The 55,611-nt window shown below is 70.7% G+C and carries 53 protein-coding genes (2 of these 53 running past the window's edge); 22 read left to right on the top strand and 31 right to left on the bottom strand.

All coding sequences use genetic code 11. The features are described from left to right. From pta to pyk, 3 genes are all read left to right on the top strand, one after another. On the top strand, positions 1-1,383 hold the 3' portion of the coding sequence (gene pta, locus ACWCPF_RS31035; RefSeq protein ID WP_451048408.1) for a phosphate acetyltransferase. It extends 708 nt beyond the left edge of the window; 1,383 of the gene's 2,091 nt are visible here — the last part of the coding sequence; its start codon lies beyond the left edge, outside the window; the stop codon is at positions 1,381-1,383. Beyond that, positions 1,380-2,585 (top strand): acetate kinase, encoded by a 1,206-nt coding sequence (locus ACWCPF_RS31030; RefSeq protein WP_451048407.1) that lies wholly within the window; start codon positions 1,380-1,382, stop codon positions 2,583-2,585. Before pta ends, ACWCPF_RS31030 begins: the two co-directional genes overlap by 4 nt. A 129-nt stretch (positions 2,586-2,714) precedes the next feature. After that, positions 2,715-4,145 (top strand): pyruvate kinase, encoded by a 1,431-nt coding sequence (gene pyk, locus ACWCPF_RS31025; protein WP_451048406.1) that lies wholly within the window; start codon positions 2,715-2,717, stop codon positions 4,143-4,145. Between the two features lie 107 nt (positions 4,146-4,252). On the opposite strand, the gene ACWCPF_RS31020 is transcribed toward pyk, so the two are convergent. From ACWCPF_RS31020 to ACWCPF_RS31005, 4 genes are all read right to left on the bottom strand, one after another. Beyond that, positions 4,253-5,602, bottom strand: a complete 1,350-nt coding sequence (locus tag ACWCPF_RS31020) for a hypothetical protein (protein WP_451048405.1) — start codon at positions 5,600-5,602, stop codon at positions 4,253-4,255. Continuing rightward, entirely contained in the window at positions 5,592-6,230 is a 639-nt protein-coding gene (locus ACWCPF_RS31015; protein ID WP_451048404.1) for a DUF6114 domain-containing protein, read from the bottom strand. The genes ACWCPF_RS31020 and ACWCPF_RS31015 overlap by 11 nt, the downstream gene beginning before the upstream one ends. A gap of 132 nt (positions 6,231-6,362) precedes the next feature. Continuing rightward, on the bottom strand, positions 6,363-6,995 hold the full coding sequence (locus ACWCPF_RS31010; RefSeq protein WP_451048403.1) for a DUF6230 family protein: 633 nt from the start codon (positions 6,993-6,995) through the stop codon (positions 6,363-6,365). A gap of 682 nt (positions 6,996-7,677) precedes the next feature. Further along, positions 7,678-8,655, bottom strand: coding sequence for a tetratricopeptide repeat protein (locus tag ACWCPF_RS31005; RefSeq protein ID WP_451048402.1), 978 nt, complete (start codon positions 8,653-8,655; stop codon positions 7,678-7,680). Positions 8,656-8,903: 248 nt separating this feature from the next. Between ACWCPF_RS31005 and ACWCPF_RS31000 the strand changes: the two genes are divergently transcribed. Next, a complete protein-coding gene (locus ACWCPF_RS31000; protein WP_451048401.1) occupies positions 8,904-9,539 on the top strand; it encodes a TetR/AcrR family transcriptional regulator in 636 nt (211 codons plus the stop codon). A 67-nt stretch (positions 9,540-9,606) separates the two neighbouring features. On the opposite strand, the gene ACWCPF_RS30995 is transcribed toward ACWCPF_RS31000, so the two are convergent. From ACWCPF_RS30995 to ACWCPF_RS30980, 4 genes are all read right to left on the bottom strand, one after another. Next, on the bottom strand, positions 9,607-11,307 hold the full coding sequence (locus tag ACWCPF_RS30995) for an acyl-CoA mutase large subunit family protein (RefSeq protein ID WP_451048400.1): 1,701 nt from the start codon (positions 11,305-11,307) through the stop codon (positions 9,607-9,609). A gap of 86 nt (positions 11,308-11,393) precedes the next feature. Then, positions 11,394-11,732 (bottom strand): DUF3817 domain-containing protein, encoded by a 339-nt coding sequence (locus ACWCPF_RS30990; protein WP_451048399.1) that lies wholly within the window; start codon positions 11,730-11,732, stop codon positions 11,394-11,396. Positions 11,733-11,795: 63 nt separating this feature from the next. Further along, a complete protein-coding gene (locus tag ACWCPF_RS30985) occupies positions 11,796-12,305 on the bottom strand; it encodes a MarR family winged helix-turn-helix transcriptional regulator (RefSeq protein WP_451048398.1) in 510 nt (169 codons plus the stop codon). 11 nt (positions 12,306-12,316) lie between these two features. Further along, a complete protein-coding gene (locus ACWCPF_RS30980) occupies positions 12,317-13,594 on the bottom strand; it encodes an MFS transporter (protein WP_451048397.1) in 1,278 nt (425 codons plus the stop codon). Between the two features lie 109 nt (positions 13,595-13,703). Here ACWCPF_RS30980 and ACWCPF_RS30975 point away from each other — a divergent pair, with 109 nt between their 5' ends. Continuing rightward, positions 13,704-14,708: a DUF5937 family protein gene (locus tag ACWCPF_RS30975; RefSeq protein WP_451048396.1), complete on the top strand. Its 1,005-nt coding sequence runs from the start codon at positions 13,704-13,706 to the stop codon at positions 14,706-14,708. A 14-nt stretch (positions 14,709-14,722) separates the two neighbouring features. Here the strand turns inward: ACWCPF_RS30975 and ACWCPF_RS30970 are convergent, their stop codons facing one another. From ACWCPF_RS30970 to ACWCPF_RS30960, 3 genes are all read right to left on the bottom strand, one after another. Continuing rightward, on the bottom strand, positions 14,723-15,697 hold the full coding sequence (locus ACWCPF_RS30970) for a matrixin family metalloprotease (RefSeq protein ID WP_451048395.1): 975 nt from the start codon (positions 15,695-15,697) through the stop codon (positions 14,723-14,725). Between the two features lie 135 nt (positions 15,698-15,832). Beyond that, positions 15,833-16,126 (bottom strand): MTH1187 family thiamine-binding protein, encoded by a 294-nt coding sequence (locus ACWCPF_RS30965; protein ID WP_451048394.1) that lies wholly within the window; start codon positions 16,124-16,126, stop codon positions 15,833-15,835. Further along, a complete protein-coding gene (locus ACWCPF_RS30960; RefSeq protein WP_451048393.1) occupies positions 16,123-16,467 on the bottom strand; it encodes a DUF3817 domain-containing protein in 345 nt (114 codons plus the stop codon). Before ACWCPF_RS30960 ends, ACWCPF_RS30965 begins: the two co-directional genes overlap by 4 nt. A gap of 186 nt (positions 16,468-16,653) precedes the next feature. On the opposite strand from ACWCPF_RS30960, the gene ACWCPF_RS30955 reads away from it, so the two are divergent. The 4 genes from ACWCPF_RS30955 (at position 16,654) to ACWCPF_RS30940 (ending at position 19,316) form a co-directional block, all read left to right on the top strand. Continuing rightward, positions 16,654-17,286: an AIM24 family protein gene (locus ACWCPF_RS30955; protein ID WP_451048426.1), complete on the top strand. Its 633-nt coding sequence runs from the start codon at positions 16,654-16,656 to the stop codon at positions 17,284-17,286. A 1-nt stretch (position 17,287) separates the two neighbouring features. Beyond that, positions 17,288-17,938 (top strand): AIM24 family protein, encoded by a 651-nt coding sequence (locus tag ACWCPF_RS30950; RefSeq protein ID WP_451048392.1) that lies wholly within the window; start codon positions 17,288-17,290, stop codon positions 17,936-17,938. A 2-nt stretch (positions 17,939-17,940) separates the two neighbouring features. After that, positions 17,941-18,747, top strand: a complete 807-nt coding sequence (locus tag ACWCPF_RS30945) for an AIM24 family protein (protein WP_451048425.1) — start codon at positions 17,941-17,943, stop codon at positions 18,745-18,747. A 92-nt stretch (positions 18,748-18,839) separates the two neighbouring features. Further along, a complete protein-coding gene (locus ACWCPF_RS30940) occupies positions 18,840-19,316 on the top strand; it encodes a MarR family winged helix-turn-helix transcriptional regulator (RefSeq protein WP_451048391.1) in 477 nt (158 codons plus the stop codon). 193 nt (positions 19,317-19,509) lie between these two features. Here the strand turns inward: ACWCPF_RS30940 and ACWCPF_RS30935 are convergent, their stop codons facing one another. From ACWCPF_RS30935 to ACWCPF_RS30925, 3 genes are all read right to left on the bottom strand, one after another. After that, positions 19,510-20,769, bottom strand: coding sequence for an MFS transporter (locus tag ACWCPF_RS30935; protein ID WP_451048390.1), 1,260 nt, complete (start codon positions 20,767-20,769; stop codon positions 19,510-19,512). Between the two features lie 182 nt (positions 20,770-20,951). Continuing rightward, positions 20,952-21,908, bottom strand: a complete 957-nt coding sequence (gene meaB / locus ACWCPF_RS30930; protein ID WP_451048389.1) for a methylmalonyl Co-A mutase-associated GTPase MeaB — start codon at positions 21,906-21,908, stop codon at positions 20,952-20,954. 57 nt (positions 21,909-21,965) lie between these two features. Then, positions 21,966-23,177 (bottom strand): acetyl-CoA C-acetyltransferase, encoded by a 1,212-nt coding sequence (locus ACWCPF_RS30925; protein WP_451048388.1) that lies wholly within the window; start codon positions 23,175-23,177, stop codon positions 21,966-21,968. A gap of 151 nt (positions 23,178-23,328) precedes the next feature. On the opposite strand from ACWCPF_RS30925, the gene mce reads away from it, so the two are divergent. From mce to ACWCPF_RS30890, 7 genes are all read left to right on the top strand, one after another. Beyond that, the gene (gene mce / locus ACWCPF_RS30920; RefSeq protein WP_451048387.1) at positions 23,329-23,769 is read left to right on the top strand and encodes a methylmalonyl-CoA epimerase; all 441 of its coding nucleotides are present in this window, start codon (positions 23,329-23,331) and stop codon (positions 23,767-23,769) included. A 232-nt stretch (positions 23,770-24,001) separates the two neighbouring features. Beyond that, complete coding sequence (gene scy / locus ACWCPF_RS30915; protein WP_451048386.1) at positions 24,002-27,850, top strand: polarized growth protein Scy; 3,849 nt, start codon at positions 24,002-24,004, stop codon at positions 27,848-27,850. Between the two features lie 183 nt (positions 27,851-28,033). After that, complete coding sequence (locus tag ACWCPF_RS30910; RefSeq protein WP_079659495.1) at positions 28,034-28,972, top strand: coiled-coil domain-containing protein; 939 nt, start codon at positions 28,034-28,036, stop codon at positions 28,970-28,972. A gap of 85 nt (positions 28,973-29,057) precedes the next feature. Further along, entirely contained in the window at positions 29,058-30,011 is a 954-nt protein-coding gene (locus tag ACWCPF_RS30905; RefSeq protein WP_451048385.1) for an ABC transporter ATP-binding protein, read from the top strand. Continuing rightward, entirely contained in the window at positions 30,011-30,781 is a 771-nt protein-coding gene (locus ACWCPF_RS30900) for an ABC transporter permease (RefSeq protein ID WP_451048384.1), read from the top strand. The genes ACWCPF_RS30905 and ACWCPF_RS30900 overlap by 1 nt, the downstream gene beginning before the upstream one ends. Before the next feature lie 110 nt (positions 30,782-30,891). Then, entirely contained in the window at positions 30,892-32,436 is a 1,545-nt protein-coding gene (locus tag ACWCPF_RS30895) for an ABC transporter ATP-binding protein (protein WP_451048383.1), read from the top strand. Further along, positions 32,433-33,320, top strand: coding sequence for an ABC transporter permease (locus ACWCPF_RS30890; protein WP_451048382.1), 888 nt, complete (start codon positions 32,433-32,435; stop codon positions 33,318-33,320). The genes ACWCPF_RS30895 and ACWCPF_RS30890 overlap by 4 nt, the downstream gene beginning before the upstream one ends. An 8-nt stretch (positions 33,321-33,328) precedes the next feature. On the opposite strand, the gene ACWCPF_RS30885 is transcribed toward ACWCPF_RS30890, so the two are convergent. Then, on the bottom strand, positions 33,329-33,661 hold the full coding sequence (locus ACWCPF_RS30885; RefSeq protein ID WP_451048381.1) for an ATP/GTP-binding protein: 333 nt from the start codon (positions 33,659-33,661) through the stop codon (positions 33,329-33,331). Between the two features lie 222 nt (positions 33,662-33,883). Here ACWCPF_RS30885 and ACWCPF_RS30880 point away from each other — a divergent pair, with 222 nt between their 5' ends. Next, positions 33,884-34,912: an LLM class flavin-dependent oxidoreductase gene (locus tag ACWCPF_RS30880; protein ID WP_451048380.1), complete on the top strand. Its 1,029-nt coding sequence runs from the start codon at positions 33,884-33,886 to the stop codon at positions 34,910-34,912. An 89-nt stretch (positions 34,913-35,001) separates the two neighbouring features. Here the strand turns inward: ACWCPF_RS30880 and ACWCPF_RS30875 are convergent, their stop codons facing one another. Further along, entirely contained in the window at positions 35,002-35,394 is a 393-nt protein-coding gene (locus ACWCPF_RS30875; RefSeq protein WP_358801301.1) for an SCO5389 family protein, read from the bottom strand. A 310-nt stretch (positions 35,395-35,704) separates the two neighbouring features. Here ACWCPF_RS30875 and nucS point away from each other — a divergent pair, with 310 nt between their 5' ends. Further along, positions 35,705-36,376 (top strand): endonuclease NucS, encoded by a 672-nt coding sequence (gene nucS / locus ACWCPF_RS30870; protein ID WP_327185120.1) that lies wholly within the window; start codon positions 35,705-35,707, stop codon positions 36,374-36,376. A gap of 72 nt (positions 36,377-36,448) precedes the next feature. On the opposite strand, the gene ACWCPF_RS30865 is transcribed toward nucS, so the two are convergent. Together ACWCPF_RS30865 and ACWCPF_RS30860 are read right to left on the bottom strand one after the other, a co-directional pair. Next, a complete protein-coding gene (locus ACWCPF_RS30865) occupies positions 36,449-38,989 on the bottom strand; it encodes an ATP-binding protein (RefSeq protein WP_451048379.1) in 2,541 nt (846 codons plus the stop codon). Positions 38,990-39,224: 235 nt separating this feature from the next. After that, a complete protein-coding gene (locus tag ACWCPF_RS30860) occupies positions 39,225-39,548 on the bottom strand; it encodes an STAS domain-containing protein (protein WP_451048378.1) in 324 nt (107 codons plus the stop codon). Positions 39,549-39,953: 405 nt separating this feature from the next. Between ACWCPF_RS30860 and ACWCPF_RS30855 the strand changes: the two genes are divergently transcribed. Continuing rightward, positions 39,954-40,526, top strand: coding sequence for a cob(I)yrinic acid a,c-diamide adenosyltransferase (locus tag ACWCPF_RS30855; RefSeq protein WP_451048377.1), 573 nt, complete (start codon positions 39,954-39,956; stop codon positions 40,524-40,526). On the opposite strand, the gene ACWCPF_RS30850 is transcribed toward ACWCPF_RS30855, so the two are convergent. Next, the gene (locus ACWCPF_RS30850; protein ID WP_451048376.1) at positions 40,523-41,098 is read right to left on the bottom strand and encodes a hypothetical protein; all 576 of its coding nucleotides are present in this window, start codon (positions 41,096-41,098) and stop codon (positions 40,523-40,525) included. The genes ACWCPF_RS30855 and ACWCPF_RS30850 overlap by 4 nt on opposite strands. 143 nt (positions 41,099-41,241) lie before the next feature. On the opposite strand from ACWCPF_RS30850, the gene ACWCPF_RS30845 reads away from it, so the two are divergent. From ACWCPF_RS30845 to ACWCPF_RS30835, 3 genes are all read left to right on the top strand, one after another. Then, complete coding sequence (locus ACWCPF_RS30845; RefSeq protein ID WP_451048375.1) at positions 41,242-42,504, top strand: sensor histidine kinase; 1,263 nt, start codon at positions 41,242-41,244, stop codon at positions 42,502-42,504. Further along, positions 42,501-43,148, top strand: a complete 648-nt coding sequence (locus ACWCPF_RS30840; RefSeq protein WP_451048374.1) for a response regulator — start codon at positions 42,501-42,503, stop codon at positions 43,146-43,148. The genes ACWCPF_RS30845 and ACWCPF_RS30840 overlap by 4 nt, the downstream gene beginning before the upstream one ends. Before the next feature lie 123 nt (positions 43,149-43,271). Further along, positions 43,272-45,089, top strand: a complete 1,818-nt coding sequence (locus tag ACWCPF_RS30835) for a glycosyl hydrolase family 18 protein (RefSeq protein WP_451048373.1) — start codon at positions 43,272-43,274, stop codon at positions 45,087-45,089. 14 nt (positions 45,090-45,103) lie between these two features. On the opposite strand, the gene ACWCPF_RS30830 is transcribed toward ACWCPF_RS30835, so the two are convergent. From ACWCPF_RS30830 to ACWCPF_RS30775, 12 genes are all read right to left on the bottom strand, one after another. Next, entirely contained in the window at positions 45,104-45,550 is a 447-nt protein-coding gene (locus tag ACWCPF_RS30830; RefSeq protein WP_451048372.1) for a DUF2550 domain-containing protein, read from the bottom strand. A 142-nt stretch (positions 45,551-45,692) separates the two neighbouring features. Beyond that, positions 45,693-46,067 carry a F0F1 ATP synthase subunit epsilon gene (locus tag ACWCPF_RS30825; RefSeq protein ID WP_079659511.1) on the bottom strand — a complete coding sequence of 125 codons (375 nt, stop codon included), beginning with the start codon at positions 46,065-46,067 and terminating at the stop codon, positions 45,693-45,695. A gap of 134 nt (positions 46,068-46,201) precedes the next feature. Next, positions 46,202-47,638, bottom strand: a complete 1,437-nt coding sequence (atpD, locus tag ACWCPF_RS30820; RefSeq protein ID WP_451048371.1) for a F0F1 ATP synthase subunit beta — start codon at positions 47,636-47,638, stop codon at positions 46,202-46,204. After that, positions 47,638-48,555 carry a F0F1 ATP synthase subunit gamma gene (locus ACWCPF_RS30815; protein WP_451048370.1) on the bottom strand — a complete coding sequence of 306 codons (918 nt, stop codon included), beginning with the start codon at positions 48,553-48,555 and terminating at the stop codon, positions 47,638-47,640. Before ACWCPF_RS30815 ends, atpD begins: the two co-directional genes overlap by 1 nt. A 21-nt stretch (positions 48,556-48,576) precedes the next feature. After that, a complete protein-coding gene (atpA, locus tag ACWCPF_RS30810) occupies positions 48,577-50,166 on the bottom strand; it encodes a F0F1 ATP synthase subunit alpha (RefSeq protein WP_451048369.1) in 1,590 nt (529 codons plus the stop codon). Positions 50,167-50,303: 137 nt separating this feature from the next. Beyond that, positions 50,304-51,125 (bottom strand): F0F1 ATP synthase subunit delta, encoded by an 822-nt coding sequence (locus ACWCPF_RS30805; protein ID WP_451048368.1) that lies wholly within the window; start codon positions 51,123-51,125, stop codon positions 50,304-50,306. Further along, positions 51,122-51,670, bottom strand: coding sequence for a F0F1 ATP synthase subunit B (locus ACWCPF_RS30800; protein WP_451048424.1), 549 nt, complete (start codon positions 51,668-51,670; stop codon positions 51,122-51,124). The genes ACWCPF_RS30805 and ACWCPF_RS30800 overlap by 4 nt, the downstream gene beginning before the upstream one ends. A gap of 46 nt (positions 51,671-51,716) precedes the next feature. Then, positions 51,717-51,962: an ATP synthase subunit c family protein gene (locus ACWCPF_RS30795; RefSeq protein ID WP_020131181.1), complete on the bottom strand. Its 246-nt coding sequence runs from the start codon at positions 51,960-51,962 to the stop codon at positions 51,717-51,719. A gap of 90 nt (positions 51,963-52,052) precedes the next feature. Beyond that, complete coding sequence (atpB, locus tag ACWCPF_RS30790) at positions 52,053-52,862, bottom strand: F0F1 ATP synthase subunit A (RefSeq protein WP_451048367.1); 810 nt, start codon at positions 52,860-52,862, stop codon at positions 52,053-52,055. 222 nt (positions 52,863-53,084) lie between these two features. Continuing rightward, complete coding sequence (locus ACWCPF_RS30785; protein ID WP_451048366.1) at positions 53,085-53,498, bottom strand: hypothetical protein; 414 nt, start codon at positions 53,496-53,498, stop codon at positions 53,085-53,087. Positions 53,499-53,809: 311 nt separating this feature from the next. Continuing rightward, the gene (locus ACWCPF_RS30780) at positions 53,810-54,574 is read right to left on the bottom strand and encodes a thioesterase II family protein (RefSeq protein WP_451048365.1); all 765 of its coding nucleotides are present in this window, start codon (positions 54,572-54,574) and stop codon (positions 53,810-53,812) included. Positions 54,575-54,771: 197 nt separating this feature from the next. Further along, positions 54,772-55,611, bottom strand: partial view of an MraY family glycosyltransferase gene (locus tag ACWCPF_RS30775; protein ID WP_451048364.1) — the 3' portion only. 513 nt of this gene lie beyond the right edge of the window; 840 of the gene's 1,353 nt are visible here — the last part of the coding sequence; the start codon falls outside the window, past its right edge — the gene reads right to left on this strand; the stop codon is at positions 54,772-54,774.

Below are 55,611 nucleotides of genomic sequence, written 5' to 3'. Positions count from 1 at the left end.
GGGGCGATGCTGCCGAACTTCCTGGACGCGCTGACCCCGGGCTGTCTGGTGGTCACCCCGGGCGACCGGGCGGACCTGGTCGTCGGCTCGCTCGCCGCGCACAGCGCCGGCACCCCGCCGATAGCCGGGGTGCTGCTCACCCTGGGCGAGGTCCCGAGCCAGGAGGTCCTCACGCTCGCCGCCCGGCTCGCCCCCGGCACCCCCGTCGTCTCGGTGCCCGGCACCAGCTTCCCCATCGCCGAACAGCTGTTCTCCCTGGAGGGCAAGCTGAACGCGGCCACCCCGCGCAAGGCCGAGACCGCGCTCGGGCTGTTCGAACGGCACGTCGACACGAGTGAGCTGCTCAAGCGGGTCTCCGCGCCCAGCACCGACCGCGTCACTCCGATGATGTTCGAGCACAAGCTCCTGGAGCAGGCCCGCTCCGACAAGCGCCGGGTCGTCCTCCCGGAGGGCACCGAGGAGCGCGTCCTGCACGCCGCCGAGGTGCTGCTGCGCCGGGGCGTGTGCGATCTCACCCTGCTCGGTCCCGTCGACCAGATCCGCAAGAAGGCCGCCGACCTGGGCATCGACCTCGGCCAGTGCCAGCTGATCGACCCGGCCACCAGCGAGCTGCGCGACCGCTTCGCCGAGCTGTACGCGGGCCTGCGCGCCCACAAGGGCGTCAGCCTGGAGCTGGCGTACGACGTCGTCTCCGACGTGAACTACTTCGGGACGCTGATGGTCGAGGAGGGCCTCGCCGACGGCATGGTCTCCGGTTCGGTGCACTCGACGGCCGCGACGATCCGGCCCGCGTTCGAGATCATCAAGACGAAGCCGGACGCCGACATCGTCTCGTCGGTCTTCTTCATGTGCCTCGCCGACAAGGTCCTCGTGTACGGCGACTGCGCGGTGAACCCGGACCCGAACGCGGAGCAACTCGCCGACATCGCCGTCCAGTCGGCCGCGACCGCCGCCCGGTTCGGGGTGGAGCCGCGGATCGCGATGCTGTCGTACTCGACGGGCACCTCCGGGTCGGGCGTCGACGTCGACAAGGTGCGCGAGGCGACCGAGCTGGTCCGCTCGCGGCGGCCCGATCTGAAGATCGAGGGGCCCATCCAGTACGACGCGGCCGTGGAGCCGAGCGTCGCCGCGACCAAGCTGCCGGGCTCCGAAGTCGCCGGCCAGGCCAGCGTGTTGATCTTCCCGGACCTCAACACGGGCAACAACACGTACAAGGCCGTACAGCGTTCGGCCGGCGCGATCGCGGTCGGGCCGGTGCTGCAGGGGCTGCGCAAGCCCGTCAACGACCTGTCCCGGGGCGCCCTCGTCCAGGACATCGTCAACACCGTCGCCATCACGGCCATCCAGGCCCAGAGCACCGAGCAGAAGGCAACCCTCCAGTGACCGGCACCCGCGTCCTCGTCCTCAACTCCGGCTCCTCGTCCGTGAAGTACCAGCTGCTCGACATGCGCGACGGCAGCCGGCTGGCGATGGGGCTCGTCGAGCGCATCGGCGAGCAGTCCTCGCGGCTGAAGCACACCCCGCTCGCCGCCGGCGGCGCGAGCCGTGAGCTGATCGGGCCGATCGCCGACCACGACGCCGCGCTGAAGGCCGTCGCGGAGGAGCTGGCGAAGGACGGGCTCGGCCTCGACTCCCCCGAACTCGCCGTCATCGGGCACCGCGTCGTGCACGGCGGGCAGAGCTTCACCGAGCCGACGGTCGTGGACGACGCCGTCCTCGCCGAGATCGAGCGGCTGATCCCGGTCGCCCCGCTGCACAACCCGGCCAACCTCACCGGCATCCGCACCGCGCAGGCGCTGCGCCCCGACCTGCCCCAGGTCGCCGTCTTCGACACCGCGTTCCACACCACGATGCCGGAGGCGGCCGCGCGTTACGCGATCGACGTGGAGACCGCCGACGCCCACCGGGTGCGGCGCTACGGCTTCCACGGGACCTCGCACGCGTATGTCTCCCGGGCGACGGCGAAGCTGCTCGGCAAGGCGCCCGAGGAGGTCAACGTCATCGTGCTGCACCTGGGCAACGGGGCGTCCGCGTCGGCGGTCGAGGGGGGTCGGTGCGTGGACACGTCCATGGGGCTCACCCCGCTGGAGGGCCTCGTCATGGGCACCCGCTCGGGGGACGTCGATCCGGCCGTCATCTTCCATTTGGCGCGCGTTGGCGGAATGTCCATCGACGAAATCGACACTCTTCTCAACAAGAAGAGCGGTCTCATCGGGCTGTGCGGTGACAACGACATGCGGGAGATCGGGCGGCGGATCGACGAGGGCGACGAGCGGGCGAAGCTCGCCTTCGACATCTACATTCACCGGCTGCGGAAGTACATCGGCGCCTATTACGCCGTACTCGGTCGGGTGGACGCGGTCGCGTTCACGGCCGGGGTCGGGGAGAACGCGGCGCCGGTGCGGGCGGCGGCCGTGGCGGGGCTGGACGCGCTGGGCCTGGCGGTGGACGGCGCGCTCAACGCCCTACGGAGCGATCAGCCGCGGCTGATCTCGCCGGCCGGCGCGCGGGTGGCGGTCGCCGTGGTGCCGACCGACGAGGAACTGGAGATCGCCGCACAGGCCTACGCCTTGGTGCGGCGGTAATGATTTGCGGCTCCGCCGCGAGGCAACCGACAGGTAACCGACGAGGAAAGCAACTGAGCACCTGTGCACTCATTTGCTCTTCCACCAGACGGAATATTCCGTAGCGAAACAAACCGATAGGATCGCCCCATGCGCCGTTCGAAAATCGTCTGTACTCTCGGCCCCGCGGTCGACTCCCACGAAATGCTCGTGTCCCTGATCGAAGCCGGTATGAATGTGGCCCGCTTCAACTTCAGCCACGGCACGCACGCCGAGCACCAGGGCCGGTACGACCGGGTCCGGGCCGCCGCCAAGGAGACCGGCCGGGCCGTCGGCGTCCTCGCCGACCTCCAGGGCCCGAAGATCCGCCTCGAGACCTTCGCGGAGGGTCCCGTGGAGCTGGTGCGCGGTGACGAGTTCACCATCACCACCGAGGACGTCCCCGGCGACAAGACGATCTGCGGCACGACGTACAAGGGCCTGACCGGCGACGTCTCGCGCGGCGACCAGATCCTGATCAACGACGGCAACGTCGAGCTGAAGGTCCTGGACGTCGAGGGCTCGCGGGTGAAGACGATCGTCATCGAGGGCGGCGTCATCTCCGACCACAAGGGCATCAACCTGCCCGGCGCGGCCGTCAACGTGCCCGCGCTGAGCGAGAAGGACATCGAGGACCTGCGGTTCGCGCTGCGCATGGGCGCCGACCTGGTCGCCCTGTCCTTCGTCCGGGACGCCTCGGACGTCGCCGACGTCCACAAGGTCATGGACGAGGAGGGCCGCCGGGTCCCCGTCATCGCCAAGGTGGAGAAGCCGCAGGCGGTGGAGAACATGGAGGACGTCGTGATGGCGTTCGACGGTGTGATGGTCGCGCGTGGCGACCTCGCCGTCGAGTACCCGCTGGAGCGGGTCCCCATGGTGCAGAAGCGGCTCATCGAGCTGTGCCGGCGCAACGCCAAGCCGGTGATCGTGGCGACCCAGATGATGGAGTCGATGATCACCAACTCCCGTCCGACCCGCGCCGAGGCCTCCGATGTGGCCAACGCGATCCTGGACGGCGCGGACGCGGTCATGCTGTCCGCCGAGTCGAGCGTGGGCGCCTACCCGATCGAGACCGTCAAGACGATGTCGAAGATCGTCACCGCGGCCGAGCAGGAACTGCTCGGCAAGGGGCTGCAGCCGCTCGTGCCGGGCAAGAAGCCGCGTACGCAGGGCGGTTCGATCGCCCGTGCCGCGTGTGAGATCTCCGACTTCCTGGGCGGCCGGGGCCTGGTGGCGTTCACCCAGTCCGGCGACACCGCCCGCCGGCTGTCCCGCTACCGCGCGTCCCAGCCGATCATCGCCTTCACCACCGACGAGAACACCCGCAACCAGCTGACGCTCAGCTGGGGCGTGGAGTCGCACGTCGTGCCGTTCGTGAACAGCACCGACGAAATGGTCGACATGGTCGACCAGGAGATCGCCAAGATCAACCGCTTCAACCCGGGCGAGATCGTCATCATCACCGCCGGCTCGCCCCCCGGCGTCCCCGGCACCACCAACATGCTGCGCGTCCACCACCTCGGCGGCGGCGCCCGCGACTGAACGACCGGCCCCGGTGAGGGGCTCGTACGGCGCTGAGGGCGCCCCCCTGCGGACAGGGGGGCGCCCTCAGCGCTTTTCTGCGGCTCCCGAACGGGTCTTGGGGGTGCTCAGCCGGCCGTCGTGAACTGGTGGAGGCCGGGCACGGTCAGCGTGCCGCCGAGCTGGCCCGCCTGCTGCACCTTCACATTGGTGAAGTAGATCAGCGGGATGTTGAGCGGCGGCGGGTCCTCCGGGGTGAACGTGACCGGGATCAGGCCGAACAGGTTGCCGGAGATGCTCTCCGTGTACATGATCGTGTCGCCGTCACGGATGGTGGACGTGGTGCCCTTGCCCGCCTGCACGTGGTACGTCTTGCCGGACTGCTTGTCGGCCACCGTCTGGTGCAGATCGCCGATGTCGGTCCCGTCGGAGATGACGTACTTCAGGACCTCCTTGACGGTCCCGTTGGCGGTCTTCACCTTGACGATGCCCTGGTAGTCGGCGCCCTTGAGGAGCAGCGAGCTGGCGTTCAGGAACCAGGGGTCGTCGGGCAGCCTGATCTTGTTGTCGATGCCGCTCTCGTCCTCGGTGGCGACGGGGCAGTCGTCGACGTCCGTGCCGGCGCTCTCCGAGGGGCTCGGCGAGGCCGTGGCGTCGTCGGCGGCCTCCTCCGTGTCCTCTTCGGTGTCCTTCGCCGTCTCCTCGGTCGTCTCGACGGTGTCCTTCACCTCGTCGGTGACGGCGTCGGTGGTGTCCTTGGACGGGTCCGAGCCCGAGCCGGACGAGCCGGAACCCGGATCGGTCGTCGAGTCACCGGCGGAGGCCGAGGCCGACGCCGAGGCGGATGCCGAGGGCGACGGGCTCGAACCGGCCGTCGCGTCGTCGGAGCCGCTGCCGTCGAAGAGGTCGGTGATGGCGTCGCCGATGGTCTCCAGGACGTTCTTGCTCGTCTCGGTGTCCGTCGGCTCGTCGGTCGTCGTGTCGCCGGACGTCGTCGACGTCGAGGACGAGGAGGACGCCGACGGGGAGGGCTCGGCCGTGTCGCCGGAACCTGAATCCGACGAGGGCGAGTCATCCGTGCCGCCCGCGTTGCCCGACGTGTCCTTGGAGTCGTCCGTGGACGTGTCCGTGGACTCGTCGGCGGACGGCTCGGCGGACTCGGTCGCGCTCTCCGAGACGGAGGGCGACGGCGAGGCCGACGCGGAGGCGTCCGCGTCGTCCAGGGCCGCCAGGCAGTCCTTGTACTCGTCGATCGTGAGGCTCTTCGACGTCGGCTGGTCCTCTGCGTTGGCGAGGGTGGGTGTGAAGCCCATCCCCATCAGCACCGCCGTCGGCATGGCCGCCAGGGCTATCGCCTTGCCGGCCGGCATGTGGAACCTGGTGAAGAGCGGCTTCTTCGGTGCCGCGTGCCGCGGTCCGGTGGTTCTCACGCGGGCAGCGTCCACATCGCTCCCGGTGGAAACCTCGTCAGCCGGCACTGTGCCTCCCGTTCGCCCCGTTGGCCGGGCTCGTTCCTGACAGATCGTGCAGTTCGTGCGGCTCGCCCGGTCCGTCGTCGTCCTTGGTGAAGGACGGCTTCCCGGTCGGGGCGGGGCCCGTGCTGTACGGGTTCTCGGTGAGGTCGCCCGGCGCGGCGGGGGCCTCGGGGAACGCGCCTTCGGGGGCGTCCGAGGCGCCCGCGCCCTGCTCCGGCGCCGGTGCCGGCGCGGGCGGCGTGCCCGGTGCCCAGGAGACGGCCATCGCACCGCCGATCAGCGCGAGCAGGAAGCCGATGAGGAAACCGCCCAGGTTGGAGACGGGGATGGACACCAGCCCCAACAGGATCGCCGCGACACCCGCGAAGGTCTGTACGTGCTTCTGAAACCACAGGCTGACGCCCAGCACACCCAGCAGCACGCCGATGATCAGGGACCCGGCGCCCGCGGTGGTCGCCATCGCCAGCGTCAGGTGGCCCACCTGGAGGTGCGCGTACGGGAAGTAGGCGATGGGAAGTCCGCTGAGAAGGACGAACAGACCGGCCCAGAACGGCCGCGTACCTCGCCAGGCGCGGAACTGCTGCCTCCGGCGGGTGAACTGGCCGGGGGCGACAGGGGTCTCGGCGCTCATGGAAAACAGCTCCCTGGTGCGGCTTTGCTGTGGTGGTGAGTTGTACTGCGGGTGGAGGCCCGGGCGGTGAACGCCCGGGCTCCAACTGGACGGGCGGGGGCGCCACCGGCTCCCCCGCCCGTCAGAGAGTGCTTAGTAGCACTCCTTGACACCCGTCGACAGCGACATCTTCAGGCCGCTGAGCTTGAAGGTTCCGGCGGTGGTGGCCCACGCCGTCTGCTTCACGTCGGTCAGCGTGGCGGAGTCCGCCTGCTGGGCGAACCCGTACGGGTTGGCCGTGTCACCGCTCTTGAGGCCCGGACCCTTGCTGGCGTCCTTGGCGGCCACACCGATGTCGATGCCCCTGAAGACGGCGTTCGCCTGCAGGTCCTCGACGTCGATGTACAGGTTCTCGGCCTCGACCGGAGTACCTTCGCCACCGGCCTTCAGCTGAAGGCTGACCGAACCGAGCAGCGGGATGTTCGGGGTGACCACGGACTGGCACATGTTCGTGATCGTGGCGCTCTTGAACGCCGAGACGGCGACGGCGTGCGCCGTCTTCTTGCCGTCGAGGGTGTAACCCGTGTCGATCGCGCCGTACTGCGAGAAGCCCGTGCCGTCGAGCTTGTCGGCCGTGACCTTGAACGACTGCCCCGACACGCTGAACGACGCGGCGAGCGCGCCCTGCGCGAGGGCGACGCCTATGCACGCCGTCGCGGCCACGCTGGGCACCATGACGACGGCGAACCGCTTCCATCTGGTCCCGCCACGCACCTGGGACTCCATATTTCCTCCTTCTCGGACGTACATCTCCTGGTCCCGACTCGCCCCCGATCGCGGCGGCTCAGACGGGCAGGGATGGGAGAAGTGCTACGTCCTCGGGAAGGGGAGCGCCCGTCCCGGAGGCGCGAACCGCGCACCGATCACCGGCGATCACCCCCGAGCGACAACCACTGGTCGCGCCTGACACGCATCACGCACAACCTTGCCGGGCAGGCTTCGCCACAGCGAAGACCCCCCTGCCCAAGGGCCGACGTCACTGTCGTCGTCCCTGCTCGGTGGGGACCCTGGAAAACCCGTTGACCCAACCGGCTGTCGGGGTACGGGTTCGGACCGAGCGTGGCCGATCGTGGTGCATTCTCGCGGCTCGCACAAGGGGGTTCGTTACTGGCTAGTAACGGCCGGATAACCGAACAACGACCCACAGGTCTCGACCGGCGACGCAGGGTGTCAAACCCGCCCAGGACAAAGCTGTTGATCGCTGGACAGAGTCCGACAGATCGGCGACCTTGTCTTACTTGCAGTAACAGCGGCCGCGATTACCAAGATTTGGTAAAGCGCGGCCGCACGGGAACCACTTCGGCAGAACTTTCACACCGGCAACACGGGCCCCGACGTTTAGCGACTGGTCAGAACCCGCGCTTCCGGCCACCCCGACGACCGGACCGGCCGGACCGGCCCGTCCGGGTCAGAACAGTGCGCGGGCCAACGCCCGTCGGGCCCCCGCCACTCGCGGATCCTCCGGACCGACCACTTCGAACAGCTCCAGCAGCCGCAGCCGTACGGCGTCCCGGTCGGCACCGGCCGTGCGCCGCACGGTGTCGATGAGCCGCCCGAACGCGTCCTCGACATGACCGCCCACCAGATCCAGGTCGGCGGCGGCGATCTGCGCGGCGGAGTCCGCCGGCCGCTCCGCCGCGTCCTTCCGTACCTGCTGCGGATCCATGCCGCCCACCCGCTCGAGCAACTCGGCCTGCGCGAGTCCGAGTTCCGCCTCGCTGTTGCCCGGGTCGTCGGCGAGCACGTTCTTGTAGGCCTGCACCGCGCCGGCGAAGTCCCCGGCGTCCAGCGCCCGTACGGCGGCTTCGAGCAGCGCGTCGTACGGACCGGCCTGCTCCACCGCCGCCTCCTGCGGCGCGGCGCCCGGCTCGGCGTCGGGGTCGACCGTCAGGCCGGTGAGCCCGAACCGCTGCTCGGCGACCTGGATCAGCTGGTCGAGGGTCTGTCGGATCTGCGCCTCACCGGCGGCCCCCTGGAAGAGCGGCAGCGCCTGCCCGGCGACGACCGCGAACACTGCCGGGATGCCCTGCACCCCGAACTGCTGCATCAGCATCTGATTGGCGTCGACGTCGATCTTGGCGAGCAGGAAGCGGCCGTCGTACTCGACGGCGAGCCGCTCCAGGACGGGGCTCAGCTGCTTGCAGGGCTGACACCACTCCGCCCAGAAGTCGATGACGACGGGCACCTCGGCGGACCTCTGCAGGACCTCCTGCTCGAACCCCGCCTCATCGACGTCGATGACGAGATCGGCCGGGGAGACGGCCCCCGCGCCGCCCTGCCTGGCCGCTTCGGCGCGCGTCTGCTCCGCCTTCGCCTTGGCCTCCTGGGCCGCCTTCACCGCGGCGAGGTCGACGACTCCGCTCATGGACATGTTCCGTGGCTGCATGCGTCTATCCTCCCCCGTCCGCGCGCCTGCGTGAAAAGCGATCCGAATACATCCCGAACTACGCCCCGAACATCCCGAACACAAGCGCCCGGGTCCCCACCCGCGCCCTGCCGGGCCCGGCCCGTGTACGTCCGTCACGGGCTTTCGCTACGAGTCGTAGCGTAATGGCACCGAGTGCCTGCGCAACACCGCTACCAGGTGATCTCCCTCACCGGAGGTCGGACAAAACCTGCGGTTATGGTCTGGGGATGCAGATCCGCACCCCCGCCTGTCGCACCGGCCGCACGGGCCGGCCGCGCAGTGCCGCCGCGGACACCGCGATCCTGGCCGCGACCCGGCAGGCACTGGTCGAACTGGGCTGGTCGAAGCTGACCCTGGGGGACGTGGCGACGCGCGCCGGGGTCGCCAAGACGACCCTCTACCGGCGCTGGGCCGGCAAGAACGAACTGGTCGTCGACGCCGTCGCAGAGCTCTTCGGCGAACTCGAACTCCCCGACCGCGGCAGCCTCGCCGCGGACATCGAGGGCGTGGTCCTGCAGTTCGCGGCGATCCTGGCCCGCCCGGAGGCGAAGAGCGGCCTGATGGCGGCCGTCGCCGAGTCCACCCGCGACGACGCCCTGCGCGAACGCATCCGGGCCTCCATCGTCGATCCGCAGAAGGACCTGGTCCTGGAGGGCCGCGCCCGGGCCCAGGCCCGCGGCGAACTCCCCCCGGAGACGGACACGGCCGAGGCCGCCCGCACGGTCGACCTCATCTTCGACGTGGTGGCGGGCGCGGTGGTGCACCGCACCCTGGTCAGCGCGGAACCGGCGGACGAGGAGTGGGTACGAAGCTTCACGCGGCTCCTGCTGACAGGCCTCATCGTCAGCCCACCCGACAACTGATCCTCTTCAGCCCGCCCGGCGAGTAGTTCTCTTCAGCCCGTCCGGCGCTTGAGGACAAAAAAGGGGATCAGAACCCCGGGGGCTCGGTGTACACCCCCCACTCGTCCCGCAGCGCCCCGCAGATCTCCCCCAGCGTCGCCTCCGCCCGCGCAGCGACCAGCATCGGCCCGATCATGTTGGAGCCGTCCCGGGCGGCGCTCAGCATCGCATCGAGCGCCCCCCGCACGGCGGCCTCGTCGCGGGCGGCCTTGCGCGCCCCCAACTCCCGCACCTGCTCGCGCTCCACCTCATGGCTGACGCGCAGAATCTCCAGGTCCCCGGTCACCGAGCCGGTGTGCGCGTTGACGCCGACGACCCGCTTCTCGCCCTTCTCCAGGGACTGCTGATACCGGAACGCCGACTCCGCGATCTCCCCCGTGAACCAGCCGTCCTCGATGCCCCGCAGGATCCCGGAGGTGATCGGCCCGATGGGGTGCCGTCCGTCGGGGTGGGCGCGCAGCCCGCGTTCCCTGATCTGCTCGAAGACGGCCTCCGCGGCGGCCTCGATCCGGTCCGTCAGCTGCTCGACGTACCAGGAACCGCCCAGCGGGTCCGCCACGCTCGCGACGCCGGTCTCCTCCATCAGCACCTGCTGGGTGCGCAGCGCGATCTCGGCGGCCTGCTCGCTCGGCAGGGCGAGGGTCTCGTCGAGGGCGTTGGTGTGCAGCGAGTTGGTCCCGCCGAGGACCGCCGCGAGCGCCTCCACCGCCGTCCGCACCACGTTGTTGTACGGCTGCTGGGCGGTCAGCGAGACGCCGGCGGTCTGGGTGTGGAACCGCAGCCACTGCGCCTTTTCGGACTTCGCGCCGTAGACGTCCCGCAGCCGGCGTGCCCAGATGCGGCGCGCCGCGCGGAACTTGGCGATCTCCTCGAAGAAATCGACGTGCGCGTCGAAGAAGAAGGAGAGGCCGGGGGCGAACACGTCCACGTCCAGCCCACGGCTCAGCCCGAGTTCCACGTACCCGAAGCCGTCCGCCAGCGTGTAGGCAAGCTCCTGCGCGGCCGTGGCTCCGGCCTCCCGGATGTGGTAACCGGAGACGGACAGCGGCTTGTAGGCGGGAATGCCGGCCGCGCAGTACTCCATGAGGTCGCCGATGAGCCGCAGATGGGGCTCCGGCCGGAAGAGCCACTCCTTCTGCGCGATGTACTCCTTGAAGATGTCGGTCTGGAGCGTGCCGTTGAGCACCGCCGGATCCACGCCCTGCCGTTCGGCGGCGACGAGGTACATGCAGAAGGCGGGCACGGCCGGTCCGCTGATCGTCATGGACGTCGTGACCTCGCCCAGCGGGATGTCCTTGAACAGGACCTCCATGTCGGCGGCCGAGTCGACGGCGACCCCGCAGTGGCCGACCTCGCCCAGCGAGCGGGGATCGTCGGAGTCGCGGCCCATCAGGGTGGGCATGTCGAACGCCACGGACAGCCCCCCGCCGCCGTTGGCGAGGATCTTCTTGTAGCGCTCGTTGGTCTGCTCGGCGTTGCCGAACCCGGCGAACTGGCGGATGGTCCAGCTGCGCCCCCGGTAGCCGGTCGCGTACAGCCCGCGCGTGAAGGGGTACTCCCCCGGCCACCCGATCCGCTCGAAGCCGTCGTAGACATCGCCCGCCCGCGGCCCGTACACCGGCTCGACGGAGTCTCCGGAGAGCGTGCTGAAGTCGGCCTCGCGCTTGCGTGCCGCGTCGTACCGGGCCTGCCAGCGGCGACGGCCCTCTTCGATGGCGTCAGCGTCCATGTCCCCAATTTACTAGGACGTCCTAGTAAACCGCGACAGCTGACCGCCGTACGTGTGTACGTACGGCGGCGGTCCCGGCGTCGGGGTTACGCCTTGGCGGGCACGGGGGCCGCGTCCACGACCTTGGCCTCCAGCTCGCGGGTGATCTTCCGCTCGACGAAGAAGGCGGCCGTCGGGATCGTCCCGGCCAGCAGCACGCGCACCTGACGGGACACCGGCCACTTCGCCTTGGAGCCCAGGTCGAAGGCGAAGACGAGATACAGGACGTACAGCCAGCCGTGCGCGATGGAGACGACGCGGGTGAAGTCGGCGGCGCCGTCGACGTCCATGGCGTACTTGGCGACCATGCCCAGGCACAGCAGGATCAGCAGCACACCGGTGACGTAGGCCATGACGCGGTAGCGGGTCAGCACGCTTTTCTTCATGCCGTCGAGCGTAACGACCCGTTCCGGAAGATCTTGCCCCGGGTCACCGCTGCGGGATCCGGGTCACTCCTCGTCGAAATCGCTCGCCGCGACCCGCAGCGGCCGCAGCATCGCGAAGATCTCCCCGCACTCCTCCGCGTCGTACACCCCGAGCCCGAAGTCCATCGCCATCAGGTCCCGGGTCGCCGCCTCGACGACCTCGCGGCCCTTGTCGGTGATGACGGCGAGGGTGCCGCGCCCGTCGTTGGGGTTGGGGCGCCGGGCGACCAGGCCCGACTTCACCAGCCGGTCCACGGTGTTCGTCACCGAGGTGGGGTGCACCTGGAGCCGCTCGCCGATCTTCGACATGGTCAGCTCCCCCTCCTTGGAGAACGTGAGCAGCACCAGCGCCTCGTAGCGTGCGAACGTCAGACCGTACGGCTTGACCACGGCGTCCACCTCGGCGAGCAGGATCTGGTGCGCGCGCATGATCGAAGTGATCGCGGCCATGGACGGCACCTGCCCCCAGCGCTGCTTCCAGAGCTCGTCGGCACGGGCGATGGGGTCGAAGGGGAGACTGGGCGGTTTCGGCACGCTTACAGACCTTACCGGCCGGTCATATCGGGGTCAGCACCGTCTCGGCCCTCGGTCCGCCGCACCTCCCGGGCCGCCAGCACACACACCGCGGTCCCCAGCACACCCGCCCCCGTGACCGCCCCCGCGACGCCCACGAGTTCGGCGGCCAGCCCCGCCAGAGCCATGCCGACGCCCTGGAGCGTCATGAGCCCGGCCGTGAGCAGCGTCATCGCCCGGCCGCGCAGTTCCTCGGGCACGTCCCGGACGATCCACTGGTCGAGGCCGAGGGTGTACGCCGACCCGGCGCCCGCGACCAGCAGCAGGAGCAGCGAGACCGCGAGGCCGGGGTGGAGGGCGTAGCCGAGGTAGGGCAGCAGGGTCACACAGACGAGCGGAAGGGCGATGCGCTCGCGGGTGACGGGGCGCAGCCGCGACCCGGCGTACAGCTCGCCGGCGATCGTGCCGACCGGCAGCGCGCACATCAGCAGGCCCAGCCCGGCCGGGCCGACGCCGAGGTCGTCGGCGTACGGCGCCGACAGCGCCTCCGGGGCGACGGCGAACGTCGGCGGCAGCCAGCAGAGCAGCAGCAGCGCCCTGGTGCGCCGGTCGGCGAGGACCCGCCGGGCCCCCCGGAGGGAGTCCGTGACCAGCGCCCCGCCGGTGCGGGTCCGGGCGGGGCGGCGGCGGGTGCCCAGGCGCAGCAGGAGGGCCGAGACGAGGAAGGTGCCGACGGTGATCAGGAGGGCCTGGCGCGGGGAGGCGACGGTGAGCAGCACCCCGCCGAGGCCGAAGCCGACGAGCAGCGCGCTCTGCGCGGTGATGCGCAGCAGGGAGCGGCCGAGGACGAACAGGTCGCCGTCGCCGAGGATGTCCGCGAGGGTGGCCATCCGGGTGCCCGCGAAGATCGGCGAGACGACGGCGAGGCAGCAGCGCAGGGCCAGCAGGAGGGCGAGGGGCGCGCCCGGGGCCGTCATCGGGAGCACGCACACCGCGCACACCAGGTCGCAGCCGACGAGCACGCGCCGGGCCGGGTAGCGGTCGGCGACCCCGGCGAGCAGGGTGCCGCCGACGACGTAGGGCAGGAAGCCGACGGCCCAGGCCAGGGCGCTCAGCAGGGGTGAGCCGGTCAGGTCGTAGACGAGTACGGACAGCGCGATCTCGGCGACGATCACGCCGAGCATGGACAGCAGATGGGCGGCGAAGACGGCCCGGAACTCGCGCACGGCGAAGACCCGGCGGTAGCCCGCGGGCGTGGCGTCGGTGGGGGCGGTCGGGACCGTCTCGGCTTCTGACACGGCTTCTGGCATGGGCAGCAGCGTGCTCGGGCACGGGCCCGCCCCCTAGAGTTTCGGGCACAGCCGAATGTTCGGATGGCCGGCGCGATGTTCGGGAGCGTCCGCGAGGAGGGGTGGGGACATGCCGTCGCAGCTGCATTTCGGGGAGGACGACTTCCTGCGCTGCCGCTTCGCCGTGTCCCCGCTGTGGGAGACGCAGGAGGTCGCGCGCACCCTCAAGCGGCCCGACCGGCACGGCTACCACGCACCGTGGCTGCGCCGGATCCGGACGGCGGCCGAGGCGCTCGACCTGAGCGGTCTGTGGCTGCTGATGCCGCGCCGGGGCCACTCCCCCGACTGGCTGTGCCCGCCGCCGATCGGGCCCGTGGCCGGTTTCGAGGAGGAGCTCGCTGCGGTCCGGGCCGCCGATCCGCGGGCCGCCCGGGCGGACAGCGCCCGTTCGCTCGCGGACACCCCCGGCGCGCTGGACTCGGCGCGGGGGCGGGCCTGGCTGGCGGATCCGCAGCGGATGATCCAGGAGGTGACCGCTGTGCTGGAGGAGGTCTGGCACACCCTCCTCGCACCGGACTGGACGCGGCTGCGCGCCCTGCTGGAGGCGGACGTCGCCTTCCACTCGCGCCGGCTGGCCGAGGTGGGGCTGGGCGGGCTGCTGCCGGAGATCGACCGGCGGTGCGGCTGGCGGGCGGGGACGCTGACCGTCGCCTCGAAGGGCGAGCACGAGCGGCATCTGGGCGGGCAGGGGCTGGTGCTGATGCCGAGCGTGTTCTCGTGGCCGGACGTGGTCAGCGACTTCGCCCCTCCCTGGCAGCCGACGCTGGTCTATCCCGCGCGCGGGATCGCCGGCCTGTGGTCGGATCCGGCCGACGGCTCCCCCGAGAACCTCGTACGGCTGCTGGGCCGGGGCCGGGCCGCCGTGCTCGGCGCGCTGGACGACCCGGCGACCACCTCCGCCCTCGCCCACCGCCTCGGCCTCGCCCCGTCCTCGGTGTCCGCGCATCTGACGGTGCTGCGCGACTCCGGCCTGCTGGTGTCCCGGCGCTACGGCCACCAGGTGCACTACGAGCGGACGCCGCTGGGCATCGCGCTGGTGTCCGGCGGCGCCCGCCCGCCGGACGCCGGTCAGTAGAGGCTGCGCGGACCTCAGTAGAGGCTGCGCAGGCCGAGGACGTCGCCCTTGCCGAGGGTGCGGGCGCCGGTGGAGCAGGCGAACGAGCTCGAGTACATGGTCAGGTTCTGGTGTCCGGCGCCGGAGTGGCCGAGGCCGAAGACGTGCCCGGCCTCATGGGTGGCGACGCTGCGGACGTCGTACGCGTGCGTGCAGGCGCCGGACGGGCTGTCGGTGAACGCGTAGTCATGGGTGTTGAAGCGGACGTCGGCCTCGAGGAGTTCGTCCGGGCCGCCCGGCACCGGCCGGCTCCAGGAGCAGGTCGTGGCGACGGCGTCGCTGCCGATGTCGCCCGCGTCCCACACGCTCAGGCCGTCCCGGCGCACGCAGCGGGCGGCGCGGTCGATGCCGGCCTCGTTGGCGGTGGTCGACAGATAACGGGCCTTCGCGCCGACCGCGTCGTCGTAGCCGCAGTCGTTGCGGCTGCCGGTGATGGTGGCGACGGCGTCCTCGAAGGCCCGCCGGGCCTCGGCGCGGGTGAGGTTGCCGGGCAGCGCGCCGTCGCCGACGAACCACTCGTAGGTGCCGTACTCCTTGCGCCCGGCGGTGGAGTACGCGCCGTCGGTGCAGGGGCCGGGCGCGTCGGCGCGGCCGTCCGGGCGGGCGTGCGTGTGGGCCGCCTCGTAGGTGTAGGCGACCTTGCCGTCGGCTGCGACCGCCACGGTGAAGCCGTGCTCGTCGCCGTCCGCCGTGAGGGCGTCGACGCTGACCGTGGTGCCGGGTTCGGGCACGGCCACGCCGGCCCCGGCGTGCGTGACGACGCGGCCGACGGCGAGGCAGTCGAGCACGGACGACCCGGCGGGCAGGTCGTCGACGGTCAGCTCGCCCCGGGCGAGCGCGCACGCGGGCGTGCGCTGCACCTCCCCCACGCAGACCGCCGACAGCGCCGCCCCCAGTACCAACGCCGTGATCGCCCTGCCGAGAGACCCCGGCCCGCGCCGCCCTGCCACCGCACACTCCCCTTCAATGCCGCGCCGTAGCGCGGAACTTGATCGACCCGGGGAGACATTAGCCAGGCGGCACGCGCCAAAACCCCGTCCATCGTCACCCGTTCGGGCGAATGATGAGACAGGTGGACAAGTCGGTCACTGCGCCAGGTGCCGCTCCACCGTCTCGACCTTCGAGGTCAGGCCGTCCGTCACGCCGGGGCGGAGGTCCGCCTTCAGAACGAGGGAGACCCGGGGAGCGCGTTCCTCGACGACGGCCACGGCGCGTTTCACGACGGCCATGACCTCGTCCCATTCGCCCTCGATGGAGGTGAACATGGCGTCGGTGCGGTTCGGGAGGCCGGATTCGCGGACGACGCGGACGGCGTCGGCGACGTATTCGCCGACGTCCTCGCCGACGCCCAGCGGGGTGACCGAGAAGGCGACGATCATGCGCTCACGACGCCTTCCTTGCGCACGCGCGAGGCGATGACGGCGTCCTCGGCCTCGCGGCGCAGCTTGCGCTCGGCGAAGAAGCCGCCGGTCGGCAGGACCGAGAGGACGAGGTAGAGGGACGCGGTCTTGAAGGACCACTTGGCGCGGTTCCAGGCGTCCGCCCAGAAAAGCACGTACAGGATGAACAGCACGCCGTGGAGCATGCCCATGGCGGGCACCGCGTTGAAGTCCGTGGTCCGCTTCAGCACCGAGCAGAGCAGCAGCAGGAGGAAGGACACGGCTTCCGGGGCGGAGACCAGGCGCAGGCGTCGGAGGGCGGAGGCTGTCTTCAGGTCCACGGGTCACCTTCGGGGAGGTTTCAGGGGCGGCTTCGGGGCCGGTTTCGGGGGCAGCTGTTTGTGAATACACGCACAAGCGTTCCGCCATTGTGGCAAACGGTCCCCCTAGGGGTGCGTTCAGGGTCTCTCTCCACCTACGGGTGCTGTTCCGCGCCCCGGTCCGGCGGTTACCTTCGCAACGTGGCGATGTTTCGACTTCAAGGCAGCAAGGTGCTTGCCGTCGACATGACCGGGGACGCCGTGAAGGCGAAGAACGGCTCCATGGTCGCGTACGACGGTCAGATGGCCTTCAAGAAGCTCAGCGGCGGCGGTGAGGGCATCCGGGGCATGGTGACCCGGCGGATCACCGGCGAGCAGATGACCGTGATGGAGGTGAAGGGACAGGGCACGTGCTGGTTCGCCGACCGCGCCTCCGAGATCAACCTCGTCCAGCTCCAGGGCGACAAGCTGTACGTCGAGTCAAGCAACCTGCTGGCGACCGACGCCGGCCTCAGAACCGGGACGAGTTTCACGGGGCTGCGCGGCGCGACCCAGGGCAACGGGCTCTTCACGACCACGGTCGAGGGCCACGGCCTGGCCGCGATCACTTCGGACGGCCCGGCCGTGGTGCTGCGCGTCAGCCCGCAGTACCCGCTGACCGTCGACCCCGGCGCCTATGTCGCGCACCAGGGCAACGTCCGGCAGTCCTTCCAGTCGGGTGTGACGTTCCGCACGTTCATGGGCGAGGGCGGCGGCGAGGCCTTCCAGATCCGGTTCGAGGGGGACGGCCTGGTGTACGTCCAGCCGAGCGAGCGCAACACGATCGCGGGGGATGTGTGAGATGAGCCTCCGCGAGATCAACTCCAAGATGGTCGAGGCGACGGTCGTCCCCGGGCAGCGGCTCTTCAGCCAGCGCGGCGCGATGCTCGCGTACCGCGGCGAGGTGTCCTTCACGCCCAACACCCGGGGCGGACAGGGCGGCGTGATGTCCATGATCGGGCGGCGGCTCGCCAACGAGGACACGCCCCTGATGACCGTCGAGGGCAACGGCACGGTCTTCTTCGGGCACGGCGGCCATCACGTCCAGGTCATCACGCTCGCCGGAGACACGCTGTACGTCGAGGCGGACCGGCTGCTCGCCTTCGAGGGCACGCTCCAGCAGGGCACGATGTTCCTGGGCGCGCAGGGCGGGGTCATGGGCATGGTCCGCGGCCAGGTCAGCGGACAGGGGCTGTTCACGACCACGCTGAAGGGCCACGGCGCGGTGGCCGTGATGGCGCACGGCGGCGTCTTCGAGGTCCCGATCACCCCGCAGCGCCCGGTCCACGTCGACCCCCAGGCCTATGTGGCCCACCACGGCGACGTCCGCAACAAGCTGTCGACCGCGCTGGGCTGGCGGGACATGGTGGGCCGCGGCTCCGGCGAGGGGTTCCAGCTGGAGCTGAGCGGCAGCGGTGCGGTGTTCGTCCAGGCGTCGGAGGAGAAGCTGTGAGCATGTACGGGGCTCCGGGCGGCGGCCCGACGGTCTACGACCCCACGACCCTCCCGGTCGACGACAACGTGAACAGCTACACCTTCTGCGTGGAGCTCAAGGGGAGCCAGTGGTTCCTGCAGAAGGGGAAGATGATCGCCTACTACGGGTCGATCGACTTCAACGGCGTCGGGCACGGCCGGCTGGACCGGCTGGTGCGCACCTCGTTCCATTCGCCTCTGCACGCGAGCGACTGGGTCGTGGCGGAGGGCTCGGGCAAGATGCTCCTCGCCGACCGGGCCTTCGACGTGAACTCGTACGACCTGGCCGACGGCAATCTGACCATTCGCTCGGGCAATCTGCTCGCGTTTCAGCCAACTCTGTCGCTCAAGCAGTCGATCGTCCCGGGGTTTCTCACGCTGATCGGAACCGGGAAGTTCGTGGCCGCGTCCAACGGACCGGTGGTGTTCATGGAGCCTCCCATCCGGGTGGACCCGCAGGCACTCGTCGGCTGGGCCGACTGCCCGTCCCCGTGCCATCACTACGACCACGGGTACATGACGGGCCTGATGGGCGGTCTACGTGCGCTGACGGGCCTCGGAGGGGCCTCCGGGGAGGAGCACCAGTTCGAGTTCGTGGGCGCCGGCACCGTGCTGCTGCAGTCGACCGAGACCCTGATGGCCGAGCAGGCCACGGGGGCGGTTCCGCACGAGCCGGGGGTACCCGGCGGCGGTGCGGGCGCGGGGGCGCACGGCGGCCCCGGCGGGCAATCCGGCGCACCGCGCCTTCCCGGACAGCTGGGAGACCTCCAGCGTCGCTTCGGGCTGTGAGCGGTAGTCTGCGGAGTGTGACATCGAACGCGTGCGCACCGTCACATCACCCTCACTAGTTCGCCTTTCAACATTTTAGGTAGACTTCATTTATGGAGACCGAAACGGCCACGCGCTGGCTTGTCGATGCGGAGCAGTGCGCCTGGCGCACCCACCTGGAGGTCAACAGGCTGTTGACGTACCAGCTCGAAAGGGATCTCCAACCGTTCGGCCTGACCATGAACGACTACGAGATCCTCGTGAACCTGTCCGAGTCGGAGGGCGTCCGGATGCGGATGAGCGACCTCGCGTCCGCCACGCTCCAGTCCAAGAGCCGACTCTCGCACCAGATCACCCGGATGGAGAACGCGGACCTGGTGCGCCGTGAGAACTGCGAGTCGGACCGCCGCGGCCTGTACGCGGTGCTGACCGACCACGGCATGGAGACGATGCAGAAGGTCGCGCCCCACCATGTGGACTCGGTGCGGCGGCACTTCATCGACCTCCTGTCCCCCGAGGCCCTGGCGGAACTCTCCAAGGCCCTCAAGCCCGTCGCGGAACACCTCCGCGGCCACCAGGGCCGCCCGTAACAGAACAGGGCCCCGCCTGCCGCCGCTTCGCCCGCCCGGGCGGGCGAAGTCGGCTGCGGCTCGGCAGCGCCCCAAAGGGGCGCGGGGCTCTGACATATGCGGCTCCGCCGCGCGGGCGCGACCAGCCACAACGGCGCCGCAGCAGAACGACGACGGCACAGCGCGGCACGCCCAGCGGAGCGCACCGCGGGCGTCACGCAGGACCGGGCCCGCCGAGTTCGCCGAGTCGACCGGTCCGGCGGAGCGGATCGGCGGCGGCGACGATCGCGGCCGTCGCCAGCACCGCCGCCCCCGTCATCGCGAAGCACACCCCCACCGGCAGCCGCGCGGCCAGCGCACCCGCGGCTGCGGTGCCCGCCGTGCTCCCCGCGTTGACGGCCGTGTTGACCCACGCCCCCGCCCGCACCCTGGCCTCCGGCGCGGCGGCCTCGTCGGCCATCAGGTAGGCCGTGGTGATCGTCGGCGACACGAAGAACCCGGCGACCGCGGCGGCCACCGCGAGCGTGCCGAGGCCCGGCGCCAGTCCCGCGCCGCACAGCGTCAGACCGAGCCCGGCCGTGAGCAGCGGCAGCCGCGCCCCGGCCGAGGACCGCCGGTCGACGGCCCCGTTGAGCAGCCCGCCGACGGCGCTGCCGGCCGACAGCGCGGCCAGCACCCAGGCCACGGCCGGCCCGCCGGTCCCGTGCCCGTGCCGTTCGGCGAAGGCCACGACCAGCAGGTCGACCACGCCCAGCGCGAGCCCTACGCCCGCGACGGCGACCACCGGCCGGCCGAGCCCGCGCAGCCCGCCGCCGCCCCGCCGCACGGCGCCCGCCTTCCCCGGCGGCACCGCCCGCACCACGGGCGACGACACGAACCCGGCCGTCCCCACCAGCATCAGGGCCGCCCCGACGACGATCCCGGCGGCCGGCGATGCCCAGCCGACGAGGACGCCGACCAGCAACGGCCCGGCGACGAAGAGCAGTTCCTCGGCGACCGCGTCGAGGCTGTAGGCGCGCCGGAGCAGCGCCCGGTCCGGGGCGAGCCTGCCCCACACGGCCCGCATGGTCGGTCCCAGCGGCGGCGCGGAGGCGCCGGCGGCCGCGGCGAGGCCGCCCAGCACGGACGCGGGGGCGGGGTCCGGGCGCACGAGAGCCGCGGCGAGCAGGCCCAACAGCGCGGTGTACACGGCCGTCAGCGGAACGAGCGACCGGCGCGGCCCGTGCCGGTCGACGAGCGCCGCCCGCGCGGGCGACAGGAAGACGGCGGTGGCGCCGAACAGCGCCATCACACCGCCCGCCAGCGGGTAGGAGCCCGAGGCCCGGGTGACGGCGAGCATCAGGGACAGCGGGACGATCCCGTAGGACAGGCGGCCGGTCAGCGCGGCGGCGAAGGTGCGCCGGGCGTGCGGAACGCGCAGCACGGCGGCATACGAGGCGGACACAGGGGTGGGCGTGGGCATGGGCGTGGCCATGAGGTTCCTCGACTCGAGGCAGGGCGGAAAAGGGGACGCCTGATCGCCGTGACCGGGCGGCCGACCGCCGCTCGCCGGTCACGGGCCGAGGCGGGCCCTATGCCAAGAGGAGGAACACGCGGCCGAACGTATCAGCGCGCCCGGCAGCCCCACCACGCCTTTTCCGGCCGCCGCCTGCCGGGTCAGCCCGCTGTGAGGCCGGCCACCAGTTCGTCCGCCGCGCGGTAGGGATCGAGGTCGCCGGCGACGATGCGGTCGGCGAGGGCGTCGAGGCGGCGGTCGCCGTGCAGGTCGCCGATGCGTTCGCGCAGGGCCGTGACGGCGATGGTCTCGACCTCGCGGGCGGCCCGGGAGGCGCGCCGCCGGGCGAGGACGCCGTGCTCCTCCATCCACGCGCGGTGCTTCTCCAGCGCCTCGACGACCTCGTCGATTCCCTCGGCGCGGGACGCGACCGTCTTCACGATGGGCGGCCGCCAGTCGCCGGGGCGGCGGGCCTCGCCGAGGCCGAGCATGTGGTTCAGCTCGCGGACGGTGGCGTCGGCGCCGTCCCGGTCGGCCTTGTTGACGACGTAGACGTCGCCGATCTCCAGGATCCCGGCCTTGGCGGCCTGGATGCCGTCCCCCATGCCGGGGGCCAGCAGGACGACGCTGGTGTCCGCCTGGGAGGCGATCTCGACCTCCGACTGGCCCACGCCGACCGTCTCGACCAGGATCACCTCGCAGCCCGCCGCGTCCAGCACCCGGATCGCCTGCGGGGCCGACCAGGCGAGACCGCCCAGATGGCCTCGGGTGGCCATGGAGCGGATGTAGACGCCGGGGTCGGAGGCGTGCTCCGACATCCGGACGCGGTCGCCGAGCAGGGCTCCCCCGGAGAACGGCGACGACGGGTCGACGGCCAGGACGCCGACCCGTCTGCCCTGCTTGCGGTAGGCGGTGACCAGGGCGGAGGTCGACGTGGACTTGCCGACGCCCGGCGAGCCCGTCAGACCGACGACATACGCGTTCCCGGTCAGCGGGGCCAGAGCCGCCATGATCTCCCTGAGCTGCGGGGACGCCCCCTCCACCAGGGAGATCAGCCGGGCCACGGCCCTGGGCCGGCCTTCCCTGGCCTGGGCGACCAGCGAGGAGACGTCCTGCATCACAGCTCCGTTCGGAAAGGAACCAGGGACCTGAAGGAACCAGGGACCTACGGGGACTCAGGCCTTGGCCACCCGCACGATCAGCGCGTCGCCCTGACCGCCGCCGCCGCACAGCGCGGCCGCGCCGACGCCGCCGCCCCGGCGCTTGAGCTCCAGCGCCAGGTGCAGGACGAGCCGGGCGCCGGACATCCCGATCGGGTGGCCCAGGGCGATGGCCCCGCCGTTCACGTTCACCTTTTCCGTGGACACGCCCAGGTCGTTCATTGACTGCACGGCGACAGCCGCGAAGGCCTCGTTGATCTCGATGAGGTCCAGGTCGGAGACGTCCAGGCCCTCCTTCTTCAGGGCGTGCAGGATGGCGTTGGAGGGCTGCGACTGCAGCGAGTTGTCCGGTCCGGCCACATTGCCGTGGGCGCCGATCTCGGCGATCCAGGCCAGACCCAGCTCCTCGGCCTTGGCCTTGCTCATCACGACGACGGCGGCCGCGCCGTCGGAGATCTGCGAGGACGTGCCCGCGGTGATGGTGCCGTCCCGGGTGAAGGCCGGGCGAAGCTTGCCCAGGGACTCCACCGTGGTGTCGGCGCGAATGCCCTCGTCCTTGCTGAAGACGACCGGCTCGCCCTTGCGCTGCGGGATCTCCACCGGGGTGATCTCGGCCTCGAAGACGCCGTTCTTCTGGGCGGCGGCCGCGCGCTGGTGGGACAGGGCGGCGAACTCGTCCTGCTCCGGACGGGCGATGCCCAGCCGGGTGTTGTGCTTCTCCGTGGACTCGCCCATGGCGATGTTCTCGAAGGCGTCGGTCAGCCCGTCGTACGCCATCGCGTCGAGCATCTCGATCGCGCCGTACTTGAAGCCCTCGCGGGACTTCGGCAGCAGGTGCGGGGCGTTGGTCATGGACTCCTGGCCGCCGGCCACCACGATGTCGAACTCGCCGGCGCGGATCAGCTGGTCGGCGAGCGCGATCGCGTCGAGGCCCGACAGACACACCTTGTTGATCGTGAGCGCCGGCACGTTCATCGGGATGCCCGCCTTGACCGCGGCCTGGCGCGCCGGGATCTGCCCCGCCCCGGCCTGGAGCACCTGCCCCATGATGACGTACTGCACCTGGTCGCCGCCGATCCCCGCACGGTCGAGGGCGGCCTTGATCGCGAAGCCGCCGAGCTCGGCTCCGGAGAAGGACTTCAGGGAGCCCAGCAGTCGTCCCATGGGCGTACGGGCGCCCGCGACGATCACCGAGGTCGTGCCGTTGGTACCAGTCGATCCAGTCATGAGCTGCGATTCCCCTTACCGGCCTGCACGGGCCGAGGAGTGAACGAGGGTTTACTTCGAATGTACTGAGCGGTAGTCCGCCCCGTCACCGGGCCTTCAGTGTGATCGCGCGCACGTTGCGTAACCACCTGAGGCGCGCTGCACTGACACCATGCTGACGCGAATCGACCACATCGGGATCGCCTGCCACGACCTCGACACGACCGTCGAGTTCTACCGCTCCACCTACGGCTTCGAGGTCTTCCACTCCGAGGTCAACGAGGAGCAGGGCGTACGCGAGGCCATGCTCAAGATCAACGATACGTCCGACGGAGGCGCCTCCTACCTGCAGCTTCTCGAGCCGACCCGGGAGGACTCGGCCGTGGGCAAGTGGCTCGCCAAGAACGGCGAGGGCGTCCACCACATCGCCTTCGGTACGGCGGATGTGGACGGCGACGCCGCGGACGTCCGCGCCAAGGGCGTACGCGTTCTGTACGAAGAGCCCCGGATCGGCTCCATGGGGTCACGAATCACCTTCCTGCATCCAAAGGATTGCCACGGAGTACTGACAGAACTGGTCACTTCGGCCCCTGTTGAGTCACCTGAGCACTGACCCTCGTACATATGGGCCGGTAGGGTTGGGCTCGGTCGCCGCGCACACCGGGGCGGCCCGGTCCTGCCGTTCGGCGGCGGGACGCAGCCGGGGTCCGGGTTTCGGGGGACGAGCGTCGGGGCAGCAGCCCATGCTCCGTCGTTGATCTGACACCATTCCCCGGGGGCCCCGTTCGGCGGATGGACGGAGCTCGTTCGGGAAGCTTGCGACCAGGGACGGATGGGACCGCGCAGTGCGGGGCTACGAGAGCCAGGAGCGGGAGCCGGCGGCTGACGTCGACCACCTGACTCGGTTCGAAGCCGAGATGAAGCGGCTGAAGACCGAGCGGGAAAAGGCGATTCAGCATGCCGAGGACCTCGGCTACCAGGTCGAGGTGCTGCGCGCCAAGTTGCACGAGGCGCGCCGCACCATCATGTCCCGGCCCGCCTTCGACGGCGGCGACATCGGGTACCAGGCCGAGCAGATGCTGCGCAATGCGCAGATGCAGGCCGACCAGTTGCGGCAGGACGCCGAGCGCGAGCTCAGCCAGACCCGCGCGCAGACACAGCGCATCCTCCAGGAGCACGCCGAGCAGGCGGCGCGGCTGCAGGCGGAGCTGCACCAGGAGGCGGTGGCCCGGCGTCAGCAGCTCGACCAGGAGCTGGCGGAACGCCGGCAGAACGTCGAGTCGCACGTCAACGAGAACGTGGCGTGGGCGGAGCAGCTGCGGGCCCGCACCGAGGCCCAGGCGCGCCGGCTGCTCGACGAGTCGCGGGCCGAGGCCGAGCAGTCCCTGGCCGCCGCCCGCGCCGAGGCCGAGCGGGTCGCCACGGAGGCCCGCCAGCGGCTCCAGGCCGACGCCGAGGCGACGCGTGCCGAGGCCGAGCAGCTCCTGCTGCGGGCCCGCACGGACGCCGACCGGCTGCTGACCGCCGCCTCCACCCAGGCGCAGGAGGCCAACGACCACGCGGAGCAGCTGCGCAACTCCACCGTCACGGAGTCCGACGCGGCCCGCCGCCAGGCCGGTGAGCTCAGCCGCGCCGCCGATCTGCGCATGTCCGAGGCCGACGACGCGCTGCGCAAGGCGCAGGCCGAGGCGGACAAGGTGCTCAGCGAGGCGAAGGCCGCCGCCGAGAAGGCGCTCGCCGGCGCGGAGTCGGCCAACGAGCAGCGCACCCGCACCGCGAAGGAGCAGGTCGCCCGCCTGGTCACCGAGGCCACCAAGGAGGCCGAGGCCACCAGGGAGTCGGCCGAGCAGGTCGTCGCGGACGCCCGCGCGGAGGCCGAGAAGATCGTCGGCGAGGCCTCGGAGCGGGCCCGCACGCTGACCGCCGAGGAGTCGGCGACCCAGCTGTCGAAGGCGGCCAAGACCGCCGAGGACGTCCTCAACCGGGCGCAGGAGGACGCGCAGAACACCACCAAGGCCGCCGCCGAGGAGGCCGAGCGGATCCGTCGCGAGGCGGAGAACGAGGCCGACCGGCTGCGGGCCGAGGCGCACGACATCGCCGAGCAGCTCAAGGGCTCCGCGAAGGACGACACCAAGGAGTACCGAGCCAAGACGGTCGAGCTGCAGGAGGAGGCGCGCCGGCTGCGCGGCGAGGCCGAGCAGCTGCGCGCCGACGCGGTGGCCGAGGGCGAGAAGATCCGCGCGGAGGCCCGCAAGGAGGCCGTCCAGCAGATCGAGGAGGCGGCCAGGACCGCCGAGGAGCTGCTGTCCAAGGCGCGGGCCGACGCGGACGAGCTCCGCGCGAAGGCCACCTCGGACAGCGAGAAGGTGCGCACCGAGGCCATCGAGCGCGCCACCACGCTGCGCCGGCAGGCCGAGGACACCCTGGATCGCACCCGCGCGGAGGCCGAGCGCTCCCGCGAGGAGGCGGTGGAGCTCGCCGAGACCATCACCTCCAACGCCGAGCAGGCGGCACGCGAGCTGCGCGAGGAGACCGAGCGCGGGATAGACGCCCGGCAGGCGGAGGCCGCCGAGGAGCTGACCCGGCTGCACACGGACGCGGAGGCCCGGTTCGCCTCCGCCGAGCAGGCGCTCACCGACGCCCGCGAGGAGGCCGCGCGGATCCGCCGCGAGGCCGCCGAGGAGACCGACCGGCTGCGCGGCGAGGCCGCGGAGCGGATCCGCGGCCTGCAGCAGCAGGCCGACGCCGAGGCCGACCGGCTGCGCAACGAGGCCGCCGCCGACGCGTCCGCCTCGCGCGCCGAGGGCGAGGCCGTCGCCGTCCGGCTGCGTTCCGATGCCATCGCCGAGGCGGAGCGGCTGAAGTCCGAGGCGCAGGACACCGCCGACCGGCTGCGCGCCGAGGCGGCGGCCGCCGCCGAGCGGCTGGCCGACGAGGCGACCGAGACGCTGGCCGCCGCCCAGGAAGAGGCCGTACGGCGCCGGCGCGAGGCCGAGGATCTCCTCGGTTCCGCCCGCCAGGAGGCCGACCAGGAGCGCGAGCGGGCCCGCGACCAGAGCGAGGAACTGCTGGCCTCGGCGCGCAAACGCGTCGAGGAGGCGCAGACCGAGGCCGTCCGGCTGGTCGAGGAGGCCGACCGGCGGGCCGTCGAGATGGTGTCGGCGGCCGAGCAGCACGCCCAGCAGGTGCGGGACTCCGTGCTCGGGCTGCACGAGCAGGCCCAGGACGAGATCATCGGGCTGCGCTCCGCCGCCGAGCACGCGGCGGACCGTACCCGGCGCGAGGCGCAGGAGGAGGCGGACCGGGTCCGCGCCGACGCCTACGCCGAGCGGGAGCGGGCCGCCGAGGACGCGGGCCGGGTCCGGCGCGAGGCGGGCGAGGCCTCCGAGGCCGCGCAGGAGCTGGCCGAGCGGACCGTCGGCGAGGCCATCGCAGAGGCGGAGCGGCTGCGTTCGGAGGCGTCCGCGCACGCCCAGCGGGTGCGCACCGAGGTCTCGGACGCCGTCGCGCAGGCCGACCAGGACGCGTCGCGCACCCGGGCCGAGGCCCGGGACGACGCCAACCGCATCCGCTCGGACGCGGCGACGCAGGCCGACACCCTCATCACCGAGGCGCGCAACGAGGCCGAGCTGCTCCAGTCGGAGACGATCACGGAGGCCGAGCGGCTGCGCGCCGAGTCGGTCGCCAAGGCGGAGAAGCTGATCACGGACGCCTCCGGGGACGCGGAGCGGCTGCGTGCCGAGGCCGCCGAGACGGTGGGTTCCGCGCAGGCACACGCCGAGCGGGTCCGGACCGAGGCCGAGCGCTTCAAGCGGGAGGCGGCCGCGGAGGCGGACCGGCTGATGAGCGTGGCCCGCGAGGAGGCCGACTCGACGCTGGACGAAGCCCGCAAGGAGTCCAACAAGCGGCGCTCCGAGGCGGCCGAGCAGGTCGACACCCTCATCACGGAGACCGCGGCCGAGGCGGACAAACTGCTCACCGAGGCGCAGACCCAGGCACAGCAGGCGACCGCGGACGCGGAGGCGCAGGCCGACTCGATGGTCGGCGCGGCCCGCACCGAGGCGGACCGGCTGGTGTCCGAGGCGACCGTCGAGGGCAACTCCCGGGTGGAGAAGGCGCGTACGGACGCGGACGAGCTGCTCGTCGGCGCCCGTCGGGACGCGACGGCCATAAGAGAGCGGGCCGAGGAGCTGCGCGACCGCATCACGAACGAGATCGAGTCGCTCCACGAGCGGGCCCGCCGCGAGGCCTCCGAGACCATGAAGTCGACGGGGGACCGCTGCGACGCGCTCATCAAGGCGTCCGAGGAGCAGCTCGCCAAGGCTCAGGCGAAGGCGAAGGAGCTGGTGTCGGACGCCAATTCCGAGGCGGGCAAGGTCCGTATCGCCGCCGTGAAGAAAGCCGAGGGGCTGCTCAAGGAGGCCGAGCAGAAGAAGTCGACGCTGGTGCGGGAGGCCGAGGAGCTCAAGGCCGAGGCGATCCGCGAGGCGCGGCGCACGGTCGAGGAGGGCAAGCGCGAACTGGAGGTCCTGGTGCGTCGGCGCGAGGACATCAACGCCGAGATCTCCCGGGTTCAGGACGTGCTGGAGGCGCTGGAATCCTTCGAGGCACCGGGTGGCGGCAAGGACGGGGTCGTCAAGGCGGGCATGACGATCGGCTCGCCCCGATCGGGTGGGAAGGCCTCGGACGGCTAGCGGAATGTGTGAATTGCGTTAAAGTCTGGGGTCTTTGACCGAATCTTTGGCAAGAGCGCTGCCGGTCAGCCACCCGAAAGGGGTGTCATTCTCCAGATCAAACACGCATACGCTCTATGACACACCGCTCAGGCCCCTAGGATTCCACCTATCACCTCACCGGTCTCATTCGACAGGAACCCCATGAGCGACACTTCCCCCTACGGCTTCGAGCTTGTGCGGCGTGGGTACGACCGCGCTCAGGTGGACGAACGCATCTCGAAGCTCGTCTCCGACCGTGACAGCGCTCTGGCCCGTATCACTGCTCTGGAAAAGCGCATCGAGGAGCTCCACCTCGAAACGCAGAACGCCCAGGCCCAGGTAAGCGACGCCGAGCCGTCGTACGCCGGTCTCGGCGCGCGTGTCGAGAAGATCCTCCGCCTCGCCGAGGAAGAGGCCAAGGATCTGCGCGAGGAGGCCCGGCGGGCGGCCGAGCAGCACCGCGAGCTCGCCGAGTCGGCGGCCCAGCAGGTTCGCAACGACGCAGAATCGTTCGCTGCGGAGCGCAAGGCCAAGGCTGAGGACGAGGGCGTCCGGATCGTCGAGAAGGCCAAGAGCGACGCGTCGCAGCTGCGTTCCGAGGCGCAGAAGGACGCGCAGTCGAAGCGTGAGGAGGCCGACGCCCTCTTCGAGGAGACCCGCGCCAAGGCCGCCCAGGCCGCCGCGGACTTCGAGACCAACCTCGCCAAGCGCCGCGAGCAGTCGGAGCGCGACCTGGCGTCGCGTCAGCAGAAGGCGGAGAAGCGTCTCGCGGAGATCGAGCACCGCGCGGAGCAGCTGCGGCTGGAGGCCGAGAAGCTGCGCACGGACGCGGAGCGTCGCGCCCGTCAGACGGTGGAGACCGCTCAGCGTCAGGCCGAGGACATCGTCGCCGACGCCAATGCCAAGGCGGACCGGATCCGTTCGGAATCCGAGCGCGAGCTGGCGGCCCTCACCAACCGTCGCGACAGCATCAACGCCCAGCTGACGAACGTCCGCGAGATGCTCGCCACGCTGACCGGCGCCGCGGTCGCCGCGGCCGGCACTCCGTCCACGGACGACGAGCCGATCTCCCGTGGGGTTCCGGCCCAGCAGTCCCGGTAACGCCCGGCGGTACAGCGACTGAACATCGACGAAGCCCTCGGTCACTGCGGTGGCAGAGGGCTTCGCCGCGCACTAGCGTGTCGGCATGATCGAGCTGGACGGCCTGACGAAGCGGTACGGCGAGAAAATGGCGGTGAACAACCTCACCTTCACCGTCAGACCGGGTATCGTCACGGGCTTCCTCGGTCCCAACGGCGCGGGCAAGTCCACCACGATGCGGATGATGCTGGGCCTCGACCGGCCCACCGCCGGAGACGTCCGCATCGACGGGCAGCACTACGACCGGCTCAAGGACCCCTTCACGTACATCGGCGCCCTGCTCGACGCCAAGGCCATGCACGGCGGGCGCAGCGCCTTCAACCATCTGCTGTGTCTGGCGCAGAGCAACGGCATCCCGAGGAGCCGGGTGCACGAGGTGCTCGACACCGTCGGGCTCACCGCCGTGGCGAGGAAGAAGGCCAAGGGGTTCTCGCTCGGCATGGGGCAGCGGCTCGGCATCGCGGGCGCACTGCTCGGCGACCCCCGGATCCTGATGTTCGACGAGCCGGTGAACGGCCTCGACCCCGAGGGCATCCACTGGATCCGCAACCTGATGAAATCGCTGGCCGCGCAGGGGCGGACGGTGTTCGTCTCCTCCCATCTCATGAGCGAGATGGCACTGACCGCCGACCATCTCGTCGTCATCGGCCAGGGCCGGCTGCTCGCCGACACCTCGATGGCCGACTTCATCGAGCAGAACTCGCGCAGTTACGTCCGTATCCGCACCCCGCAGCGGGAGCGTCTGCTCGATGTGCTGCACGGCGCCGGGGTGACCGTCGTGGAGAGCGGCAGCGGGGTACTGGAGGTGGACGGCGGCAAGGCCGAGCGCATCGGCGAGCTGGCCGCACAGCACCAGATCGTGCTGCACGAGCTCAGCCCCCAGCAGGCCTCCCTGGAGGAGGCGTTCATGCAGCTGACCGCGGAGTCGGTGGAGTACCACGCCCATACGGACCCGCCCGCCGATGAGCGGTGGGGCGACGACTGGACGAGGAGCCGGTGATGGCGACGACCCAGGTCATCCGGTCCGAGTGGACCAAGATCCGGTCGGTGGCGTCCACGGTGTGGACGCTCTCCCTGGCCGTGGTGGTCACCGTCGCCCTCGGCATGCTGATCTCCGCGCTGTCGAAGAACGAGTTCGACAACCTGAGCCGCGACGACCGGCTGTCCTTCGACCCCACGTTCATCAGCTTCGCCGGGATGAGCCTCGGACAGCTCGCGATGATCGTGTTCGGTGTGCTGGTGGTCTCGAACGAGTACAGCACCGGCATGATCCGCACCTCGCTGGCCGCCGTTCCGCAGCGCGGCACGTTCCTGTTCAGCAAGATCACGGTGGCCGCCGGGCTCTGTCTCGCCGTCGGACTCGTCACCAGCTTCGTCACGTTCTTCCTGGGACAGGCGGTGCTCGGCTCCCACAAGGCGTCGATCGGCGACAGCGGAGTCCTGCGCGCGGTCATCGGCGGTGGCGTCTACATGACCCTGATCGCGGTGTTCTCGATGGGCGTGGCCACGATGCTGCGCTCGCCGATGCTGTCGCTCGGCATCCTGATGCCGTTCTTCTTCCTCATCTCCAACATCCTCGGGAACGTCCCCGCGACGAAGAAGATCGGCCGGTATCTGCCCGACCAGGCCGGCAGCAAGATCATGCAGGTGGTCACGCCGATCGACGACGACACCCCGTACGGACCGTGGGGCGGGCTGGCGATCATGGCGCTGTGGGTGGTCGCCGCGCTCGCCGGCGGCTACCTCCTGCTGCAGAAACGCGACGCGTAACGCTTTCGCCTTTGCTTTCTTTTGAGCGGAACCGTCAGCGCCCGGATAGTCTCCTAATCCTTACGGGGGCGTGTGCCCTGCTGTCCTGAACCTTTCGATGGGTGCGGAGCATGATCGAGGCTGTCGGCCTGACCAAGCGGTACGGCGACAAGACCGCTGTGTACAACCTTTCCTTCCAGGTGCGGCCCGGCGCCGTCACCGGCTTCCTCGGGCCGAACGGCTCGGGCAAGTCGACGACCATGCGGATGATCCTGGGCCTGGACAACCCCACCGCGGGATCGGTGACGATCGGCGGCTACCCGTACCGCCGACTGCCGAACGCGGCCCGCCAGGTGGGGGCACTGCTCGACGCGAAGGCCGTGCACGGCGGCCGGCACGCCCGCAACCACCTGCTGTGCCTGGCCCAGTTGTCCGGCATCCCGGACCGGCGGGTCGACGAGGTGCTCGGCGTCGTCGGCCTCCAGGACGTGGCCCGCAAGCGCTCCAAGGGCTTCTCGCTCGGCATGGGCCAGCGGCTCGGCATCGCGGCGGCGCTGCTCGGCGACCCCCAGGTGCTGCTCTTCGACGAGCCGGTCAACGGCCTCGACCCCGAGGGCATCCTGTGGGTGCGCAACCTGATGAAGTCGCTCGCGGCGGAGGGCCGTACGGTCTTCGTCTCCTCGCACCTCATGAGCGAGATGGCGCTGACGGCCGACCATCTGATCGTCATCGGCCGCGGACAGCTGCTCTCCGACATGAGCGTCAGGGACTTCATCTCGGCCAACTCCGCCGACTTCGCGCGCGTACGCATCCCGCACACCGAGCCGCAGCAGCGCGAGAAGCTGGCCTCCGCGCTCGCCGAAGCGGGCGGCCACGTCCTGCCCGAGCAGGACGGCGCCCTGCGCGTGACGGGGATCGCCCTCCCCCGCATCAGCGACATCGCGCACGACGCCGACGTCCGCCTGTGGGAGCTGTCGCCGCACCAGGCCTCGCTGGAGGAGGCGTACATGCGGATGACGCAGGGCGCGGTGGACTACCGGTCCACCATCGACCAGAAGGCCGGGCTCCAGCAGCAGCTGCCGCCGGGCGCGCAGCCGCCGATGCCGATGCCCGTGCCGGGCCAGGGCCAGCCCGGCTGGTACGCCCCGCCGCCCCCGCAGCACCAGGGCTACGCACCGCCTCAGCCCGCCCAGACACCCCCGGCCGCCTCCTACGGCGCCTACGGCGCCCCGGGCGCCCCCGCGGCAACCCCGAGCCCGAACATCGCCAACCCCTACGCCCAGCCCCCGGCCCAGCCGGCAAGCCCGGCGCCGGCCCCGGCACCCACTGCTGCCGCCCCGGTCCCTCCGGCCGCGCCGCAGCACCAGGCGCAGGCGGCCATCGCCCAGCCGGCCACCCCGGCGCAGCCCGCCGCCGCGCCCGCGAGCCAGGTACCGGCCCCGGCCCCGGCAGCCGCTGCTGCCGCCCCGGCCGCACCCGCCGCGCCCGCGAGCCCGGCACCCGCCGCTCCCGCCGCGCCGCAGAGTCAGGCGCAGGCGGCCACTGCCGCGCCGGCCGCCCCGGCGCAGCCCGCCGCTGCGGCTCCCGCGGCGGCCCCCTCGCTGGACAAGGCGTCGGCCGTGTCCGCGCCCGTCACCGCACCCGACGCCACGACCAAGTCCGAGGACGCCCGATGAGCACCCCGCAGCATCCGTCGCCGCAGGCCGCGCCCGCCTGGCAGGGGGCGCCCGGCCCCTCGTACGCCGGACCCGTGCCCGGGCCGGGCTACACCTCGCCGATCCCGATCGTGCGCACGCACCTCGGGCACGCCGTCGCCTCGGAGTGGACGAAGATCCGGTCGGTGCGCTCCACGATGTGGACGCTGGGCGTGTTCGTGCTGCTCGTCGTCGGCATCGGACTGCTGGCCGGGGCGATCGTCTCCGCGAACGCCACCGAGGCCGACCTCGCCGGCGAGACGGCACTGTCGTTCGGCTTCTTCGGGGTGCTGCTGGGCAGCATGTGCATCATCACGCTCGGCGTGCTGACCACGGCCTCGGAGTACGGCACCGGCATGATCCGGACGACCATGGTGGCCTGCCCGTCCCGCAGCCGGGTCCTCGTGGCGAAGGCGATCGTGTTCTTCGCCGTCGCGTTCGTCGTGACGCTCGCGTCCTCGGGCTTCATCGCCCTGATGCACGTGAGCATGCTGGGCGACGCCCGGCAGCCGACCGGCGAGGAATGGCTCAAGGCCACCTTCGGCGTCTCCTTCTACATGGCGCTGCTCGGACTGCTCTCGCTGGCCGTCGGCTCGATCATCCGGCACTCGGCGGGCGCCATCACCATCATGATCGGCGTTCTGCTGGCCCCGCTGGTCATCGCGATCTTCATGTTCTCGTCCTCGCTGGCGGACCTTCAGCAGGCCCTGTTCGAGTACTCGATCCCGAACCAGCTGAGCATCTTCTACTCGTCCTCGCTCAGCGACAGCGGTCCGAGCGGCTGGGACCCGCTGTGGATCGCGCTGGGCCTGACGACCGCCGTCCTCGGCGCCGCCTTCGCCCTGCTGGAGAAGCGGGACGTCTAGAACTTCGGCTAGAACTTCGGCGCGTTTCGGGACCGCCGCACCCCTGGGGTGCGGCGGTCCCGTGCGTTCCAGCACGCCTTGTGCCAGTGCCGGCGGTCGTCGACGCCCGCGTGCTCGGGCCAGGCGACGACGTGCGGGACGCCGTCGGGGATCAGCTGGTCGCAGCCGGGGCACCGGTACGCCTTGCCCTGCGCGCTCGCCCCGGCCACATGCCGTACGCTCCACTGCTCGCCGTGCCAGTTCTCCGCCGACTGCCAGCCGCCGTAGCGGCTCGTGCGGTCGTCCTCGGCACTCTGGCCGGACGAGCCCTCACCCTTGGGTCGGTTGCGACGCGGGGACACAGGACACCTCACGGGGCTATACAGGAAGCAGGGTTGCCATCCAGCCTACGCGGCGTGAACGCGGGTACCCGAAGGGCAGCGATCCTCACAAGTCCCCCTCCCGGCCGTCGCATTCTGCAGACAATCCGCAAATCTCTTCGCCAGGCCGTGTCCTCGGCACGTGTCAGACGGTTATGCCGGGTGGGGGAGCTCCGTGTCGGAGCCAAGGAAGCAGGAAAGTCCATGCGCGTTGGAAGTTTCGTGTTGGGAGCCCAGTTTCCCGGCCAGGGTCAGGGCGAGGCGCTGCACCGTGCGGTCCGCTCGGCCGAGGTGGCCGAGGAGGCGGGTCTCGACTCGGTCTGGCTGGCCGAGCACCACTTCGTGCCGTACGGCACATGCCCGTCGGCGGTCACGCTCGCCGCGCTGCTGCTGGGCCGCACCCGCCGTATCCGGGTCGGCACGGCGGTCAGCGTGCTGCCGACCGTCCATCCCGTCGCCCTCGGTGAACAGGCCGCGCTGCTGCACCTGACGAGCGGCGGCCGCTTCTCGCTGGGCGTGGGGCGCGGCGGACCGTGGGTCGATCTGGAGGTGTTCGGCTCGGGTCTGGAGGCGTACGAGCAGGGGTTCCCGGAATCACTCGATCTGCTGGTGCGCTGGCTGCGCGAGCCCTCCGTGGGGGCCGACGGCGAGCGGTTCCGGTTCCGTGAAGTCGCCGTCGTCCCCAGGCCGTCGGAGGCGTTGACGGACGTCGCCGGGCCGGAGGTCGTCGTCGCCTGCACCTCGCCGGCGAGCGTGCGGCTGGCCGCCGAGCGCGGGCTGCCGATGCTCCTCGGCATGCACGTGGGGGACGAGGAGAAGGCCGAGATGGTCGCCCTGTGGCGGCAGTACGCACGCGCCGCCGGGCGGTCCGGGGACGAGATCCGGGGTGTGGCGCATGTCTCGGCGGGCGTCTGCCAGATCGCGGACCGGCGCACGGACGCGGTGGAGACGCTGGTGAAGGCGATGCCCGGCTGGCTGCGGCAGGGGCTCGACGCCCATGTCACGGTCGACGGCCGGGCCCGCGGGATGCGGGACCCGGTGGCGTACACCGAACTGCTCTGCGGGCTGCACCCGGTGGGCACCCCGCGGCTGTGCGTCGACCGCCTCGCGGCGACCAGCGAGCGGACGGGCATCTCGCGTTTCGCCCTGCTCGTCGAGGGCTCCGGCGACCTGGCGGCCACGGAGGAGAACGTACGGCGGCTGGGCGCTGAGGTGCTCCCCCACCTCGGGTGAGCGACCCAGCCGGCCGCGCTGCTTGCCGCTCCCGTACTGATGGCACCTCCCGCGTCAGGAGCGGCAAGCAACAGGTTCACACGGGTACCTCAGCAGTCCCGGAATTCCGGGGACTGGTTCAGTACCTGACTGCGGAGCGAGGTGAACCGGGTGAGCTTCTCGTCGACAGCCGAGTCCAACGGGAACACCGCCACCCGGTGGCAGTTCTGGAAGGCCAGCCGCACACCGAAGTGCCGCTGCAGCGCGCCGCGTATCGCGTCACTCGCGAGCGCACGCAGCAACTGGCCGCGCGCCTGCTCGTCCGGCGGGGGCGTCTGGTTGTCGGCGAAGTCTCCGCCGTCCACCTTCAGCTGGGCCACCAGGGAGCTGACCATCTCCCATGCATAGGGCAGGGAGGTCCGGACGCAGTCGACGAATTCTGCTTCGTCGACCTCGCCTCGCTCGGCCTGTTCGAGTAGCGCCGGTGAGACGTCGAGCGACATGGGTACTCCTCTCGCACCCCCGGAACAACAGGGGTTGCCGGACAGGGAATGGGAGTCCGCATGCCGAAACACCGCACACGCTGAGTACACGCATCGCGACCTCCCGTTCACTACGGTAGGCAACGGACCGTGACCGCACCAGGAGAATGGGCACATAGGGAACCCCTATGTGGCACACAATCGGCCACTGTCGAACGATCTTTTTCCGGATCAAAAGGGGTGGGCCCGAAGGGGCCTCGGTTGAGGGTGGTGGCGGGTGACGGGCGGGCGCGTCGCGTACGCAGTTGTGGGTCGGATAGCGTTGCGCCTCATGCGTCTCGTCATCGCCCGGTGCTCCGTCGACTACGCCGGCCGGCTCACCGCCCACCTCCCGTCCGCCCCCCGTCTCATCCTGGTGAAGGCGGACGGCAGCGTCTCGATCCATGCGGACGACCGGGCCTACAAGCCCCTCAACTGGATGTCGCCGCCCTGCACGCTGAAGGAGGGCACGGGCGACGAAGAAGGCGTCTGGACCGTCGTCAACAAAGGCGGCGAGAAGCTCATCATCACGATGGAGGAGATCCTCCACGACTCGTCGCACGAACTGGGCGTCGATCCGGGCCTGATCAAGGACGGCGTGGAAGCGCACCTCCAGGAGCTCCTCGCGGACCGCATCGAGACCCTCGGCGAGGGCTACACCCTCATCCGCCGCGAGTACATGACCGCCATCGGCCCGGTGGACATCCTGTGCCGGGACGCGGAGGGTCAGACCGTCGCGGTGGAGATCAAGCGGCGCGGCGAGATCGACGGCGTCGAGCAACTCACCCGCTATCTGGAGCTGCTGAACCGCGACCCGCATCTCGCCCCGGTCCGCGGTGTGTTCGCGGCCCAGGAGATCAAGCCGCAGGCCCGTGTGCTGGCCACGGACCGCGGCATCGGCTGCCAGGTCCTGGACTACAACGCGATGCGCGGCATCGAGGACGACAAGCTGCGACTGTTCTGAGCAAGGGTTCTACGACGCTGAGGGCCGGGCTCCCCCGACGGGAGCCCGGCCCTTCGCACTGCCCGGAGCCGCTCAGATCACCTGATCCGGCGAGGCACTGCTCTCGGGGGAGCTGATCGAGCTTGCGGGCGACGACGAGATCGAGCTGCTGGCCGAGTTCGACGTGGGCGGGCTGGTGTTGCCGGTCGGCGGCGGGCTGTCCGAGGAGGACGCGGACGGCGAGGGCGACGCCGAGCCCGTTCCGGAGTCGGACGGGGACGCGGACGCGGACGGCGACCCGGAACTCGACCCCGTCGGCGACGGCTTCGGCGAGTCGGACGGGTCGTCGCTGCCCGACCCGTGCGAGCTGGTCGTGCCCGACGTCGGCTCCGTCTCCCGCGGCGGCGTCGGGTCGTCCGACGTCCCCATCGTGCCGTCCGGGCCCGGGTCCGTCGGTCTGCTGGTGGCCGTGCCGGTGTCGCCGGAGGAGCCGGTGTCGTCGCTCGGAGTGTCGGAGTCCAGGCTGCCGTCGTCCAGGCCGGTGCTGGCGGACGGGTTGACGCTGACCTGGTTGGACGGGTCGTTGGCGTCGTTGTTGGAGGTCGCGCCGAGCCCCACCACCGTGCCGAGGACGGCGACGAGCAGGGCGCCCGCGCCGGCCGCGACGAGATTGCGCTTGGCCAGGTTCTTCAGCCCGCCCCGGCTGTGCTTGGCGGGCGTCGACGGGCCCGCGGAGCGGTGGACGACGGTCTCGGCGTCCGGCGGGTAGGTCGCGAGCGCGGCCTGGATGCCGCGGGGCGGGGACGCCGACTCCTCCTGGCGGGCGTCGGGCACCTCCTCGCCGGCGGTCGCCGCGGCGGCCGGGCCGGGTATGTCGCCGGAGCGGTCGGTGACCAGGGCGAGGGCGCGGCGGCCGGCGATGGTGCCGCGCTTGTCGGCGATGGTGGAGCGCAGGGCGAGGGAGGCTTCGAGTTCCGAGCGGGCCCGGTCGAGTTCGCCGACGCACAGGGCGAGGACGCCGAGCTCGTGGTGGAAGTAGGCGCGGTCGGCGGACTCGCCGGCCAGCCGGGCGGCCTCGGCGCCCTCGTGCAGGCTGCTCTCCCAGGCGCTCCAGTGCAGGCCGGCGGCGAAGGCGGGCGCGGCGGTGCGGGCGAGCTGGACGGGGGTGGCCTCCTCGCCCTCGTCGGGCCGGGTCGTGGCGGGGACGACCGCGGTGAGGGCGGCGAGGACGGCGTCGGCCTCGGCGCAGACCCGCTCGGGGGTGACCGAGGGGTGTCCGGCCCACCAGGCGTAGTGCTGGGCGGCGGTGTGGGCGCGGGCGGCGCGGTCGTCGGCGTATCCGGCGGCCTCCAGCTGGGTCTGGACGCCCGCGGCGAGCCGGTAGCGGGTGCCGACCGGGGAGACGAGTCCGCAGGCGGTCAGTTCGCCGAGGGCCGCGTCGGCGTGGGTGTCGCCGACCAGGGCGGGCAGGTGGGCCTGGTGCGGGAGCTCGCCGCCGAGGGCGACGGCGAAGCGCAGGGCGGCGCGGGCGACGGCGCTGAGCCGGGCGGCGAGCAGCGGGGCGGGCGCGGCGGCCTCGCCGAGCGAGGGCAGGGGTATCTCCTCGGCCTCGCCGGCCCCGAGGGCGTCGGCGGGTGCGACGAAGGGCCGGGCGTCCTCGAAGACGCCGTACGCGTCGACCGCGTCGGCGCCGGCGCGGAGCCGGTCGCGCTGCGAGAGCAGGGCGCCTGCCTGGACGAACCGGAGCGGCAGGCCCTCGGACTCGAACCAGAGGTCGCCGGCCCAGTTGGCCTCCTCCTCGGTGAGGACGCGGCCGACGGCGTGCTCGATCACCTCAACGCCGCCCGCGCGGTCGAGGCCGGTGAGGACGACCTCCTCGACGGCGGAGTCCGCGGTGGGCAGCGGAGCGTCCGGGGTCGCGCCGAGCAGGAAGGCGCACTCGGGCGTCGCGTCGAGCAGTTCGTCGAGGGCGGCGCCGCCGAGGTCGAGGTCGTCGATGACGACGACCGCGCCGATCTCGCGGACGAGGGCGCGCAGGTCGTCGTCGTCCGGGCGGTAGAGGGGGGCGTCGAAGACGGCGTGGAAGAGGTCGTGCAGCAGGTCGGTGCCGGTGCGGCCGAGGCCGCTGAGGCGGACGACGCCCTCGGGGGCGAGGTCCTCGCAGTCCTCGGCGACCAGGTCGAGGAGGCTGGTGCGGCCGGAGCCGGGGGCCCCGATGAGCCGGACGGAGCGGCCGCGGGCGAGCAGCCGGACCAGTTGTTCGCGTTCGTCCTGGCGGCCGTGGAGCGGCTGCGTGGGGCGGGCGGGTCCGGCGGGGGCGGGCGGCCGGGCGGCGCGCTCGGCCTCGGCCCGCTGCTCGGCGGTGCGCTTGGCGGGCCGCTCGACGCGGTGGGTGGGCGGGCAGAGTTCTATCTCGCTGCCGTCGACCGGGTTGACCGTGAGCAGGTGTTCGCCGACGACGAGCCGTACCGTGCGGGCCTGGGCCGGGGTGTGCTGGCCGAAGTCGGGCGTCAGGGGGTCCCTGGACGGGCGCGGACGCGGCGTACCGCCTCCCCCACTCTCGAATTCGCTCGAGCGGGAGGTGCCCCCATCTTCACGGCCGTACTCCTCGGGCCCCGGGGTGTTCGGGTCCATGGTTCAAGCCCCCCAAAAGCGTCGTGTGGCGGTGCCCCTCCCGGCCTTGCTGCACACTGCGCTGTCGCGTCTGGTCCGGTGCCCGCTCGAGGGCTGAGGGCGGCGGGCAGACGAACCGTAAACCTTCGCACAGTATCTACGACAGCCCGGGGTGCCGCGCCGCCCGAAGCGTCACAGTCTCGTGAGGATTGCGCCCGTCGCACGTTTTCCGCCGCAGGCCACGCCTGGTGCGGGGTCACACCCGGGGCAGGGACTCCACTCCGATGCCGCCCTCGATCGCGAGGATCCGGTGCAGCCGGGTGGCCACCAGCAGGCGTTGCATCTGCGGAGGAACGCCGCGCAGCACCAGCCGTCGGCCGCAGCGGCCGGCCCGCCGGTGGACGCCCATGATGACGCCGAGACCGGTGGCGTCCCATGAGTCCAACTCGGACAGATCGAGCACCAGGTCGCCGACGCCGTCGTCGACGGCCGTGTGGAGGACCGTACGGGCGTCCGCCGCGCTGCGGACGTCGAGACGGCCCCCGACGACCAGCTCGACGTGGTCGCCCCTGATGTACATAGCGCTCCCCTAAGCGTGCGTCTCGTGCTCCGCGGTGTGGTGTCCGGTGTTGCATCCTCTGACTGCACGAAGCGGTCATAGGTTGCCGTCTGTGAGCGAACCGATACCGAATTCACCCGCAGGAGTGAGGCCCGTGTGGCCTGTGCGGTTTCGATGCCTGTAGAAGCCCTGCCCGCTCACGCGTCCGATGTCACCGGCGTCAACCATCCGGCGCAGCCGCTCCGGTCGCCCGACCGGCTGCCTGTCCGTTGGCGGGAGATTAGCGGTCGGGAGGCGCTGTGTGACCGGTTAGTAACGCGTTTCACGTCTCAGCGGGTGAGACGCCGGTCACGTCGTCAATTCCTGTCCGATTCAAGCCTGTTCCCACCGATTGGTGGGGCCGCTCGGACGGTCTAGATTGGCCGCATGGTCAATCTGACGCGTATCTACACCCGGACCGGCGACCAGGGCACGACCGCTCTCGGCGACATGAGCAGGGTCGCCAAGACCGATCTGCGGATCGCCGCCTACGCCGACGCCAACGAGGCGAACGCGGCCATCGGGACGGCGCTGGCGCTGGGCGGGCTCGACGAGGAGCTCGGCAAGGTCCTCACCCGCGTCCAGAACGACCTGTTCGACGTGGGCGCGGACCTGTCGACGCCGGTGGTGGAGAACCCGGAGTTCCCGCCCCTGAGGGTGGAACAGTTCTATATCGACCGGTTGGAGGCGGACTGCGACCACTTCAACGAGCAGTTGGAGAAGCTGCGGTCCTTCATCCTGCCCGGCGGCACCCCGGGTGCGGCCCTGCTCCACCAGGCCTGCACGGTCGTCCGCCGGGCCGAGCGTTCCACCTGGGCGGCCCTGGAGGCGCACGGCGAGCGGATGAACCCGCTCACCGCGACCTACCTCAACCGCCTCTCGGACCTGCTCTTCATCCTGGCCCGCACCGCCAACAGGACGACCGGCGACGTCCTGTGGGTACCGGGCGGCGAACGCTAGCGGAGGTTGGCCTGTTCCTGCTCCGAGGTGGCCTCCTCCTTGGGGCGCTCCTTGGGGAAGAGGGTGTAGCTGCCGGCGATGACGAGGTTGATGCCGATCACCCACAGCATCCGCTGCTGCCAGATCCGCAGCGAGCCGATGTCGCCGTCGCCGCCGACGTACCAGACGGCGGCCTGGAGCAGGGCCATGGCGACCAGCGCGGCGGTGACCCAGCGGCCCGCGACCTTCCACTCGTGGACGGCGCGCGCCATGCCGTACTTGGGCGGCCGTACCGGCGGCGGGCCGCCCGCGAAGCGGTGGGCGACCCGGGCGTCGGCCCACTTGACGGTGGAGTGGCCGAGGCCCACGGTGAAGCCGATGTAGACGGCGGCCAGGCCGTGCCGCCAGTCCGGCTCGGCCCCGTTCTTGAGGTCGATCGCGGTCACGGCGAACAGCACGACCTCCAGCAGCGGCTCGCACAGCAGCAGGGCCAGGCCCAGCCGCGGCATCCGGAACACGTACCGGAAGGCCAGTCCGGCGGCCAGCAGCACCCAGAAGGCCACCTCGCAGGCGATGATCAGTCCGACGATCACGGTTCGCTCCTCTCGCTCACCTCCCAGGCTCCCGTCGCGGTCCGGCGGTTTCGTCGTCGCCGCCGACGAACTCGCGGTACATCGAAAGATGCAGTCGGGGACCGTCCGCGGGGCGCAGGCGGCGGGGGCGCGGGGCGTGTTGGATGGAGGACATGGCCGTCCGAGAGCTGCGCCGCCTGCGCCGTCTGCCCCGCCCGCACCGCTTCGACGTGTACATCGCCGTCGGCGGACTGCTCGGCGGGCTGCTGCTGGCGGCCATCGGCCTGAGCACCCGGCCGGCGAAGGATCCGATCACGCTGTTCGACGGCCCCTGGCCGGTGCTGGTGCCGCTCGTCGTGATGTCCGGCTGCGAGCTGCTGCGCCGGACGGCCCCGCGCACGGCCCTGCTGACCGGGACGATCGCGGTGAGTGCGGACGTGCTGACCCAGGGCAGCCTGGCCACCGTCCTGATGTTCACCGACGTGATGTACGCGGCCGTCCTGTACGGCCCGCTCGCCTCGGCCCGGCGCCTCCAGTGGATCACCGGCCTGCTCGCGGTCGCCGGGACGGTGGTGCCGTTCGCGGTGTGGCGCGAGCCCGAGGCGCTGCTGATCGGCGTGGTGGTCGGCGTCGTCGCGTACGGGCCCGCCGCCACCGGCTGGATCGTGCGCAACCACCGCGACGCCGCCGAGGCGGCCCGGCTGCGCGCCGAACAGACGGCGCTGCTCGCCGAGATGGACCGCGCCCAGGCGGTGACGTCCGAACGGGCGCGGATGGCGCGGGAGCTGCACGACATGGTCGCCAACCATCTGTCCGCGATCGCCATCCACTCCACGGCCGCGCTGTCCATCGACGAGCCGGCGACCTCCCGGGAGGCGCTGAAGACCATCCGGGAGAACAGCGTCGAGGGGCTCGCGGAGATGCGGCGGCTGATCGGGATCCTGCGCGACGGCGGCGGGGACCGGGAGCCCGCCGCGACCCCGACCCTGGACGGCCTCGCCGCGCTGGTCGACGGCGCCCGCGCCAACGGCCTCGACGTCGGACTGGAGGACGGGGTGAACGGCGGACCGGGCGACGGGACCGACGACGGGCACGGTCCGGTGCCGACGCCCGTCGGGCTCGCCGCGTACCGGATCGTGCAGGAGTCGCTGACCAACGCCCTCAAACACGCCTGCCCCGGCCGGGTCACGGTGTGCCTGGCCCGGCGCGACGGCGTGCTCGAAGTACGGGTGAGCAGCCCGTACGGCCGCCGGGACGGGCCGCGCGCCCCCGGCTCCGGGGCCGGTCTGGTCGGGATGCGCGAGCGCGCGGCGCTGCTGGGCGGCGCCTTCACGGCCGGGCCCGAGGGCGAGGCGTGGACCGTGCGCGCCGCGCTGCCGCTGACCGAACCCTCGTCCGGGGAAAGCTTCCGAGGAGGACTGACGTGATCCGAGTGCTGGTCGCCGAGGACCAGTCCGCCGTGCGCGCCGGACTGGTGCTGATCCTGGGCAGCGCGCCCGACATCGAGGTCGTCGGGGAGGCGGCGGACGGGGAGCAGGCGGTGGCGCTGGCCCGGGAGTCGAGGCCGGATCTGGTGCTGATGGACATTCAGATGCCCCGTCTCGACGGGGTGTCGGCGACCCGGACGATCGTCGACGAGGGCCTCGCGGACGTCCTGGTGCTGACCACCTTCGACCTCGACGAGTATGTGTTCGGGGCGCTGCGGGCGGGTGCGGCCGGGTTCCTGCTGAAGAACACGGAGGCGCGGGAGTTGCTCGCGGCGATCCGTACCGTGGCGGGCGGGGAGGGGCTGATCGCCCCGGCCGTGACGCGCCGTCTGATCGCCGAGTTCGCCGCGAAGCCGGTCCGGGCGCCGGCCGCCGACCGGGCCGTCCTCGACTCGCTCACCCGGCGCGAGCGCCAGGTGCTGGCCTGTCTCGGCGAGGGGCTGTCCAACGCGGGGATCGCCGAGCGGCTGGACATGGCGGAGGCGACGGTGAAGACGCATGTGAGCCGGCTGCTGGGAAAGCTGGAGTTGCGCAGCCGGGTCCAAGCGGCGGTATTGGCACAGGAGTTGGGGATCCGGAGCTGATCCGGAGGTTTAGCGACGGGACTGGTCCAGACCTCTTGACCGGTGGTCCAGACCTTTCTATTCTCGCGGCACTGTGGGCGTGAAGGCTCAGTCGCGCCCCCCGACTCCCCTAGGAGGCGCAGCATGCGCTTCAGACACCGAGTCGCGGCAGGGTTCGCCGCCCTGTTGCTCCCCCTGGCCGGCGCGGTCGGCCTCGCCGGCCCCGCCGAAGCCGCCACGTCCGCCACCGCCACCTACACCAAGGCCTCGGACTGGGGCACCGGCTTCGAGGGCCGGTGGACGGTGAAGAACACCGGCACCACCGCCATCAGTTCCTGGACGATCGAGTGGGACTTCCCCTCCGGCACGTCCGTCACCTCCGCCTGGGACGCCGACGTCACGTCCTCCGGCACCCACTGGACCGCCAAGAACAAGTCGTACAACGGCTCGATAGCCGCCGGCGCCTCGGTCACCTTCGGCTTCAACGGCAGCGGCACCGGCTCTCCCGCCAACTGCAAGCTGAACGGCGGCAGTTGTAGCGGCGGCACGGTTCCCGGCGACAACGCCCCCTCCGCGCCCGGCACCCCCACCGCCTCCGGCGTCACCAACACCTCGGCGACGCTCAGCTGGAGCGCGGCCACCGACGACAAGGGCGTCAAGAACTACGACGTCCTGCGCGGCGGCGCCAAGATCGCGACGGTGACGGCCACCTCGTACACGGACACCGGTCTGACGGCCGGTACGGACTACTCGTACACCGTCCAGGCCCGGGACACCGCCGACCAGTTGGGCCCGGTGAGCGGCGCGGTCTCCGTGCGCACCACCGGCGGCACCAACCCGCCCACCGGCAGCAAGGTCAAGCTCGGCTACTTCACCGAGTGGGGCGTCTACGGCCGCAATTACCACGTCAAGAACCTGGTGACCTCGGGCTCGGCCGCGAAGATCACCCACATCAACTACGCGTTCGGCAACGTCAAGAACGGCCAGTGCACCGTCGACGACACCTACGCCGCCTACGACAAGGCGTACACCGCCGACCAGTCCGTGTCCGGCACGGCCGACACCTGGGACCAGCCGCTGCGCGGCAACTTCAACCAGCTCCGCCAGCTGAAGGCCAAGTACCCGCACATCAAGGTGCTGTACTCCTTCGGCGGCTGGACCTACTCCGGCGGCTTCGCGCAGGCCGCCGCCAACCCGGCCGCGTTCGCCGCCTCCTGCAAGGCGGTCGTCGAGGACCCGCGCTGGGCGGACGTCTTCGACGGCATCGACATCGACTGGGAGTACCCGAACGCCTGCGGCCTGACCTGCGACACGTCCGGCCCCGCGGCCTTCAGGAACCTGATGTCGGCGCTGCGCTCGACGTTCGGCTCCAACTACCTGGTCACCGCGGCCATCACCGCCGACGGCTCCTCCGGCGGCAAGATCGACGCGGCCGACTACGGCGGCGCCTCGGCCTACCTCGACTGGTACAACGTGATGACGTACGACTACTTCGGCGCCTTCGACGCGGACGGCCCGACCGCTCCGCACTCGCCGCTCACCTCGTACACCGGCATCCCGGTCGCGGGCTTCAACTCCGCCGACGCGATCGCCAAGCTCAAGGCGAAGGGCGTCCCGGCGGCCAAGCTCCTGCTGGGCATCGGCTTCTACGGCCGCGGCTGGACCGGCGTCACCCAGGCGGCCCCGGGCGGCTCGGCGACGGGCGCGGCACCGGGCACGTACGAGGCGGGCATCGAGGACTACAAGGTTCTCAAGACGTCCTGCCCGAGCACCGGCACCATCGCGGGCACGGCGTACGCGAAGTGCGGCAGCAACTGGTGGTCCTACGACACCCCGTCGACGATCGCCGGGAAGATGACCTGGACCAAGAACCAGGGCCTCGGCGGCGCGTTCTTCTGGGAGTTCAGCGGCGACACCGGCAACGGCGAGCTGGTGAGCGCCATCAACAGCGGCCTGTCGTAGGAAAGTTCGGCTGATTAAGCAACATTGACGCGCTGACCGGGCGGGGCTGCCTCCAGCCACGCGAGGAAACCGGTCAGCGCGTCTTCGCTCATCGCGAGTTCGAGGCGCGTGCCCTGGTGGACGCAGACGAGGATCACCGCGTCGGACAGCAGGGCCAGTTCCTCCTCGCCCTCGGGGAGGCGGCGGCCCGCGACCTCGATCGAGCCGCGCTCCAGCACTCGGCGCGGGCGGTAGGCGTAGGAGAAGACGCGGTACCACTCGATACGGTCGCCGTTGTAGCGGGCGACGCCGTAGCTCCAGCCTTTTCCGCTGGTGTCCGGTTTCTCGGGCACGTCCCAGCGCAGGGAACAGTCGAAGGTGCCGCCGGAGCGCTGGATGAGTCTGCGGCGCAGGCCGAAGACGAACAGCCCCAGCGCCACCAGGGCCACGACGCTTCCGCACACAGTCAGAGCGAGGACCATCGACACCGACCTCCTCGTCTCCTAGGTACCGAAAATAGGTAACGGAACGGAAAAAACATCCATATCTGCCTCAGCCGCGGCCGGCTCCGGATTGCTCCGGTGCCGGCCGCGGCTGAGTGACGTCATACGGCTCCGCGCTGGGTCAGCGCGTCGCCGCCGCACGCAGTCGAACGTCCGCGCGACGCTCGGCGGCGGCGTCGCCCTCCGCCTTCGCGCGCTCGAGCTCGCGCTCCACGCGCTGGACGTCGATCTCGTCCGACAGCTCGGCGATCTCGGCCAGCAGCGACAGCTTGTTGTCCGCGAACGAGATGAAACCGCCGTGCACCGCGGCGACGACCGTTCCACCATCACTCGTACGGATGGTCACCGGGCCCGACTCCAGCACACCGAGCAGCGGCTGGTGACCGGGCATGACGCCGATGTCGCCGGACGTGGTGCGCGCGACGACCAGGGTGGCCTCGCCGGACCAGACCTCTCGGTCGGCCGCGACCAGCGCGACGTGCAGCTCAGCAGCCAAGGTGGCTCCTCGGGTCACCACCCGGCGGGTTCTGCCGGGTGTTGGTTACAAGTCTAGTAGGCGTGAGTGAGGGGGCGGGACGCGCCCGCCCCCTCATACGCGTTTCAAAGCCTGGAGCCCTGCGGCTCCGAGCCTCAGGAGACGCCCAGCTCCTTGGCGTTGGCCTTGAGGTCCTCGATGCCACCGCACAGGAAGAACGCCTGCTCCGGGAAGTGGTCGTACTCGCCGTCGATGATCGCGTTGAACGCGGTGATCGACTCGTCCAGCGGAACGTCCGACCCGTCGACGCCGGTGAACTGCTTGGCGACGTGGGTGTTCTGGGACAGGAAGCGCTCCACGCGACGGGCGCGGTGGACGGTGAGCTTGTCCTCCTCGCCCAGCTCGTCGATACCGAGGATCGCGATGATGTCCTGAAGGTCCTTGTACTTCTGCAGGACCGTCTTGACGCGCATCGCGGTGTTGTAGTGGTCCGCCGCGATGTAGCGGGGGTCCAGGATCCGGGACGTGGAGTCCAGCGGGTCCACGGCCGGGTAGATGCCCTTCTCGGAGATCGGACGGGACAGAACCGTCGTCGCGTCGAGGTGGGCGAAGGTGGTGGCCGGGGCCGGGTCGGTCAGGTCGTCCGCGGGGACGTAGATCGCCTGCATCGAGGTGATCGAGTGACCACGGGTCGAGGTGATGCGCTCCTGGAGGAGACCCATCTCGTCGGCCAGGTTCGGCTGGTAGCCCACCGCGGAGGGCATGCGGCCGAGCAGGGTCGAGACCTCGGAACCGGCCTGCGTGAAGCGGAAGATGTTGTCGATGAAGAACAGCACGTCCTGCTTCTGCACATCGCGGAAGTACTCCGCCATGGTCAGACCGGCCAGGGCCACGCGCAGCCGGGTGCCCGGGGGCTCGTCCATCTGACCGAAGACCAGCGCGGTCTTGTCGATGACGCCCGAGTCGGCCATCTCCTCGATGAGGTCGTTGCCCTCACGGGTGCGCTCGCCGACGCCGGCGAACACGGAGACACCGTCGTGGTTGTTGGCGACGCGGTAGATCATCTCCTGGATGAGCACCGTCTTGCCGACGCCGGCACCGCCGAACAGACCGATCTTTCCACCCTTGACGTACGGGGTGAGAAGGTCGATGACCTTGACGCCGGTCTCGAACATCTCGGTCTTCGACTCGAGCTCGTCGAAGCGCGGGGCCTTGCGGTGGATGGACCAGCGCTCGCCCTCGTACGTCTCGTCGACGTTCAGCACCTCACCGAGGGTGTTGAACACCTTGCCCTTGGTGAAGTCGCCGACCGGGACGGTGATGCCCGTGCCGGTGTCGGTGACCACGGCCTGGCGGACCAGACCGTCGGTGGGCTGCATGGAGATGGTGCGGACCAGGCCGTCACCCAGGTGCTGGGCGACCTCCAGGGTCAGCGTCTTCTTCTCGCCGGCGAGGGCCGGGTCGGCCACCTCGACGTGAAGGGCGTTGTAGATCTCCGGCATGGCGTCGACGGGGAATTCCACGTCGACGACCGGGCCGATGACCCGGGCGACGCGGCCCGTGGCAACGGCCGTCTCAACTGTCGTCGTCATTACCTGTCACTCCCCGCGGTCGCGTCGGCCAGGGCTGCGGAGCCACCGACGATCTCGCTGATTTCCTGGGTGATTTCGGCCTGGCGGGCCGCGTTGGCAAGGCGGGAGAGCGTCTCGATGAGCTCTCCTGCGTTGTCGGTCGCCGACTTCATCGCGCGCCGCGTGGCGGCGTGCTTCGAGGCTGCCGACTGGAGGAGAGCGTTGTAGACGCGGCTCTCCACATAGCGCGGCAGAAGGGCGTCGAGGACGTCCTCCGCCGAGGGCTCGAAGTCGTACAGCGGAAGGATCTCGCCCTTGGGGGCTGCGTCCTTCGCCACCTCGTCGAGGCTGAGCGGCAGCAGACGGTCATCGAGCGCCGTCTGCGTCATCATCGAGACGAACTCGGTGAAGACGATGTGGAGTTCGTCCACGCCGCCGGCTGCCGTGTCCTTCTCGATGGCCTCGATCAGCGGCCCCGCGACCTTCTTGGCGTCCGCGTACGTCGGCTCGTCGGTGAAGCCCGTCCACGACCCCGCGACCGTGCGCTCACGGAAGTGGTAGTGGGCCAGACCGCGCCGGCCGACGATGTACGTGTCGACCTGCTTGCCCTCGGCCTCGAGGCGCGCCGTCAGCTGCTCCGCGGCCTTGATGGCGTTGGAGTTGAAGGCGCCCGCGAGACCGCGGTCGCTCGTCAGGAGCAGCACCGCGGACCGCACGACCGTATCGGCCTGCGTGGTCAGCGGGTGCTTCGTGTTCGAGCCGGTGCCGACCGCCGTGACCGCGCGGGTGAGCTCGGCCGCGTACGGCGAGGAGGCCGCCACCTTGCGCTGCGCCTTGACGACACGCGAGGCGGCGATCATCTCCATCGCCTTGGTGATCTTCTTGGTCGCGGTGACGGATCGGATGCGACGCTTGTAGACCCGGAGCTGGGCTCCCATGAGTCAGGTCCCTTCCTTACGTCACTTGGCCGCGGCCGGGGCGTCCTCGCCGAGAAGCTTGCCGTCCGAGGTCTCGAACTGCTTCTTGAACTCGGCGATCGCGTCGGCAACAGCGATGAGGGTGTCGTCCGACATCTTCGCGCCCTCCTTGATGGAGGTCATGAGGCCCTGCTCCTTGCGGTGCAGGTACTCCAGGAGCTCCTTCTCGAAGCGGCGGATGTCGGCGACCGGAACGTCGTCCATCTTGCCGGTGGTGCCGGCCCACACGGAGACGACCTGGTCCTCGGTCGGCATCGGCTGGTACTGCGGCTGCTTGAGCAGCTCGACCAGTCGCTGACCACGCTCCAGCTGCGACTTCGACGCGGCGTCCAGGTCGGAACCGAAGGCGGCGAAGGCCTCCAGCTCACGGTACTGGGCGAGGTCGAGGCGGAGCCGGCCGGACACCTGGCGCATCGCCTTGTGCTGGGCGGAGCCGCCGACGCGGGAGACCGAGATACCGACGTTCAGGGCCGGACGCTGGCCGGCGTTGAACAGGTCGGACTCCAGGAAGCACTGGCCGTCGGTGATGGAGATGACGTTGGTCGGGATGAACGCCGAGACGTCGTTGGCCTTCGTCTCGACGATCGGCAGACCGGTCATCGAGCCGGCGCCCAGCTCGTCGGAGAGCTTCGCGCAGCGCTCCAGCAGACGGGAGTGCAGGTAGAAGACGTCGCCCGGGTAGGCCTCGCGGCCCGGCGGGCGGCGCAGCAGCAGCGACACGGCGCGGTAGGCGTCGGCCTGCTTGGACAGGTCGTCGAAGATGATGAGGACGTGCTTGCCCTCGTACATCCACTGCTGACCGATGGCCGAGCCGGTGTACGGCGCCAGGTACTTGAAGCCGGCCGGGTCGGACGCCGGGGCGGCGACGATGGTCGTGTACTCCAGCGCGCCGGCCTCTTCGAGGGCGCCACGCACGGAGGCGATGGTCGAGCCCTTCTGACCGATGGCGACGTAGACGCAGCGGACCTGCTTGTTCACATCGCCGGAGCGCCAGTTGTCACGCTGGTTGATGATCGTGTCGACGGCCAGGGCGGTCTTGCCGGTCTGGCGGTCGCCGATGATCAGCTGACGCTGACCACGGCCGATCGGGGTCATCGCGTCGACGGCCTTGTAGCCGGTCTCCATCGGCTCGTGCACCGACTTACGGGCCATGACACCGGGAGCCTGCAGCTCCAGGGCACGGCGGCCGGACGTCTCGATCTCGCCGAGGCCGTCGATCGGGTTGCCGAGCGGGTCGACGACACGGCCGAGGTAGCCCTCGCCGACGGCCACGGACAGCACCTCGCCGGTGCGGGTGACCGGCTGGCCCTCCTCGATACCGCTGAACTCGCCGAGGACGACGGCGCCGATCTCGCGCTCTTCCAGGTTGAGCGCGAGGCCGAGGGTGCCGTCCTCGAACTTCAGCAGTTCGTTGGCCATGGCCGAGGGGAGGCCCTCGACCTTCGCGATGCCGTCGCCGGCAAGGGTGACCGTACCGACCTCCTCGCGCGAGGCCGCGTCCGGCTTGTACGACTGGACAAAGTTCTCCAGCGCGTCCCGGATCTCCTCCGGCCGGATCGTGAGCTCCGCCATCTGGGTTCCCTGCTCTCCTTGTTGGGCCCGAAGTTTCACTTTGGGGGGATGGGGACTCCCCCCTGAAAGAGGTGAATCCTCTGCACGGCCCAACCAGGGCCGCCATCAGTTCGTACTGCGGTCTTGAGTTGCTGCTGCTAGCTCGCCATGCGGCGGGCGGCGTCCTCGATGCGGTCCGCGAGGGAGCCGTTGATCACCTCGTCGCCGACCTGCACCCGGATCCCGCCGAGGACCGCGGGGTCCACGTCGAGGTTGAGGTGCATCGGGCGGCCGTAGAGCTTTGCGAGGGCGGCGCCGAGGCGCTGCTTCTGCGGGTCGCTCAGCGGTACCGCCGAGGTGACGACGGCGACCATGCGGTCCCGGCGCTCAGCGGCGAGCTTGGACAGGGCTTCGAGGCCCGCTTCCAGGCTACGTCCACGGGGCGCGGTCACGAGGCGCGTCACCAGTCGCTCGGTGGCCGCGTCGGCCCGGCCGCCGAGCAGGCTGTGCAGCAGCTCGCTCTTGGCCGAGGCGGTGGCCTTCCGGTCGGTCAGTGCTGCGCGCAGCCCGGTGTCCGAGGCGACGATCCGTCCGAAGCGGAACAGTTCGTCCTCGACGTTGTCGAGCTTGCCCGCCTTCTGCGCGGCGGTGAGGTCGGCGATGTTCGCCAGCTCCTCCAGCACGTCCACCAGGTCGCGGGACTGCGACCAGCGGGAGCGCACCGTGCCGGCGACCAGGTCGGCAGCGCTGCCGCCCACCTGGCTGCCGAGCAGGCGCTGGACCAGCTCGGCCTTGGCGTCGCCGGCCTGCGACGGGTCGGTGAGGACCCGACGCAGGGAGACCTCGCGGTGGAGCAGGGCGGTGACCGCCGCCAGCTCGCCGGCCAGCCGTGCCGCGTCCACGGACGTGGAGTCCGTCAGCGCGTCGAGACGCTCACGGGCTGCTGCGAATGCCTCGCGGCTCGCTCCGTGTGCGGTCATCGAGACGCCTCGGCCTTCTCCTCGAGCTCGTCGAGGAAGCGGTCGATGACGCGGCTCTGGCGGGCGTGGTCCTCGAGGGACTCGCCGACCAGCTTGCCGGCCAGTTCGGTGGCGAGCTTGCCGACGTCCTGGCGCAGCGCGGACGCTGCGGCCTTGCGGTCGGCCTCGATCTGGTGGTGCCCGGCGGCGACGATCTCCTCGCGCTGGCGCTGGCCTTCCGCGCGCATCTCGGTGATGAGCGTGGCGCCCTGCTCCTGCGCTTCCTGGCGCAGCCGCGCGGCCTCGTGACGGGCCTCGGCCAGCTGGGCCTTGTACTGCTCCAGAACGCTCTGCGCCTCGGTCCGAGCAATCTCGGCCTGTTCGATCCCGCCCTCGATGGCGTCGCGGCGCTCTTCCAGAACCTTGTTGATGTTCGGAAGGAGCTTCTTGCCCAGGACGAAGAACACGATCGCGAACGCGATCAGACCGATGACGAGCTCGGGGATCTCCGGGATCAGAGGATTCTGGGCCTCCTCCTCAGCCGCGATTTGCAGCAAGGGCGAGATCACATCAGTTCCTTCCGTGGAATTCTCTCGTCGGCGTTAAACCGGATCAGGACGTCGGGTAGACGAAGCCCATGACCAGGCCGATCAGGGCGAGCGCCTCACAGAGCACGAAGCCGAGGATCTGGTTCTGGCGGATCAGACCGGCGGCTTCGGGCTGGCGGGCGAGCGCCTGCGTGCCGTTACCGAAGATGATGCCAACGCCGACGCCGGGGCCGATGGCCGCGAGACCGTAGCCGATGGCAGCGAGGTTGCCCTTGATTTCGACCGCGGCGAGGGTGTCGAGAGCGGACATGCCGTAACTTCCTTCTCTTTACACAGGCCGGTGGGGGTTGGCCACCGGAAGTTCAGGGGATGTTGATCAGGTGCGTGGTGGTGCTGGTGCTCAGTGGTGCTCGGCGAGCGCGCCCTGGATGTAGCTGCAGGACAGGAGGATGAAGACGTAGGCCTGAAGGGCCTGGATGAACAGCTCGAAGACCGTCATCACGAGGACCATCAGGAACGAGACCGCCGAGTAGGCGATGCCGATGCCGTTGAGCAGGTACCAGGTCCCGATGGTGAAGATCAGGATCAGGACGTGCCCGGCGAACATGTTCGCGAAGAGTCGGACGGCGTGCGTGAAGGGCCGGATGAACACGTTCGACAGGAACTCGAAGAACATGACCATCGGGAACACGGGGCCGAGCGACGGGTCGTAGCCCGTGATGTTCTTCCAGCCGCCGATGAACCCGTGGCGCTTGAACGTCACGCTCATCCACACGATGTAGACGAGGCCGGCGAGACCGACCGGGAACGCGATGACCGCGGTGGCCGGGAACTGGGCGAGCGGAACGATCGACCAGAGGTTCATGATCCAGACGAAGAAGAACAGCGAGACCATCAGCGGGACGTACTTCTCGCCCTCCCGCTTGCCGATCGTCTCGTACACGACCCCGCGGCGCACGAAGTCGTAGCCGGCCTCGCCCACCATCTGGAGCTTGCCGGGGATCAGCTTCGGCTTGTTGAAGGCGGCCCAGAAGAATCCGATGACGATGACGGTGGAGACCAGCGACAGCAGCATCGGCTTGTTGAATTCGATGCCGCCCACGGTGAACAGCGGCTCGAACAAGAACGAGTGCAGGCCGGGGGTCGGGAAACCGCACCCGTCGAAAATATGACAGTCGGTCTCGAAGGCGAGCGTTTGGGCGTTACTCACCGCGAGCTCCTTCAGCGTGGCGCATGGGTACGGCAACCTCGATGTGTCGGCGCGGCCTGCGACCGCGGGACGGCACTGGACTGGACTTACGGATACGGGGGCGGCGACTGGGCTCCGAGCCGTGAGGCGTCACAGGCACGGCTGCCGCCCGCGTCAGCTCTGCCGCAGTTGTGGCGAGACCATAGCAAAAGAGCGGAAGGCCCTTTACCCCGGCCCTACAGGTCACGACGTCGTCCGGGCGGAGTCCGGCTCGACGTAGAGGATCTTGGCCTTCATGTGCGAGCGCACCTGCGCGGCCATCCACACGAGGGTGGCTGCGAGCAGGGTGAAGGCGAAGGCTTTCGGGTCGAAGGCCGAGGTCCCCTTGAAGGCGATCAGCAGGATCATCAGGAACAGGATCTGCGTGGTGTAGAGCAACAGCCCCATCGACTGGAACAGGTGGGGAAGTTGGCGCGCGGTGCGCAGCAGCACCATCAGTCCGCCGCCCATGAAGAGCAGGACGAGAGCCGCGCCGAAGACGGCGCCGAGCGCTCCTTTGCCACCGGAGACGGCGGCACTGACCGCGACTCCCGCCGCACCCGCGAGCGCGGTGGGCAGGGCACAGTGCACGAGCGTTCGTACGTCGTTGGACTGCATGGCGGCAACTCCGCATTCAAGGGGGGCAGGGTGTCGTCATGGACGAGCGTAGTCCCGGCCCGAGGGGCGAGAGACCTCGCGCCGCCTCGCTCCAATGAACCGTCGTAGTGCGGTCCGTCGGCTCTCTCCGGGGGTTCTCGTGAACCGTATCACAAACTATTTGATGAGGTCTTTACCTAGTGGGTGTGCGGGCTGTCACACATGAGAGTGACAGTGCGCGTCTGCGCGAGAACCGGGGGAGGTTGTCTGGTAATGGGCGAGTTTGCCCGCCCGCCGTTCTCCCACGACTTGGCAATGCTCTAGTCAGATTCTTACCTTGTCGGTGGGAGAGCGGAGGTCACGCGGGCGATCGCCTCGATGACCCGGGGCGCCTGTTCGTTGAGGTAGAAATGCCCGCCGGGATGGCTCCGCAACTCGAACCCGCCGCTCGTGTGGTCCGCCCAGGCCGCCGCCTCGTCGCGGCTGACCCGTGGATCGTCCACCCCGAAATGCGCCTGGATCGGCGCCGCGAGCCGCGCTCCGTCGGTGTGGCGGTACGTTTCGGCGGCCTTGTAGTCGCTGCGAATGGCCGGGAGCACCATCCGCAGGATCTCCTCGTTCGCGAGCACCGCGGACTGCGTCCCGCTCAACGCCCTGATCTCGGCGATGATCTCGTCGTCGCTGCGCAGATGCACGGTCTCGACGCGGTGCCGGGACGGAGCGCGCCGGCCCGAGACGAACAGCGCCAGGGGCACGACGCCGGCCTTCTCCAGCCGCACGCCCACCTCGAAGGCGAGACTGGCCCCCATGCTGTGCCCGAAGAGCACCAGCGGCCGGTCGGCCAGCGGCAGCAGCACGGCCGTCACGGCGTCGGCCAACTCGGCGATGTTGTCGATGCACGGCTCACGGTGACGGTCCTGCCGTCCGGGGTACTGGACGGCGAGAACGTCGACGCCCGGGGCGAGCGCCTTGGAGACCGGAAAGAAGTACGAGGCGGATCCACCGGCGTGCGGGAGGCAGACCAGCCTGGTCGCCGCGGTCGGCGCCGGGTGGAACTGACGGACCCACAGGTTCTCGTCGACGCGGTCGGCACTCACAGAAGAACCCCTCATGCTGCAGGTGACCACCGGACGATATCGCCGAAGCCCGGCCGGCGTGAAGATCGGCTGCGGTTCGGCAGCGCCCCTAAAGGGGCGCGGGGCGCTGACATATGCGGCTCCGCCGCGCGGGCGCGACAAGCCACAACGGCGCCGCAGCAAAACAACGACACATCGCGGCACCTCCAGCGGAGCGCTTACGCGCGCTCGCGCTCCTGCGTGCGCAGTCGGGCGGTCCGCTCCGACAGGGCCGTGCTGCCGTGCAGGGTGCGCGGAGCGCCCGGCTCGCGCGCCGGGACCGTCTCCGAGACGCGCTCGGCCGGGGCCGTCGACACGGCGGCCGCGGCGGGGGCGGACACCAGGGCCTCGTCCGGGGTGGCCGTCGGGCGGCGGTAGCGTGGCGGGACGAACGCCTCGGCCCAGCGCGGCGCACGCGGCGTGAAACGCGGCAGCAGAAGCAGCAGCAGCCCGATCGCGCTGAGGATCACGACACCGAGGACGATCCACATCGAGGCCGCGTTGACGGAGTAGGCGAGCGCGCCGAAGCCGATCAGCGCCGACCAGAAGTACATGATCAGCACCGCACGGCTGTGCGAGTGGCCGATCTCCAGCAGCCGGTGGTGCAGATGCCCGCGGTCCGCCGCGAACGGCGACTGGCCGCGCCAGGTGCGGCGCACGATCGCCAGGACCAGGTCGGCCGCCGGGATCGCGATGATCGTCAGCGGCATCACCAGCGGGATGTAGACCGGCACCATCTGGTGGACGGCGTTGCGCTCGGACCCGGAGAACAGCTTCATGACGTCGGGGTCGACCTGCCCCGTGATGGAGATCGCGCCCGCGGCCAGCACCAGGCCGATCAGCATCGAGCCCGAGTCGCCCATGAAGATCCGGGCGGGATGCATGTTGTGCGGCAGGAAGCCCAGGCACATGCCCATCAGGATCGCCGCGAACAGCGTCGCCGGGGCGGCGGCCTCGATGCCGTACGAGTACCAGATGCGGTAGGCGTACATGAAGAACGCGGCCGACGCGATGCACAC

Source organism: Streptomyces sp. NPDC001858, assembly GCF_053594615.1.
This window is presented reverse-complemented; position numbering and strand designations above follow the sequence as displayed.

What these genes read in the sequence shown, in the direction of transcription:
- pyk (WP_451048406.1), top strand. Translation starts at nt 2,715, where the DNA reads ATGCGCCGTTCGAAAATCGTCTGTACTCTCGGCCCCGCGGTCGACTCC.
- ACWCPF_RS31015 (WP_451048404.1), bottom strand. Translation starts at nt 6,230, where the DNA reads ATGAGCGCCGAGACCCCTGTCGCCCCCGGCCAGTTCACCCGCCGGAGG.
- ACWCPF_RS31010 (WP_451048403.1), bottom strand. Translation starts at nt 6,995, where the DNA reads ATGGAGTCCCAGGTGCGTGGCGGGACCAGATGGAAGCGGTTCGCCGTC.
- ACWCPF_RS31005 (WP_451048402.1), bottom strand. Translation starts at nt 8,655, where the DNA reads ATGCAGCCACGGAACATGTCCATGAGCGGAGTCGTCGACCTCGCCGCG.
- ACWCPF_RS31000 (WP_451048401.1), top strand. Translation starts at nt 8,904, where the DNA reads ATGCAGATCCGCACCCCCGCCTGTCGCACCGGCCGCACGGGCCGGCCG.
- ACWCPF_RS30995 (WP_451048400.1), bottom strand. Translation starts at nt 11,307, where the DNA reads ATGGACGCTGACGCCATCGAAGAGGGCCGTCGCCGCTGGCAGGCCCGG.
- ACWCPF_RS30990 (WP_451048399.1), bottom strand. Translation starts at nt 11,732, where the DNA reads ATGAAGAAAAGCGTGCTGACCCGCTACCGCGTCATGGCCTACGTCACC.
- ACWCPF_RS30980 (WP_451048397.1), bottom strand. Translation starts at nt 13,594, where the DNA reads ATGCCAGAAGCCGTGTCAGAAGCCGAGACGGTCCCGACCGCCCCCACC.
- ACWCPF_RS30975 (WP_451048396.1), top strand. Translation starts at nt 13,704, where the DNA reads ATGCCGTCGCAGCTGCATTTCGGGGAGGACGACTTCCTGCGCTGCCGC.
- ACWCPF_RS30965 (WP_451048394.1), bottom strand. Translation starts at nt 16,126, where the DNA reads ATGATCGTCGCCTTCTCGGTCACCCCGCTGGGCGTCGGCGAGGACGTC.
- ACWCPF_RS30955 (WP_451048426.1), top strand. Translation starts at nt 16,654, where the DNA reads ATGTTTCGACTTCAAGGCAGCAAGGTGCTTGCCGTCGACATGACCGGG.
- ACWCPF_RS30950 (WP_451048392.1), top strand. Translation starts at nt 17,288, where the DNA reads ATGAGCCTCCGCGAGATCAACTCCAAGATGGTCGAGGCGACGGTCGTC.
- ACWCPF_RS30945 (WP_451048425.1), top strand. Translation starts at nt 17,941, where the DNA reads ATGTACGGGGCTCCGGGCGGCGGCCCGACGGTCTACGACCCCACGACC.
- ACWCPF_RS30940 (WP_451048391.1), top strand. Translation starts at nt 18,840, where the DNA reads ATGGAGACCGAAACGGCCACGCGCTGGCTTGTCGATGCGGAGCAGTGC.
- ACWCPF_RS30935 (WP_451048390.1), bottom strand. Translation starts at nt 20,769, where the DNA reads ATGGCCACGCCCATGCCCACGCCCACCCCTGTGTCCGCCTCGTATGCC.
- meaB (WP_451048389.1), bottom strand. Translation starts at nt 21,908, where the DNA reads ATGCAGGACGTCTCCTCGCTGGTCGCCCAGGCCAGGGAAGGCCGGCCC.
- ACWCPF_RS30925 (WP_451048388.1), bottom strand. Translation starts at nt 23,177, where the DNA reads ATGACTGGATCGACTGGTACCAACGGCACGACCTCGGTGATCGTCGCG.
- mce (WP_451048387.1), top strand. Translation starts at nt 23,329, where the DNA reads ATGCTGACGCGAATCGACCACATCGGGATCGCCTGCCACGACCTCGAC.
- ACWCPF_RS30910 (WP_079659495.1), top strand. Translation starts at nt 28,034, where the DNA reads ATGAGCGACACTTCCCCCTACGGCTTCGAGCTTGTGCGGCGTGGGTAC.
- ACWCPF_RS30905 (WP_451048385.1), top strand. Translation starts at nt 29,058, where the DNA reads ATGATCGAGCTGGACGGCCTGACGAAGCGGTACGGCGAGAAAATGGCG.
- ACWCPF_RS30900 (WP_451048384.1), top strand. Translation starts at nt 30,011, where the DNA reads ATGGCGACGACCCAGGTCATCCGGTCCGAGTGGACCAAGATCCGGTCG.
- ACWCPF_RS30895 (WP_451048383.1), top strand. Translation starts at nt 30,892, where the DNA reads ATGATCGAGGCTGTCGGCCTGACCAAGCGGTACGGCGACAAGACCGCT.
- ACWCPF_RS30890 (WP_451048382.1), top strand. Translation starts at nt 32,433, where the DNA reads ATGAGCACCCCGCAGCATCCGTCGCCGCAGGCCGCGCCCGCCTGGCAG.
- ACWCPF_RS30880 (WP_451048380.1), top strand. Translation starts at nt 33,884, where the DNA reads ATGCGCGTTGGAAGTTTCGTGTTGGGAGCCCAGTTTCCCGGCCAGGGT.
- ACWCPF_RS30875 (WP_358801301.1), bottom strand. Translation starts at nt 35,394, where the DNA reads ATGTCGCTCGACGTCTCACCGGCGCTACTCGAACAGGCCGAGCGAGGC.
- nucS (WP_327185120.1), top strand. Translation starts at nt 35,705, where the DNA reads ATGCGTCTCGTCATCGCCCGGTGCTCCGTCGACTACGCCGGCCGGCTC.
- ACWCPF_RS30865 (WP_451048379.1), bottom strand. Translation starts at nt 38,989, where the DNA reads ATGGACCCGAACACCCCGGGGCCCGAGGAGTACGGCCGTGAAGATGGG.
- ACWCPF_RS30860 (WP_451048378.1), bottom strand. Translation starts at nt 39,548, where the DNA reads ATGTACATCAGGGGCGACCACGTCGAGCTGGTCGTCGGGGGCCGTCTC.
- ACWCPF_RS30855 (WP_451048377.1), top strand. Translation starts at nt 39,954, where the DNA reads ATGGTCAATCTGACGCGTATCTACACCCGGACCGGCGACCAGGGCACG.
- ACWCPF_RS30845 (WP_451048375.1), top strand. Translation starts at nt 41,242, where the DNA reads ATGGAGGACATGGCCGTCCGAGAGCTGCGCCGCCTGCGCCGTCTGCCC.
- ACWCPF_RS30835 (WP_451048373.1), top strand. Translation starts at nt 43,272, where the DNA reads ATGCGCTTCAGACACCGAGTCGCGGCAGGGTTCGCCGCCCTGTTGCTC.
- ACWCPF_RS30830 (WP_451048372.1), bottom strand. Translation starts at nt 45,550, where the DNA reads ATGGTCCTCGCTCTGACTGTGTGCGGAAGCGTCGTGGCCCTGGTGGCG.
- atpD (WP_451048371.1), bottom strand. Translation starts at nt 47,638, where the DNA reads ATGACGACGACAGTTGAGACGGCCGTTGCCACGGGCCGCGTCGCCCGG.
- ACWCPF_RS30815 (WP_451048370.1), bottom strand. Translation starts at nt 48,555, where the DNA reads ATGGGAGCCCAGCTCCGGGTCTACAAGCGTCGCATCCGATCCGTCACC.
- atpA (WP_451048369.1), bottom strand. Translation starts at nt 50,166, where the DNA reads ATGGCGGAGCTCACGATCCGGCCGGAGGAGATCCGGGACGCGCTGGAG.
- ACWCPF_RS30805 (WP_451048368.1), bottom strand. Translation starts at nt 51,125, where the DNA reads ATGACCGCACACGGAGCGAGCCGCGAGGCATTCGCAGCAGCCCGTGAG.
- ACWCPF_RS30795 (WP_020131181.1), bottom strand. Translation starts at nt 51,962, where the DNA reads ATGTCCGCTCTCGACACCCTCGCCGCGGTCGAAATCAAGGGCAACCTC.
- ACWCPF_RS30785 (WP_451048366.1), bottom strand. Translation starts at nt 53,498, where the DNA reads ATGCAGTCCAACGACGTACGAACGCTCGTGCACTGTGCCCTGCCCACC.